A 50608-nucleotide genomic window follows, 5' to 3' on the forward strand; every position below is an offset into this window, starting at 1 on the left:
ATCCGGCAGGCACCCCGCTGCTGCGCACGGCGATTGGCGGGATGCTCACCTCGTTGCTCGATTCGCTGCTGCTGTTCTGCCCGAACGCCAACTCCTACCGGCGTTTTCAGGCCAACAGCTACGCGCCTCTGGCACCGACCTGGGGCGTCGACAACCGCACCGTCAGCCTGCGCGTTCCGGGCGGCCCGGCCAACACCCGACACATCGAACACCGCATCTGCGGCGCCGATGCCAACCCGTATCTGGCAGCGGCGGCGATCCTGGCGGGCATTCATCGCGGGATAAAAGAAGACATCGATCCGGGTGAGCCGGTGGAAGGCAACGGTTACGCGCAGGCGAAAGAATTGCTGCCGACCGACTGGCTGACGTCGCTCACAGCACTGGAAAATTCGGTGTGGGCGCGGGACGCGCTGGGGCAGGAATTCCTCGGGGTGTATCTGGCGGTAAAACGTGCGGAATACCGGCAGTTCATGGCCGAAGTGGGTGAGCAGGACTGGCGCTGGTATTTGACCGAAGCCTGATCCTTTTTTCCTCTTTTTGCCTTGGATACTGAGATGACTGAACGCAGCAATTCCTACTACACCGCGACCCTCAACCGCGACACCGACTACCCGACCCTGCAAGGCCGGCACAAGGTCGATGTGGTGATCATCGGCGGCGGTTTCACCGGCGTCGCCACCGCCGTCGAGTTGGCCGAAAAAGGCCTGAAAGTCGCCATCGTCGAAAGCCACAAGATCGGCTGGGGCGCCACCGGGCGCAATGGTGGGCAGGTCACCGGCAGCCTGTCCGGCGACGGTGCGATGCGCAAACAGATGCGCAACACCTTGGGCGATGAGGTCGATGATTTCATCTGGCACCTGCGCTGGCGCGGCCACGAAATCATCAAGCAGCGGGTCGAGAAATACGCCATCGATTGCGACCTCAAGCACGGCCACTTGCACGCCGCGTACAAGCCGAGCCACATGGCCGGTTTGCGCAGCGACTACGACGAAGCCGTGCGCCGAGGGATGGGCGACGAGGTAAGCCTGCTCGACCGCAGCCAGGTACGCGATCTGCTGCAAAGCGATCTCTACCACGGCGCAATCAAGAACACCCGCAACATGCATTTGCACCCACTCAACCTGTGCATCGGCGAGGCGCGGGCGGCGGAAAGCCTCGGCGCGCTGATCTTCGAAAACAGCGAAGTGCTGGAAATCATTCACGGTGACAACCCGGGCGTGCGCACGGCCCACGGCCAGATCGACGCCAATCAGGTGCTGCTGGCCGGCGACGTCTACCACAAGCTCGAACCGGGCCAGCTCAAGGGCAAGATCTTCCCGGCCATGGGCGGCATCGTCACCACCGAACCGCTGGGGGATCTGGCCAAGCAGATCAACCCTGAAGACCTCGCCGTTTACGACTGCCGTTTCGTCCTCGACTACTACCGCCTCACCGCCGACGGTCGCTTGCTGTTCGGCGGCGGCGCCAACTACAGCGGCAAGGACTCACGGGACATCGCCGGCGAACTGCGGCCGTGCATCGAACAGACTTTCCCGGCGCTCAAAGGGGTGAAGATCGATTACCAGTGGAGCTGCGCGATGGGCATCGTCATCAACCGCATCCCGCAACTGGGCAAACTCTCGGACAACGTCTGGTATTGCCAGGGCTACTCCGGCCACGGCATCGCCACGACCCACATCATGGGCGAGATCATGAGCCGCGCGATCACCGGGCAGATGCAGCAGTTCGACACGTTTGCCGCGTGCACGCACATTCGCGTGCCAATGGGCGATCTGCTGGGTAATCCGATGCTCGCGGCCGGCATGTGGTACTACCAGATGCTGGAAAAACTGCGCTGATCGAACAGGCCCCATCGCCAGTGATGGGGCCTTTTTTTGCCACAAATCCTCAGTCGGGCAACTGCTCCACCTCAATCCCCAACCGCCGATAATCCTCGACACTCCCCGACGCCACATGCCGCTCGGTGATCAGCGTGTGCAAGCGCTCGCACGGCGCCACCACAAACGGCTCCACCGCGCCGAGCTTGTCCGCCGTGGTCACGGCAATCACCCGCGCCGCACAGTCGAGCAGCGCCTGCTTGACCGGCACCTCATCGAAATGCAGCGAGGTGATGCCCACCTCCGGATGAATCGCGCAGACCCCGGTGATCGCCAGATCCGCCTTGATCCCCGACAGCAGCCGCAGCGCCTCGTGACCACCGGCGGACATGGTTTTCGGATTCAACTGCCCACCCGCCAGAATCACTTTGATGCCCGGGTATTCGGACAACGCGATCGCCGTCATCGGTGAGGCCGTGACCGCCGTGATGCTGATATCCCTGGGCAACGAACGCGCCACCTGCAACGAAGTGGAACCGGAATCGAACATCACCGTCTGCCCGTTCCTGACCTGCTGCGCCGCCAATTGCGCCAGACGAATCTTCACCTCGTCGATCTCCTCCAGCCGGGTGAAGTAGTCCTTGCCGGTGTCCTTGGGCCTCGGCAGCGCGCCGCCGTGCACTCGCTGTACCAGCCCGGCGTTGTCCAGCTCGGCCAGATCGCGGCGGATGGTGTCTTCGGACACCGCAAAATGCTGGCTCAACTCGGACGCCATGACCTTGCCGTCACGTTCGAGGATCAGAAGGATTTTCTGCCGGCGCAGAGAAGGAAGCTTGGAAGCGGAATGATCGTGCATGGTTTTGCCTGTTTGTGCTTGTCGTTGCAGGTTTGGCGAGATTAGCCAAGCCGGTCGGTAAACACAACGCAGGTATCAATGGCTTCGATCATTGGAATCACGAAGCCGAATTTTTTCTTTTGACCCCACCCCGGCAGAATGGCCCCACTTTCAAAAGGACCAGGATGAACACCCCATGAACCTCAATTTCGCATTTGCCTGCATGGTCGTCGTATCGTTTGCCATCGCGCTCGGGCACGCCTGATCGAAGTCAGTGCTCAGTTGGCGGTCATTCCGCAACCACCCGCGCCTTGCGCACGAACAGCGCATGCACCTTGTCCCAGAAATTGCCGCCCAGCACGAAAAAGCTGCCGACGAACATCAAGTCGCCCAGCGCCTGCATCTGCCAGAGGTTGGGCCGTACGCCCGGGAAGAAGTTGTCGAAATACGGTTCCAGAAAGGACGACAGCAGCGGCAGGCAGAACATCACTACGCCTATCTTGTGGCGCAGCGGGCTGACTTCAGCCACCGGGGTCGGGATCACGCCGGAAATATAGTGGCCGATCGTGCGCTTGAGTTCGGCGAACCCGGCCTTGCCCATTACCGCGATCACCAGCAGCAACAGCACTTTATTGCTGATGAACAACACCCCGGTCAGCGCCGCGACTTTCGAGCCCGGCACGTCGAGGGCGGCGGCAATCGGCACCATCAGCCACGAACCGAGCATCAGGCAGATGATTGCCACGCCGACCTTGAAACGCCAGCTGGCGCTGGTGGGGGCAAGCGGTTCTTGAGCAGTGTCCATGGCTTCCTACCTTTTTATCCGGGGCGGGGTTCGGTGGTGTTCGCCTGAAAAAGCGTAGCAGCTGATTGCTTCGAACAACCCGCAATCTGCGGTCTATGCTCCAGTGACATTTCCCGCTGGGGCCTCCCGGTATGCCTGCAACGCCAGCCCTGCTGATCCGTCCCGGCCACCTGCTGCTGCTCGGTGCGCTGAGCCTTGGCGGCTGCCTGCGGCTGGGCCCGGATTTCCAGCCACCGGCCGAAGCCTGGAGCAAGCAGTGGCAAAGCCCGGCACTGGAGCAGGCCAGCGAACGCGGCACCGTGCCGGATCTGCGCCAGTGGTGGCAGGTGTTTGCCGACCCGATCCTCGACCGTTTGATCAGCGACGCCGAAGCCCGCAACAGCAGCCTGAAGATCGCCGGCCTGCGGGTCCTCGAAGCCCGCGCGCAACTGGGCATCGCTGACAGCGGTCGCTACCCGCAACTGCAACAGGCCAGCGCCGACAGCCTGTACATCGATCGCCACCAGTCCGGCGGCAGCAATCCGCAGGACTTGCACTTCTGGCAGCACAGCGCCGCGTTCGATGTCGGCTGGGAACTGGATTTCTGGGGGCGCTTCAGCCGTGCCATCGAGTCCGCCGACGCCAGCTACTTCGCCGCCCAAGCCAACTACGAAGACGCCCTCGTGCTGCTGCGCGCTCAAGTGGCCGACACCTACTTTGCCCTGCGCACCACCGAAGCCCGGCTGCGGGTCGCTCGGGAAAACGCCGCCCAGCAAAAGCGCAACTTCGAGATCACCGAAAAACTCTTTCGCAGCGGCCAGACCGCCGAACTCGACCTGCAACAGGCCAGAACCCAATACCTCGGCACCCTGAGCAGCATTCCGGCGTTCGAAGATCAGTTGCTGCGCACCCGCAATGCGCTGGCGGTGCTGGTCGGCCAGCCGCCCGGTGGTGCGGCGTTCCTGGCTGAACAATCGGGGCTGATTCCGCTGGTGGATCGCGCCGTGTTGCAGGATGTCCCGGCCAACCTGCTGCTGCGCCGTCCCGATGTGCGCGCGGCGGAGCTGAACGTGGCCGCGCAATCGGCGCTGGTCGGCGTGGCGGAAACCGATATGTATCCCTCGCTGACCCTGCTGGGCAGCATTGTCTGGTCCAGCGACACCCTCGGCAGCACCCCGCGCAGCTTCGACCTGATCGGCGGCCCGAGCCTGCGCTGGAACCTGTTCGACTACGGCCGCATCCACAACAACATCCGCGTGCAGGACGCGCGGTTGCAGCAACTGATCGAGGCCTATCGCGACAAAGTCCGCCAGGCTGCCCGCGAGGCCGACGACGCCGCCAGCGGCCTGACCAAAGCGCTGGAACGCGAACGCATTCTCGGCGAGGCCGAAGGCGCGGCGCGACGTTCGCTGGTGCTGGCCAACACTCAATATCGCGAAGGCTATTCAGACTTTCAGCGGGTGCTCGATGCCCAGCGCGCATTGCTGGAGCTACAGGACAACTATCTGGTCAGCCGCAGCAACGCCGTGAGCAATCTGATCGCTTTGTACCGCGCCGTCGGTGGTGGCTGGCGAAGCGCTGGGCCGCAGATTGATTCAGCGACCCGACAGCAGATGCAGCAACGCACCGACTGGGGCGATCTGCTGAGCGCCCCGCCGCCCCAACCGACCTATCCGATTCCCTCGCAGGTAGACCGCCATGAGTGATGAAGCGCCGCCGGATCCGGCGAAAAAAGGCATCCGCTGGGTGCTGCTGGTGATTGTGCTGAGCCTGGTCTGGTATCTGCTGGCCGACCGTTTTACGCCCTACACCCAGCAGGCGCGGGTCGGCGCGTTCGTGATCCCGGTGGCGGCGGAAGTCGCGGGCCGGGTGATCAAGGTCAACGTGCGCAACAATCAGGACGTGCAGGCCGGCGACATCCTCTTCGAGCTCGATCCGCAGCCGCTGCAGATCGCCGTCGACCGGGCCCGCGCCGATCTGGAAAACACCCGGCGCACGGTCGGCGCCAGCACCGCCGGCATCGCGTCGGCTCAGGCATCGTTGCGTGCGGCGCAAGCCAATGAACTCAAAACGCGCCAGGACAATCGACGGCTTGAAGGCTTGTATAAAGAAGACCCAGGCACAGTGTCCGTACGGCTGCTGGAAGTGTCCCGGGCCAACCACGAGGCCGCCGTCAGCCAGGTCGCCGCCGCGCGAGCCGAAGTGCTGCGTGCGCAGGAGCAGGAAGGCGGCAACACCGACACCAACGCCAAGCTGCTCAGCGCCGCCGCCACGCTGGCGAAGGCCGAACTGGATCTGGCCAACACCCGCATTGGCGCGCGTTCGGCGGGCCTGATCACCGACCTGCGCACCGACGTCGGCCAGTTCGCCGCTGTCGGCAGTCCGGTGATGACGCTGATCACGATCCAGGATGTGTGGGTCAGCGCCGACCTTACCGAGAACAACCTCGGCCGGATCAAGCCCGGTACGCCGGTGTCGATCATCCTCGACGCCCTGCCAGGCGAAGTGCTCGACGGCCGGGTGCGCAGCGTCGGTTATGGCGTCAGCGTCGGCCAGACGCCGCCGCCCGGCAACCTGCCGACGATCCAGAACAGCCGCGACTGGCTGCGTCCGGCCCAGCGTTTTCCGGTGATCATCGAGTTCAGCGAAGAGGCGAAAAAGCGTCTGTTCGAGAGCCGTTCGATTCGTGCCGGCGGTCAGGCGGAAGTCATGGCATTTCCCAGCGAAGGCAATCTGCTCAATCCGCTGGGCCGGGTGTTTGTCTGGCTGATGAGTTGGCTGTCGTATGCCTATTGAACGCAGCGTTCCAGCGCAACGGGCCTTGCGTCTGGCCTACGGCACGGCGTTGTGCACCGCCGCCAGTTACGGCCTCGCCTTGCCGCTGTCGTTTCTGTCGCCGGTGCTCGCGGTGTTGCTGCTGGCCAGCATGCCTCGGCCGTTGCCAGTCAAAATGGCGCTGGTACTGACCTTGGTCGCCGCATTTACCACCAGTCTCGGCCTGTTGCTGGTGCCGTTGCTGCGGTATTACCCGGTGTGCGGCGTGCTGTTGATCGCTATTGGGCTGTTTCTGGTGTTCACCTACGGCTTGCGCGGCGGCAACGTGCTAATCATGACGTTTCTGGTGATCGGCATGACCATGATCTCCGCCGCCGGTTTCGCCTCATTCGAGCTGGCGATGGCGGTGATCGGCGCGCTGGTCAAAGGCCTGTTGCTGGCCGTCGTCATCGTCGGCCTGAGCCACGTCCTGTTCCCGGAACCGGCCAACAGCCCCGCGCCACCACCCGCTCCCGCTCTGCCCGCCGAAGACGTGCCCCGCGTAGCAATGCGCGCAACATTGATCGTGCTGCCGACCTTCCTGCTGGTGCTGATCGACCCGGCCAGCTACCTGCCGATCATCCTCAAAGCCGTCAGCCTCGGCCAGCAAAGCACCACCACCCGCACCCACCACGCCGGGCGCGAACTGCTCGGCTCGACCTTGCTCGGCGGACTGCTGGCGGTGCTGTTCTGGTGTGCGTTGAGCCTGTTCGTGCACCTGTGGATGTTCTTTCTGTGGATGCTGCTGTTCGGGCTGTTCTTGGCGCGCAAACTCTATCGGCTGCACCCGACGCAACTCACGCCGGGGTTCTGGCTCAACACCCTGATCACCATGATCATCCTGCTCGGCCAGTCGGTGGAGGACAGTGCAGCGGTTAAAGACGTCTACACCGCCTTCGCGGTGCGCATGGGGTTGTTCATTCTGGTGACGCTCTACAGCGGCCTGATGATGCACCTGCTCGTCGCGCACCGGGAAAGCCGTCAGGGCGTGACCTGATAACCCCGCCCCTGCAGGCAACCGGTGTAGGCACTTGAACTGGCTGAAGCATCGGTCCGCCGCTGCTCGCGCCGATCCTGCCGCTGCCGCGCACCGCCGACTACCGCACCGGCGGCAGCCGTCTCTTTGGCGCGGTTCTGGCGATAATCCTGCTTGCGGTCATCATCCACGGCTTCGTAAAACTCGTCGTGCTGACGGCCGCGCACTTCAGCTGCGGTGGCGCCGGCAGCGGCTCCCACTGCAGCGCCCTTCAACCGACCGCCGGCCTGGGGTGTCGACGTGGTTGAGGTGGACGCGATGGAATGGCAATCGTTGATGTCGATCTGGGTTTGCTGGGAAGTCTGGCCCTTGAGCGGGACGACGGATTCGGCGCTGGCCTGTGTGGCACACAGGAACGCTGCGATGAAGAGTGAGAAGCGGAACATGATGACCTCCGACGCGGCGGGGTTGCCTGTGGGGCGGGGTAATCTGGGAGTGTAGTTCACGACCAATCCAGCAACGCTGAGCGAGTGATGGCCAAGAGATATCAAATTGAGTATAAACGTTGAGTTCTGTCATTCATTCGGAATGCAGCGATGGAAAGGATGAGCAAGGATGTACGTATATAAAATGGTTCAGGTCCCACCAAACATTGAAGTTCGTGCCAAGGAGCACCGTGGGAATGAAGCCGCAGCCTACCTTCAGAACGTAGTGAACTCCCACGCAGAAGACGGTTGGGAGTTCTACCGAATCGATACCATTGGGGTTTCTGTCAAACCAGGGTGCTTCGATACGCTGCTCGGTAAGAAAAACGTGCTGACCGAGTATTACGTCATTTCCCTACGCAAGCCTGCATGATGGTCCCCATCGCCATATTGGCAATCCGTTGCTATCAGAAAATGGCGCCTGAAAGGCTGAGATCGGCATGTAGATTCGAACCTAGCTGTTCGAACTACTCGATTTTGGCCTTTCAGAAATATGGCTTTTTCAAAGGGGTCGATCTAACCGCCCGGCGAATTTGCAGATGCCGTTATCCAAACGGTGGCACTGATTATCCATAAAAGTCAGTACCACTTGGATCACGCCCCTTCCCGCACCCGCCGAACCTGCACCAACAACGCCGGTGCAAAGTGCAACACCACCATTCGCGCCAGATGGTGAGTCAGGATAAACACCACATTCAGCCCGCCCGCGAACGCCACAATCGCGATGGTTTCGATGGCCCCCGGCATGTAGGCGAGCCACAGCGACAACGCATCGCTGCCCAGCAACCGTGCCGCCGCCAATGCAAAAACCGCCGCGACCAGAATCATCAAACCCACCGAGACCAGTGCCGTGCGGCCATGACGTCCCAGTTCCGCGAGGCCAAGTCCCTGGAATCGCGAACCGATCCGCACACCCAGAATCAGCGCCGCCAGATTCAGGCTCCAATCCGGCATGTGAAAGCCCTGCAGCCATCCTGATTTCACGAATACGGCGGTGATGATGATTGCCGTCAACATGAACGGCGCCGGCACGCCAACGGCCAGCAGCAAACGCCCGACCACCACGCTCAAACCGATCACCGACAGCACGGTCAACGCCATGCCCGTCGACAGCGGCTCGACCTCGGCCACGTCAACCGGTGCCGTTCCGGGAATCAGCAAACTCACCAGCACCGTGATCAGCAGCAGCCGCATCAAGTGCACGATGATCACCTTGCTCGACGCCTGATGCGATTCCAGCAAATCGAACACCGCCGCCAGCGCGCCCGGATACACCGCCAGCAAGGCATCCGTTCGATTCCACCCTGCCCCGCGCGACAGCCACCACGCGGCCAGCGCCACTTGCACTGCCAGGCACAGCAGCAACACGCCGAGGCTCGGCAACATCGTCGAAACGGTCGCGCTGTCCCACGCTTCGAACATCAACCCGGTGGCGATGCCCAGCGTGACCTGGATGTAGCCCAGGCCATAGGGCGTTGCCGGCACGATGCCGAATCTGGTGACTACAAGCGCGGTGACAAGGATCGAGCCCAACAGCAAACCGTGGGGCACGCCTTCGAATTGCAACAGTGCGCCGAAGCCGGCAGCAATCGCCAAACACAGAATGGATTTCATGGTCGCCTTCCTGGCTATTCAAGGTGCTTTTCAGTTAGGTCAGGCGCGCAGCCGTCCAATCGCCCGCCGATATTTTTCGATCCGCTCCAGATCCTCCCAGCTCGGCGAGGCAATCCGCGACAGGTCGCTGTTTTCTTCCAGATCCGCCAGTTTCACCACCCGCCCGATCGGGTTCTGCGCCGCCCGCTCGACGAAGTCCTCGTAGGATTCGCCGGGCACTTTGGTCACCGATTCGATGGCGGACAAAACGGATTCGCTGAAGCCTTCCTTGCGCAAATCCTCCAGGCTGATGCCGCAGTCCTCGACCACATCGTGCAGCACCGCAACGATGCGCTCTTCCAGGCTGTTCATGCGCAGCATGACTTTAAGCGGATGCAAAATGTACGGCGCGCCGCCCTTGTCCACCTGCCCCGCGTGGGCCGTGGCGGCAATGGCGATGGCGCGTTCCAGTGTCTGAGTCATAGGGGTTTCCTCGGGTCAGACGCCGTACCGGCCGCCAATATAGAAGTGGCGCTTGAACCAGCGCCCAATCGCCTGCAAACGCCCAGTTGGCTGCGCCGGCTCGGCATAGCGCTGGAGAATCAGCGAGACCAGATCAGCCTGACTCTCCCCCGAATGCGCGTCCATCAATTCGGCTACCCAGGCACAACCGGACTTCTTCAAATGCTCACACCATTCGCCGGGCCAGCCATCCAGCTCATCCAGCGCCAACCACCGCGCACCACCCTGCTCGACATGCCCGCCGCCAATCGATTGCTCGAAACAGAACGGCGTCGCCGGTCGGGACAGGTCGATGCTGAAGATGTAGATGTCCTGGGTTTTGTGCTGCGGCGTGGGGGCGTTGTTGTGGCTGCCGATTTGAATCATGTGCACTGTTCCAATCCTTGGGTGCTAGGTGTGTCCGATTGTTTCTCACTCTGTGCGCCCGGCGCAAATCAAAATCCTGATGGAACCTCCCGCGCCCGCCCAACCTCGAAACCATAAGCGCCCCGCACTCGATCAAACACGGCGCCATAGGAGAGTTCCGCGATGAACATCCGACTGTTGCTCCTAATCGCCACCTTCAGCTTCATCCCCACCTGCGTCATGGCCGAGGGCTGCGACGTCAAGACCCGCTCCTCCAGCCCCTCGGTGCCCGCCGTCGAGACGCACAGCTGCTACGAATACGAAGGCATGCCGGTCAACGCCATCGACTGGTCATGCAGCAACGAAAGCAAGGACATGCTCAATAGCAGCAAAACCAAAGTCGAACACTGCGCCGACCACTATCAGGCCTCGTGTATCGCCACCCTCACTCAGGAATCCCTGGCCAACCCGCACTCCACCAGCAAGGACAAAAACGCCAAGGCCCTGAACATTCCGGACAGCGCGCAAGTGACCACCTATTACTACGACGTGGAGCATCTGGCGCAGGCGCGGATTGATTGCCAGAACGGGGGTGGGCATTGGAAGGCGAAATAACGGCGTTCAAGCGCGCATGAAAAAGGGACACCGATGGGTGTCCCTTTTGGTTCTAGATGGCGGGTGGATTCAGCGTTTCATGGCCTCACACTGACTGCGCAGATCATGATCGCCAATTGACGAACAACTACTGCCCTTCTTCGCTTCACAAAACGCCCGCTGGTCATGATCACCAATGCTTGAACATGAACTGCCTTTCTCCGCTTCACAGGCCGCGCGCAGGTCGTGATCGCCGATGGAAGAACAACTGCTGCCCTTTTTGGCTTCGCAATAAGCGCGCTGGTCATGGTCGCCAATGCTTGAGCACGAACTGCCTTTCTCAGCTTCGCAGGCCGAACGCAAATCGTGGGCGCCGATGGAAGAACAACTGCTGCCTTCCTCCCTGGCCTGGCAGTAACTGCGTTTGTCGTGATCACTGATGCTGGAGCAACTGGCGGAAACGTAACCGCTGAACAGCAACAACATCGCAAGAATCAGTTTCATCTCACACTTCCTTGGGCTTGCCGGAAAACAGCCGGCACTGGGTGACGCAATCAAAACCAGATCAGCGCTTCATGGCCTCACACCGCGCACGCAAATCATGGTTGTCGATATTCCCGCAACTACTGCCGCCCGTGGTGGCATTGCAGTAGGCACGCTGGTCATGATCATCGATGTTGCCGCAGGAACTGCCACCCTGCTCCGCGTTGCACCGCGCACGCAGGTCATGATCATCGATGTTGCCGCAACTGCTGCCGCTCTTTTTGGCATTGCAATAGGCGCGCTGGTCATGGTCGTCAATGTTGCCGCAGGAACTGCCGCCCTGCTCCGCGTTACACGCCGCCCGCAGGTCGTGATTATCGATGTTGCCGCAACTGCTGCCGCTCTCCCTTGCATTGCAATAGGCACGCTGATCGTGGTCATCAATGTTGCCGCAACTGGCAAAGCTGTAGCCGCTGAACATCAACAACATTGCGAGTAATAGTCTCATCACACACTTCCATGGTTGACCAGGAACCAGCCTGGCACTGCTTGAGCCGATGAATGAGCGTCGCGACACGCCATCAAATTGACATCGGTTTTGAGGAAAGTTCCGGGGCGGGGATGTGTGATGATTTTTTTGATCTTAAAACGCCGTAGGAAATTGCTCCGCGTGGTGAGGGGGCTTGTTCTTGTGTGGCTGCGAAGAGGGCCGAAACCTGGCTAGTCATTTTCCCCTGATACTCCGCAGCCTTTGATTTACGCCAGTTACGCCGCCGAACGCGAGCGAACTCTATGGCCAGACGTGGTGATTCCACGTCCTACAGGCTGATTGCGACAGCAGGGAGCGGTGCCTAGAGTGGGTCTGTCGCCGAACGAATTTGGCGATAGGGTTTCGCAGCCCTTAAGATTGATACCCTGTTCCGTCTGGCACGGCCGACTCCCGGCTGCGCAAATTTTATGGCGGTTGTGCGTGGGAGACCTTCGGGTCTGCCGGGTCTTGGTGTTAGTCCTCCGGTCTGCGAACCCGCGCATAGCTGCCACCCATTTTGTTTCGCAGCAGAACGGTGGCAATTCTTCTCATTAAAGGATTAGCACCATGGCGAACAAAAAACCGCTCTACTACTGCGCTGACATGTCCTATCCGGCTTCGGATCACCCTGTCCTGCTGATTAATGCCGAAGCCCCCTTAAGTGACCTACATGCCTGCGCATCCGAACGCCTTGAGGCAGTCCTCAAGTATCTGGATCTCATGGCGTGCACTAGCCTCCCCGACCATTCCGAACACGACATCAGCACCATCACCACGATCGCGAGGATCTTGGTGCAGGACGTTAGGGATGTATTTCGGGTAATTGGGCAACGAGCAATTGAATTCTGACCCAAGCGCTCTGCCCCCCCTTTGAAACCATAAAAAACCGCGATACCGCGGTTTTTTAGTCCCTTGGATGGGTCGGAGTAAAAACTCAGTCGCAAAGTCGGCTGAGCCTCCGCCGGCTATCGACTTTGGTCTCAGCGTCTTCCACTGACAAAAACTTAGTGGCACTCTGACATCCAGCAATTGATCGGTGTACTGAGGATCTTCGATCCTGATCAGCGACAATCACGGCAACAGTGGACTAGGGAAGGATATCTCCATGAAAAAACTGCTCTTCATTCTCACACTCTTCAGTTCATTCTCTTGCACCGCCGCGACAATTCTCAATCCGATGGATTTCGACGGTTCAGAAGCACAGAAACAACAGGTCATTGATTCCATCACCGCAACGGTGAGGAAGGATTACTGCGAAAAAATCGACATGTGTCAGGAAAGCACTCTTCGCATGATGGAAAAGAAGAATCTTGACTCCTTCAAAGAAGCGACTAAAGCCACAGATCGAAAAATAATGAACGCAGTGATTCATGACTACTGCGAGAAAATTGACATGTGTAATTACAGCACTATATGGATGATGTATAAGAAAAATTTTGAAGCCAAGAACAAAAGCCTTACATGGTAGTTAAAGTAATAACTTAAAGGTGACAGACCTATAAAACCCCACATAAATAAATCCGTCACCTTTTCTGGTCACTTTTTCTGAAGCACCTCAATAACTCATCACCAAACTGATAAACCATGAAAAAGAAAACAAGAAACAAAAATCAAAGATGACAGACTCGTAAAAAAATCTGTCACCTTTTTGCCATTTTCACTCCTCGGGAAAGGATACCTTTAAGTCAATGTCAAACCACATACAACTAAATAGCGACTTCATAACAACCATTGAAGAAGTAAAATTTTTATTTAAAATAACTGGATTTTTTGCCAATCTCATTGACAGAAATGAACGCCAGGGAATTTTTCGAACAATCAATTCAACAAAAAGCGTTGAAATAGGCCGACTACAACGAGAGCTAATTCTGCTCGATGAGCAAATTGGATATTATTACCCTTACCCTCGACATGAAAGATTACGCAGACACGAGGAACCACGACTACGCTCAGAAATATGGAAGTGGCTTTCTTATGACAAAATCGAGGAAATAATCCCCATATACGACGACTATATCGCACTCGCGACGCAGGGCTGGATAATCCAGCCTCATCACATCCCGAATATAATAGATCTAATATGCGTACCAAAATCGTCAAATGGGTTAGACATCGAGAATCACGAATTCGGATATCACTTCCACTATGGAAAAATTCAAAAAGACAAACTGATACGCAGTGATCTACTATTGACTTTCAAACCCACCCCGGAAGCTGGCGAACAAAACCCAAACTATCCACACCTTTACGCTGAAAGCCATGGCAGCGGTTATAGACTAAACATGGAAGTAATAGGAAACAACAAAAGAAAACCAATTTATCTCGTATGCCGTCTTCTGCTTGAAAAAAAGAACAGAAGGGATTTCAAAACCCCAGGTAGCAAATCATCAGTCTTTTATAGAAATACTTGAAAGGCGACAGCTACGAAGACTCCCAGCCTATATTTTTCCGCTACTCCAAAAAATAAATCAATCAATCGAGACCAAAAACCAAACGCTTTCTAAAGATCCGGAATTCACTGAACACATCCGACAATCAGAAGAGAGCATTTAAATTTCCCAACAACCGAAGAATAGAAGGTGCGCAAGTAACGCAGTTCTGCGCACCTTTAAAATAGTTCGACAACCTCAAAAATTCGCCGGCGTATTCGCACTAATAATCTCCGCCTCATCCGCCCCGATATTCCGGAACTTGTGCGGTAGCGTCGTCGGAAAATAATACCCGTCCCCCGCACTCAACACGCTCACCTGCCCATCCACCGTCAACTCCACCGTGCCGCGCGTCACCAGCCCGCACTCTTCACCTTCCGCGTGAACAATCGGCTCTTCCCCCGAACTCGCGCCCGGTGCGTATTGCTCGCGCAGCAGGCGCATCTGGCGGCTTGGGACCGAGGCGCCGATCAGGAGCAGGCGCAGGCCGTGGCGGCCGAGGTCGGGTTGTTCGTTGGCGCGGAAGACGTATTGGTGTTCGCGGGGGGGCTGGTCGAAGGTGAAGAAGTCGGCCAGGGACATCGGGATGCCTTCGAGCAGCTTTTTCAGTGAGCTGACGGAAGGACTGACACGATTCTGTTCGATCAGGGAGATGGTGGCATTGGTCACGCCGCTACGCCGGGCCAGCTCGCGCTGGGAGAGTTTGTAGCTTTCGCGTACTAGTTTGAGTCGAGAACCCGTATCCATGACAGCCTTATGTGAGAACGACTTAAGGGTAATGGGGGTGGGTGGCGGGTGCCGCGCAGGTCGCGCGGATCACGTTGCTCCCGTGTCCCGGAACCGTGAAAGGCGGCTATTAAATCACGTTTGTCGGTGTTGCTCAGCAGGTTCGATGGACGGTGGGTGAAAAGAGCCTGCTGGTGGTAATTGCGGGTCAGGCACAAGACCTGTGGGAGCGAGCTTGCTCGCGATTGGGCGGCACATTCAACATCCCTTTTGCTGATAGGCCGCTTTCGCGAGCAAGCTCGCTCCCACAGGGTTTGTGGTGTTGCGAGTCATGTGAAAAAACCGGCGGTGCCTGTGCGGGGACACCGCCGGGGAGGTAACTCAGATGCCGAAACGGTCGCGCAGCGAGTAGTACACGGCGCCGAGGGCGGTCAGTGGCGCGGAGAAGGTGCGGCCGCCGAGCATCGGCATGTGTGGCAGGGAGGCGAAGGCGTCGAAGCGTTCGGCGTCGCCGCGGATCATTTCCGAGATCAGTTTGCCGGCCAGGTGCGAGCACGTGACGCCGTGGCCGCTGTAGCCCTGCATGTAGTAGGCGTTTTTCTCGATGCGGCCGAATTGCGGCATGCGTGACATGGTCAGCAGGAAGTTGCCGGTCCAGCGGTAATCGATTTTCACGTCCTTGAGCTGCGGGAAGGTCTTGAGGATCTTCGGGCGGATCAGGGTTTCGATGTCGTCCGGTTCACGGGCGCCGTAGACCACGCCGCCGCCGTAGAGCAGACGGTTGTCGGCGGTGAGGCGGTAGTAGTCGAGCAGGTAGTTGCAGTCTTCGACGCAGTAGTTGTTGGTGATCAGGCTGCGGGCCTGTTTTTCGGTCAACGGTTCGGTGACGCAGATCTGCGAGCCGCACGGCATGCTCTTGGCGGTCACGCGGTTGTCGAGGCCTTGCGGCAGGTAGGCGTTGCCGGCGATCAGCAGGTACTTGGCGCGGACCTGACCTTTGGCGGTGCGCACGACGTTGGGCTCGCCGTATTTGATTTCCACGGCAGCGGACTGCTCGTAGATCTTGCCGCCCAGACGCACGATGGCAGCCGCTTCACCGAGTGCCAGGTTCAGCGGGTGAATGTGGCCGCCCTGCACGTCCAGCAGACCGCCGACGTAGGCGTCGGAGCCGACTTCGCGGCGGATGTCCGCCGCGTCGAGCATCTTCAGGTTTTTATTGCCGTAACGTTCCCAGCTACGTTTTTGTTCGGCCAGGCCGTTCAATTGTTTCTTGTTCATCGCTGCGAAGATGCCGCCCGGGCGGTAGTCGCACTTGATGTCGTATTCCTTGATGCGCGAACGGATGATGTCGGCGCCTTCGAAAATCATGCTGCCGAGGATTTCAGCAGTCTTGTCGCCGTAGCGCTCTTCGATCACGTCGACGTCGCGGCTGTAGGAGTTGACCAGTTGACCGCCGTTGCGACCGCTGGCGCCATAGCCGACTTTCGCCGCTTCCAGCACCGTCACCTTGTAGCCGGCTTCGCTCAGGAACAGTGCCGAGGACAGGCCGGTGTAGCCGGCGCCGATGATGCAGACATCGCACTCCACCGACTCTTCGAGGATCGGGAAATCGATCACTTCGTTGCGGGTGGCGGCGTAGTAGCTGTTCACGTGTTGTTGTTTCATTTTTTTATTCTCCGAGGGTCGCCGGTTGCAGGCGACCACCGCTGTAAAAGAGTCAGAGCTTGATCCAGGTCGCTTTCAGCTCGGTGTACTTGTCGAACGCGTGCAGCGATTTGTCGCGACCGTTGCCCGACTGTTTGAAGCCACCGAACGGCGCGGTCATGTCGCCGCCGTCGTACTGGTTGACCCACACGCTGCCGGCGCGCAGGCCACGGGCGAAGGTGTGGGCCTTGCTCAGATTGCTGGTCCAGACCCCGGCGGCGAGGCCGAAGATGCTGTCGTTGGCGATGTGCAACGCTTCTTCAACGGTGTCGAAGGTGATCAGCGACAGCACCGGGCCGAAGATTTCTTCCTTGGCGATGGTCATGGCGTTGGTCACACCGTCAAAAATAGTCGGCTCGATGTAGGTGCCGCCGGTTTCTTCGAGGGTGCGCTGACCGCCGGCGATCAGCTCGGCGCCCTGCTCCCGACCGATGCTGATATAGCGCAGCACGTTGTCCAGTTGACGCTGATCGACCACGGCGCCGACGGTGGTCGCCGGATCGAGGGCGTGGCCCGGTTTCCACGCTTGCAGCGCTTCCACCAGCAGCGGGATGAATTGCTCGCGGATTGAACGCTCCACCAGCAGGCGCGAGCCGGCGGTGCAGACTTCGCCCTGGTTGAACGCAATGGCGCCGGCCGCCGCTTGTGCTGCCGCGCGCAAGTCCGGTGCGTCGGCAAACACCACGTTCGGGCTCTTGCCCCCCGCTTCGAGCCAGACGCGTTTCATGTTGCTTTGGCCGGCATAAATCATCAGTTGCTTGGCAATCGCCGTGGAGCCGGTGAAGGCCAGCACGTCGACGTCCATATGCAACGCCAACGCCTTGCCGACGGTATGGCCGAAGCCTGGCAGGACGTTGAACACGCCTTTCGGAATGCCCGCGTCCAGCGCAAGCTGCGCGATGCGGATCGCGGTCAGCGGGGATTTTTCCGAAGGTTTGAGGATGAACGAGTTACCCGCCGCCAATGCCGGGGCAAATTTCCAGCTGGCCATGATCAGCGGGAAGTTCCACGGCACGATCGCAGCAACTACGCCGGACGGCTCGCGAGTGACCAGACCGAGTTGATCGTGCGGGGTGGCGGCGACTTCGTCGTAGATCTTGTCGATGGCTTCGGCGCTCCAGCGGATCGCGTTGGCGGTCGCCGGGATGTCGATGCTCATCGAGTCGCTGATCGGTTTGCCCATGTCGAGGGTTTCGAGCAGCGCCAGTTCTTCCTGGTGTTGCAGGATCAGATCGGCGAAGCGAATCAGGATGCGCTTGCGCTCGGTCGGGGGCTTGTTGGCCCACACGCCGGAGTTGAAGGATTGGCGCGCGGCCTCGACGGCGAGGTTGGCGTCGGCTTCATCGGTGCTGGCGACGGAGGCCAGGAAACGGCCGTCTACGGGGCTCAGGCATTCGAAGGTGTCGCCGCTGATGGCCGGACGGTATTCGCCATTGATGAAGGCGCGGGATTCGAGGGTCAGGGACTGGAAGCGTTGTTCCCAGTCGTTGCGGGTCGTTGTCATGGTGGTGGCTCGACGCGGGGGAATTTGGGGGTGTCTGGTGTGTGTTCGACTTGAGATGGCTGCCCTCACCCTAGCCCTCTCCCGGGGGGAGAGGGGACCGACCGAAGTGTCTCGGGAGATGCACCGACTTGAACGACCGAGTTGAATATGGATTCGGTAAAAATCGTTCAGGTCGGCGGATTTCCCGAGCATCCCCCGGTCAGTCCCCTCTCCCTCCGGGAGAGGGTTAGGGTGAGGGGCTCTTGGCTTTTTAGGGCCTCACACCGTATGCAGATACCAGTTGTACTCAAGGTCAGAGATCGAGTTCTCGAACTCGGCCAGCTCGCTTTCCTTGCACGCGACAAATACGTCGATGTACATCGGATCGATGTAGCGGGCCATGACTTCGCTGTCGTCCAGCTCACGCAGGGCGTCGCGCAGGTTGTTCGGCAGGCTCTGTTCGTTCTGCTCGTAGCTGTTGCCTTCGACCGGGGCGCCCGGCTCGATTTCGTTGGTCAGGCCGTGGTGAATACCGGCCAGCACGGAAGCCATCAGCAGGTACGGGTTGGCGTCAGCACCGGCTACGCGATGCTCGATGCGCACGGCGTCCGGCGAACCGGTCGGCACGCGGACGGCCACGGTGCGATTGTCAATGCCCCAGCTCGGCGAGTTCGGTACGTAGAACTGCGCGCCAAAGCGGCGGTACGAGTTGACGTTCGGGCACAGGAAGGCCATTTGCGCAGGCAGGGTCTCCAGCACACCGCCGATCGCGTGACGTAGCGCGGCGTTCTGCTCGGGATCCTCGCTGGCGAAGATGTTGTTGCCTTCTTTGTCCAGGATCGAAATGTGCACGTGCAGACCGTTGCCCGCCTGGCCCGGATACGGCTTGGCCATGAAGGTGGTGTCCATCTCGTGGTCGTAGGCGATGTTCTTCACCAGACGCTTGAGCAGGACGGCGTAGTCGCACGCCTTGATCGGATCGGAGACGTGGTGCAGGTTGACTTCGAACTGCGCCGGGGCGCTTTCCTTGACGATGGCGTCGGCAGGAATGCCCTGCTCTTTCGCGCCTTCGAGGATGTCTTGCAGGCAGTCGACGTATTCGTCGAGGTCGTCGATCAGATAAACCTGGGTCGACACCGGACGCTTGCCCGACACCGGCGAACGCGGCGATTGCGGACGGCCGTTCACATTGTCCTGGTCGATCAGGTAGAACTCGAGTTCGAACGCGGCGCAGATGGTCAGGCCCAGTGCGTCGAACTTGCGCACCACGTTGGCCAGTACTTCACGCGGGTCGGCGAAGAACGGCTCGCCTTCCAGCTCGTGCATGGTCATCAGCAGTTGCGCGGTCGGACGCTTCTGCCAAGGCTCGATGCTCAGGGTGCCGGGGATCGGGTAGCAGATACGGTCGGCGTCGCCGATGTCCAGGCCCAGGCCGGTGCTTTCCACCGTGGAGCCATTGATGTCGAGGGCAAAGAGCGAGGCCGGCAGGTTGATGCCTTTCTCGTAAACCTTGTGAAGACTGGTGCGCTCGATGCGCTTGCCGCGCACCACACCGTTCATGTCTGCAATCAGAAGGTCGACGTACAAAACCTCAGGATGTTTCTTAAGGAATGCGTTTGCTTCGTTGAGTTGAACGGCACGCAGAGGGACCGACATGATGCACCTATTTAGCTGTTAATTATTATGTTCACTGCTGTTTCGCCGAGCCAGTCAACCCGAACGGCAAAGTGAAGTCAATAGCGAACACAGGGCCGCTCAGCGTTTATTTTTCGGGCTTTTTTTAACACTCTCGTGCCAATACATGCGCCAGAGCCCCGGTCTTGATGAAGATTTGATGAACGGCGTTTAGAATTTTTTACATGGGAGTTGTTAATTAAAATCAACGAGGCTAAGCTCCGGAAAAGCTCGTTCAAGTGTCAAACTTCGAGGTGAATAAAAATGGCATTCAAGCCATTGATCGGCGTTACTGCGTGCGTCAAACAGATTGGCCTGCACCCCTATCACATCAGCGGCGACAAGTACGTTCGCGCTGTCAGCGTTGCGGCGCTGGGGTTGCCCGTCGTCATTCCTTCCCTTGGCAAACTGACTGAAATCGAAGACCTGCTGGGTCAGCTCGACGGTCTGTTGCTGACCGGCTCGCCGTCCAACGTGGAACCTTTCCACTATCAGGGCCCGGACAGCGCTCCCGGCACGGATCACGATCCGGCGCGGGATGCCACTACCCTTCCTTTATTGCGTGCAGCCATCGCGGCGGGCGTTCCGGTACTCGGTATCTGCCGGGGCTTCCAGGAAATGAACGTAGCGTTCGGCGGCAGCCTGCACCAGAAGGTGCATGAGTTGCCGGGCATGCTCGATCACCGCGAAGCCGACAGCCCGGATGTCGCCGTGCAATACGCCCCGGCCCATGCCGTGACGGTGCTGCCCGGTGGCGTGTTCGAAGCGCTGGAGCTGCCAGGTGAATTCCAGGTCAACTCGATTCACAGTCAGGGCATCGACCGCCTCGCTCCCGGCCTGCGCGCCGAAGCCGTGGCACCGGATGGCCTGATCGAGGCGGTCTCGGTAGAGCACAGCCCGACCTTCGCCCTCGGCGTGCAATGGCACCCGGAATGGCAAGTGCTGGACAACCCGAACTACCTGCGGATTTTCCAGGCATTCGGCGAGGCTTGCCGCCAGCGTGCGGCGCGACGCAACCAGCGCTGACGCCACCCAACGATTGCAAAACCATTTACTGCCCCCGCGGGGTCGGCGGCTGCGCGTTTGCGCATCCGTCATCCGCGATCAGCAACACACCGCGAAAACAAAAAGCACCACCCGGCAGCCAGGACGGCGGCGCCGAACAACCCGCACGGTGCGGGTCTGCAATCCACTCTTAAGCCAGGCCGCGTTGGCCCGGCGACTGAAACCTGTTGGGAGTTTCACATGGCAAACGCCTCCAGCACTTACAGGAAGGCTCTTGAAGGTCATCAGCAACCGAAAAAGGTTCTGGTGAAGGTCGATCGAGTTACCAAGAAGTTCGACGAAACCACTGCGGTGGACGATGTGTCCCTGGAGATCCATCAGGGCGAAATCTTCGCCCTGCTCGGCGGCTCCGGCTCGGGCAAATCGACCTTGCTGCGCATGCTCGCCGGTTTCGAACGGCCGACTGAAGGACGCATTCTGCTCGACGGTGTCGACATCACCGACATGCCGCCGTACGAGCGGCCGATCAACATGATGTTCCAGTCCTACGCCCTGTTCCCGCACATGACCGTGGCGCAGAACATCGCCTTCGGCCTCAAGCAGGACCGTTTGCCGGCCAGCGAAATCGATGCCCGCGTCGAAGAAATGCTGCGCCTCGTCCACATGACCCAATACGCCAAGCGCCGCCCGCATCAACTGTCCGGCGGCCAGCGTCAGCGCGTGGCCCTCGCCCGCTCCCTGGCCAAGCGTCCGAAGCTGTTGCTGCTCGACGAACCGATGGGCGCGCTGGATAAAAAGCTGCGTTCGCAGATGCAGCTGGAACTGGTGGAAATCATCGAGCGCGTCGGCGTGACCTGCGTGATGGTGACCCACGACCAGGAAGAGGCCATGACCATGGCCGAGCGCATCGCGATCATGCACCTGGGCTGGATCGCCCAGATCGGCAGCCCGGTCGACATCTATGAAGCGCCGGTCAGCCGCATGGTCTGCGAATTCATCGGCAACGTGAACGCCTTCGACGGCACCGTGGTCGAGGACCTTGAAGGTCACGCGATCATTCACAGCCCGGACTTGCAGCAAAAGATATACGTCGGTCATGGCGTCAGCACTTCGGTGCAGGACAAGTCGATCACCTACGCGATCCGCCCGGAAAAAATGCTCGTCAGCACGATCAAGCCGGAGACCCGCTACAACTGGTCCGAAGGCATGGTGCATGACATCGCCTACCTCGGCGGCCACTCGGTGTTCTACGTCGAGTTGCCGAGCGGCAAGATCGTCCAGTCGTTCATGGCCAACGCCGAACGCCGTGGCGCGCGTCCGACCTGGGACGACAAGGTCTACGTCTGGTGGGAAGACGACAGCGGCGTGGTACTGCGCTCATGAGAACCTTCAATCAGCAATTCCTGCGCCTGGTGCCCAGCGGGCGAAAGTTCGTCATCGGCATCCCGTTCATCTGGCTGTTCCTGTTCTTCATGCTGCCGTTCTTTCTGGTGATGAAGATCAGCTTCTCGGAAGCCGCGCTGTCGATCCCGCCGTACTCGGAGATCTACACCTACGCCGAACAGAAATTCCAGCTGCTGCTGAACATCGGCAACTACACCCTGCTCGGCGAAGACGAGCTGTACCTGTCGGCCTACCTCGGTTCGCTGAAGGTGGCGCTGCTCAGTACGCTGATGTGTCTGGTGATCGGTTTCCCGATGGCCTACGCGATCACCAAGACCGGCAAGGAAACGCAAAACGTCCTGCTGCTGTTGATCATGATGCCGACCTGGACTGCGATCCTGATCCGCGTCTATGCATGGATGGGCATCCTCAGCAACAACGGTTTGCTCAACGCATTTTTGATGTGGACCGGGCTCACCGATCACCCGATCGAGATCCTCAACACCAACACGGCCGTGTATATCGGCGTGGTCTACGCCTACCTGCCGTTCATGGTGCTCCCGCTCTACGCCAACCTGGTGAAGCACGACGGCAGCCTGCTGGAAGCCGCGCAGGATCTGGGTTCGAGCAACTTCAACAACTTCTGGAAAATCACTGTGCCGCTGGCCAAGAACGGCATCATCGCCGGTTGCATGCTGGTGTTCATTCCGGTGGTGGGCGAGTTCGTGATTCCGGAACTGCTGGGCGGCCCGGAGACCCTGATGATCGGTCGCGTGCTGTGGCAAGAGTTCTTCAATAACCGCGACTGGCCGGTGGCGTCTGCTCTGGCGGTGGTGATGCTGTTGATCCTGATTGTGCCGATTCTGCTGTTCAACCGCAGCCAGGCCAAAGAGATGGAGGCACGGGGATGAAACGCTTCGGTTTTGCAAAGTTCATGTTGATCTTCGGCCTGACGTTCATTTATCTGCCGATGCTGATTCTGGTGATCTACTCGTTCAACGCCTCGAAACTGGTGACGGTCTGGGGCGGGTGGTCGGTGAAGTGGTATGTCGGCCTGCTCGACAACACTCAACTGATGGGCTCGGTGGTGCGCTCGCTGGAAATCGCCTGCTACACCGCGATTGCCGCCGTGGCGCTGGGCACCCTCGCCGCCTTCGTGCTGACCCGCGTAACGCGCTTCAAGGGCCGTACGCTGTTCGGTGGTCTGGTGACCGCGCCGCTGGTGATGCCCGAGGTGATCACCGGTCTGTCGCTGTTGCTGCTGTTTGTGGCGATGGCGCAACTGATCGGCTGGCCGCAGGAGCGTGGCATTGTCACGATCTGGATCGCCCACACCACGTTTTGTGCCGCTTATGTGGCGGTGGTAGTCTCCGCCCGCTTGCGCGAGCTGGACCTGTCGATCGAAGAAGCGGCGATGGATCTGGGCGCGAAACCGTTCAAGGTGTTTTTCCTGATCACCATTCCGATGATCGCGCCGTCGCTGGCGGCGGGCGGCATGATGTCGTTCGCCCTGTCGCTGGACGATCTGGTGCTGGCGAGCTTCGTGTCGGGCCCGGGGTCCACTACCCTGCCGATGGAAGTGTTCTCGGCCGTGCGTCTGGGCGTTAAGCCCGAGATCAACGCCGTGGCCAGCCTGATTCTGCTGGCGGTGTCGCTGGTGACCTTCCTGGTCTGGTACTTCGGCCGCAAGGCAGAAGCCAACCGCAAGCGGGCGATTCAGGAAGCGATGGATCAGACCGCCAACGAATCGTGGCAGCGACCGCAACCTCAACGAGTGGCAGCGACGGCCTAGGGCCGTCGCGTTTTACGGCTTTGCGCTTTGGCTTAACAGCTTTTGAATAAAAAGAATGGAGTTTCACCGATGAAAATGTTTGGCAGGACTCTGCTGACACTGTCCTTATTGGGCGCAATCGCCACGGGCGCCCAGGCCAACGACAAGGTGCTGCGCGTTTACAACTGGTCGGATTACATCGCCCCGGACACCGTCAAGAAGTTCGAGGACGAGACCGGCATCCGCGTGACCTACGATGTGTTCGACAGCAATGAAACCCTTGAGGCACGTCTGCTCGCGGGCAAATCCGGCTACGACATCGTGGTGCCGTCCAACAGTTTCCTGGCCAAGCAGATCAAGGCCGGGGTCTATCAGACTCTGGACAAATCGAAGCTGCCAAACTGGAAAAACCTCAACCCGGTGCTGCTGAAAAACGCCTCCGCCAGTGATCCGGACAACGCCCACGCGTTCCCGTACATGTGGGGCTCGATCGGCATCGGCTTCAACCCGGACAAGGTCCGCGAAGTGCTCGGCAAGAATGCGCCGACCAACTCCTGGGACCTGCTGTTCAAACCGGAAAACGCCGAGAAGCTGAAGGCCTGCGGTATCAGCTTCCTCGACTCGCCGACCGAAATGCTCCCGGCCGCCCTGCACTACCTGGGCTATCCGGTGAACGACAAGGACGTGAAGCACATCGCCGAAGCCGAAGCGCTGTTCATGAAGATCCGGCCGTCGGTGGCGTATTTCCATTCGTCGAAGTACATCTCCGATCTGGCCAACGGCAACATCTGCGTAGCGGTCGGTTACTCGGGTGACGTGCTGCAGGCCAAGGCCCGCGCGGTGGAATCGGGCAACAAGGTCGAGATCGACTACAGCATTCCCAAGGAAGGCGCCGGCAGTTTCTATGACATGGTCGCCATCCCTCGCGATGCCGCCAACGTCGAGAACGCCTACCTGTTCATGAACTTCCTGATGCGCCCGGACATCATCGCCGAAGTCACCAACAGCATCGGCTACAGCAACGCCAACGAAGCTGCGACGCCGCTGGTGGACGAAGCGATCCGCAACGACCCGGGCTCGTACCCGCCGCAAGCGGTGATGGCCACGTTGTATGCGGTGCCGGATCAGCCGATTGCCACGCAACGGATCATGACCCGGGGCTGGACACGCGTGAAACTCGGCAAGTAATGGCACCACCGATGATGATCGTTCCCACGCTCTGCGTGGGAATGCAGCCCGGGACGCTCCGCGTCCCAAAGCGGACGCAGAGCGTCCATTGAGGCATTCCCACGCGGACGGTTCGACGCCTCGACGAGGGAACGATCAGTCAGTATCGATTTCCGTTCATGCAGCGCCTTACCACCGCTGCCCCCTGCTCTGAACGGCCTCACCTGGCTTCCTCGGTTCAGGTGAATTCAGGCGCCCTCGGGCGCCTTTTTTTGTGGGCTCAGATCAGTGGCCAGTCGGCCAGCGAGCGATAGCGGCCCTTGTGGGATTCGAACAGCGCAAAGCGTTCAGCCCGCAGGAAGAACTCCGGCGGCGTGGCAGATTCCGGTTCCGGCGCCCGATAGTCCCGGGCCAGTGTCAGGTGCGGACGATACTCGCGTGTCGCCTCTTCAAACCCGAACGGCAACATTGCCTGCTCCAACGCATACACCAGTCGCAGCAATGCCTGCGGCGCCTGCTCCGGCGCCAGCGACAATACCCCGGCACGGCGCCAGACCTGCAACCGATCCAGTGAAATCCTCAGCGCCTCGCCCGGCGTGCGCACTTTTGCCGCCGCCTCGCAGACTTCGCCAATCTGCGCCAACGGCACCGCACCGAGAAACAGCAGCGTCAGATGAAAGTTGTCCGCCGGCACCGGTTTGCCGGTACGCAAACCCAGTTCGCCGCGCCACTGGGCAATCGCCTTGCGCTGCGCCGGCGGGCAGTCCAGGGCGAAGAACAGCCGCTTGAACGGTTGATCCCCGCGCGTTTCGTCCGTCATGGCCACGCTCCTTCGTTCGTCGAGATCCCTGGATTCTACACGCCCGTTTCTGGCGACTCTTGGCGTGGGGTTTATAGTTCAACGATTGCCATCAACCGGAGGACGTCATGCGCGAGATCCTCAGCAAAGAACCCTGGTGGGCCCGACCGCCGAATCCCGGACAGGATGAGAGCGAACTGGAATGGGGCTGGCTGGTGCATTACAGCGAAGGTGAGCCGCGTTTCGAATTTGTGCGCGAGCGGCCGACGGACGAGCAGATCCGCAACCGCAAAGGCTGCCGGATCACCCCGTCGGCGGAGTGACCCGGCAGCGCTGCATCAAGGCTCGAGAATGTCCTTGAAGCCACCGAAGATCATCCGCTGCCCATCGAACGGCATCGGATTGACGTCCGGCTGCATGCGCGGGTCTTCCATCATTTTCGCCATGCCGGCGTCGCGGGTGGCTTTGTCCGGCCAGACCAGCCAGCCCGCCGATACGGTTTCGCCTTCCTTGAGTTTCACCGCCATCGGGAATGAGGTGACCTTGCCGTCCGGCACGTCATCGCCCCAGCCCTGAATCACCTCCAGCGCGCCGTATTCCTTGAACAGCTTGGCGGCGATTTCGCAGTGTTTTTTGTACTGTTCGCGGTTGGCATTCGGCACGGGCGCCACGAAAACATCGATGTAAGCCATGGTCATTCTCCTTGCAGGGTGGGTTCGATCTGCTGAGTAGTCGACTCGGGCGGCCGCCATTCGACACGGTTGACGCCCAACCCGACCGACGGCTCGTCCCGCCCGCCCAGATTTCCCTCGACCTGCGCCGCCATGTGCAGCGTGCCGGCCATCACGCCGGTGGTCGGGTTCTGCACCAGTTTCAGCCAGGCCTTGTCGAACGTGTTGCCCAGGCTGCTGCGGATCAGGGCTTCGCTGTCGGGGCGGTCGTTGGCCTGAATGATTGCGCGGACGCCCGCCACCCCGACCGAAATCAGCGCCCCGGCCAGTTTGCCTGCCGCTGCCGCCACCGCGCTCGCGGCGCCGCGCGGGGCCATTTCCGCCTCCATGCGCTGGCTGGCACGCTTGGCCACCGGGGCCATGGCCGACTCCGTCGAGGTCACGCCTTTGGAGCCGCCGTCGGTGTGAATCTTGTCGATCAGCGCCGCGTAGGCCGGCAGCGTGTTCAACGGTTCAGTGCTGACAACCTGATACAGCGAAGCATCCCTCGCCGACGGCGGGCCAAGGGCGATGGCGGGGATTTTCTGCAACCGCCCGTTGAGCTGGGCGATGGGCACGCCGTGGCGCTGGGCGATGACCGGCATCTGCTGCGCCATCAGCTGCGCATAGAACGCGGTGGACTGGCCGAGGATCGCGTCCGGGTCGATCTCCACCGCCACCGGCGCCAGTACGCGTTCCTGATATTGCTCCAGCAGATAGGCCGCCAGACGTTTGGCCGAAGCATCCTGCTCGCCGCTGGCACTGATGGTGTACCAGCTGACCTTCATCGACAGCCATTCCTGGGTCCAGTAGCTGCTGAACCACGGGATGAAATTTTCTTCAGTTTGCTCATAGACCCGAATGCGCCAATGTTCCATCGAGCCACGGGCGAACAGCTTGACCTGCTCGGTGGCCTGCTTCGAGGCACTGACGATTTCCCGGTCGATCTGCTGCCAGGTGGCCGGCGAGACCACCACCGCCGGCGCGCTCACCGGGGCCCGCGCCGTGGTGGCGCAGCCGGCCAGCAACACCAGTGCGGCGACGAGCAGCGCACGCAGGTTCACGGTGGCGGTCCTTATCTGTTCTTCGGGCGGGAGACCTGAAGAATCCGGGGGAGATGACATGAGTATAGGTGCGTGCGGTACGCCGTTTATCCGCTGGTCAGGGCTGCATCAGTCCAACCATCAATGGCGTCGATATTCACCATTGCGACGATTGCCTTCCGCCGACCGCTCGTCAAAGGCACGATTAACCCATCCGAAACACACCGCACGAGGAGTTCACATCATGATCAGTACCGTCACCCTCGCCGTGAGTTTCCCGGTCTTCGGCAGCAATTACTACGATCAGCACGTCGTGTCGCGCAAGACACAAGCGCTGGTGTTCGACGAAGCCTTCGAAGATCTGTTGATGCCCGCCGCCAGCAATCATTTCAGCAATGAAGTGGTCGGTCTCAACGATCAGTTCCGTTTTCTGAGCGACATTCTCGCCACCCATTTGCTGGACATCGAGGCCTCCGTGCCTGCGCGATCCAGCGTCCGGGCGAGCGCTCATTTTTAATGCCAGAGGGCGCTCCCGCAGGGGAGCGCCCTCTTCGTTTCAGTCAGTCATCATCCCGGTCGCGGTGATAACGACGCCCGTCGCGGCGGTCGTCGTCGCGGTCGTCCCAGCGTCGGTCATGATCGTAATAACGGCCATGATCGCGGTCGTAATGCCGGCCATGGCGATGGTCATCATCGAAATCCGCCACACAGCCGCCCAGCAGTACAGCGGCGGAAACGGTCAGCAGCAGGCTTGTTGCACGCATCATTCAGAATTTCCCTAAAACCAAGGTCTTGACGACGGAAACGGCAGCGCTGCCCGCACCGAAGAGGCGCGGTGTGCGCTGCCGCAGATACGACCGGGGAAAACGACGATGATTCACAGACCGCCGATGACCGTTGATCGCCTCGCCCGCCTCGCCCGAGCGCCGGCCAAATGCCACCTATACTGCTTGCAACGCGCAAAGGATCTGCCCCTCAAGAACAACAAGCAGAGGTGCGACATGGTCTGGCAACAAGTCTATGACCCGTTCGGCAATCCGGTGATTTCCACGATCATGGCCGCCGTTCCCGTGGTGGTGATGCTGGCGGCGCTGGCCTTCTTTCACGTAAAGGCTCATCTGGCCGCACTGCTGGCGCTGGCCTCAGCGCTGTTGATCTCGATCTTCGCCTTCGGCATGCCCGCCAACATGGCCGGTTCTGCGGCGCTGTTCGGGGCGGCCAACGGGCTGCTGCCGATTGGCTGGATCGTGCTCAACATCATTTTTCTGCATCGTCTGACCACCGAGAACGGCTCGTTCAAGGTGTTGCAGGATTCGCTCGCCCGCATCACCGACGACCGGCGCCTGCAATTGCTGCTGATCGCCTTTTGTTTCGGTGCTTTCTTCGAAGGGGCCGCCGGGTTCGGTACCCCGGTGGCGGTGACCGGGGCCATTCTGATCGGTCTTGGTTTTTCGCCACTGGCAGCGTCCGGTCTGGCGCTGATCGCCAACACCGCGCCCGTGGCCTTCGGCGCCCTGGGTACGCCGATCATTACGCTGGCCAAGGTCACCGGGCTGGATGAAATGGAGTTGTCGATGATGGTGGGACGGCAATTGCCGTTCTTCTCGGTGCTGGTGCCGTTCTGGCTGATCTGGGCCTTCGCCGGATGGCGCAAGATGCTGGAGGTATGGCCGGCGATTCTGGTGGCGGGCGTCAGTTTCGCCATCCCGCAGTTTCTGGTTTCGAACTACCACGGGCCGATGCTGGTGGACGTGATCGCTGCGCTGATTTCCATGGCTTGCCTGACGTTGTTCCTCAAGGTCTGGAAACCGGCAACCGTCCACACCTCGGCCGCGCTGTCGGGGCGGCATGACGACTCGAAGGTCGATGAAGAAAAGGTCACGGCCAGCGCCGCATTCAGCGATCAGGCGCGCCCGGCAGTGATGCGCGCGTGGATGTCGTGGATCATCCTCACGGTGTTCGTATTTGCCTGGGGCACCCAGGGTTTCAAGAACATGTTCGACACCCGTCCGGCGATGGACCCCGTTACCCAATCGGCCAAGCTTGATCCGCAGGGCAAACCGCTGCGCGAGGCCAATCCGGTGTTCGCCCCGGCCGTGACTTTCAGCTCCCTGCATCTGCAGATCGAAAAAGTCCCGCCGGTGGTCGCCGCGCCGAAAGCTGAAGAGGCGGTGTACAAGTTCACCTGGTTCACTGCCACCGGCAGCGGCATCCTGCTCGCGGCGATTGTCGGTGGATTGCTGATGGGCTACTCGATCCCGCAACTGATCAAACAGTACCTTCGCACACTGTGGGTGGTGCGCTTCTCGCTGATTACGATTGCCGCGATGCTGGCGCTGGGATTCCTGACCCGCTACTCGGGGCTGGACGCGACCATGGGGCTGGCATTCGCTGCCACGGGGATTTTCTACCCGATGTTCGGCACCTTGCTCGGCTGGCTTGGCGTAGCGCTTACCGGGTCGGATACCGCGTCCAACGTGCTGTTTGGCGGCTTGCAACGGGTGACGTCGGAGCAGCTGGGCATCAGCCCGGTCCTGATGGCGGCGGCCAACAGCTCCGGCGGAGTGATGGGCAAAATGGTCGACGCGCAGTCGATCGTGGTCGCCTCAACCGCGACACGCTGGTACGGCCATGAAGGGGAAATCCTGCGTTACGTGTTCTTCCATTCCATCGTGCTGGCAATCCTGGTCGGCGGTCTGGTGACGTTGCAGGCGTATGTGGCGCCGTTTACGTCCATGGTGGTCGGCGCACATTGAGAATCGCGGGTGCCTCGGTTGTGAGAGTGATCTGATTCACAGCCAAGGTACCCGCGTTCCTTCTGTCGATTCATGAACCGCGCGCATGAGGCCATGCGCAAATCAAAGAAAACCTTTTCCTCTCCAGCGTGGTCACTCCTAGAACAGAGCGAGACTGGCAACCACGCCAGCGTACCCGTGCGGGTCTTTCACACCCTGCCGACCTGATAGAGGAAGCCAAGCAAATGAATGACCATCCGCCAATGGCGATCTCCCGACGCCGTTTCCTGATTCTCGGTGCCGTGACCGCAACCGCGTTCGCGATGCCCCCTTTCATCAGCCTCAAGGCCTACGCGGCCAGCCTGGAGCAACCGGCCATGGCCAAAGTAACCATCGAAGTCAACGGCAAGCCACAGGCGCTGGAGGTTGATACTCGCACCACCCTGCTCGACGCCCTGCGCGAACACCTGCAGCTGACTGGCAGCAAAAAGGGCTGCGACCACGGCCAGTGCGGCGCCTGCACGGTGATCGTCGATGGCCGGCGAATCAATTCCTGCCTGACCCTGGCGGTAATGCAGGACGGCGCCAAAGTCACCACCATCGAAGGCCTCGGCATGCCGGACCACCTGCACCCGATGCAGGCCGCGTTCATCAAGCATGACGGCTATCAATGCGGCTACTGCACGCCGGGGCAGATCTGCTCGGCGGTCGCCGTGCTCCAGGAAATCCGTGACGGCATCCCCAGCCACGCCAGCGCCAGCCTCACCGAAGCGCCGCAACTGATCGCCAGCGAATTGCAGGAACGCATGAGCGGCAACATCTGCCGATGCGGCGCCTATTCGAACATCATCGAAGCCATCAGCGAAGTCGCGGAGGTGCCAGCATGAGAGCGTTCAACTACAGCCGCGCCGACTCTCCTGCCGCAGCCGCTGCCCAAGCTGCGCAAATCGAAGGTGCGCGTTTCATCGCTGGCGGCACCAACCTGCTGGACTTGATGAAGCTCGACATCGAAACGCCCCAGCAGCTGATAGACGTCAATCACCTGAGCCTCGACCGAATCGAAGCCACCGACGACGGCGGCTTGCGCATTGGCGCACTGGTGCGCAACACCGATCTGGCCGCCGACAGTCGGGTCCGGAAAGACTACGCGCTGCTGTCCCGCGCCTTGCTCGCCGGCGCATCGGGCCAGTTGCGCAACATGGCGACCACCGCCGGCAATCTGCTCCAGCGCACGCGCTGCCCGTATTTCTACGACACCAATCAAGCCTGCAATAAACGCAATCCCGGCAGTGGCTGCGCGGCGATTGGCGGGGTCAGTCGACAACTCGGCATTATCGGCGTCAGCGATGCTTGCATCGCGACCCATCCGAGTGACATGGCGATCGCGATGCGGGCGCTGGATGCCCAGGTGGAAACGCTCAAAGCCGACGGCAGCACGCGGCGCATCGCCATGGCGGATTTCCATCAATTACCCGGCACCACGCCGAATGTCGAAACCAGCCTGACACCGGGCGAGCTGATTACTGCCGTCACCCTGCCCGCGCCGGTGGGCGGCACCCATGTCTATCACAAGGTGCGCGACCGCTCGTCGTACGCCTTCGCGCTGGTCTCCGTCGGCCTGATCCTGCAGAAGGATGGCAGCGGGCGCATCGCCGTCGGTGGCATCGCGCCGAAACCCTGGCGAGTCGAAGCGGCGGAAGCGCTGCTGCCGCAAGGCGCGAAAGCCGTCAGCGCGCGCCTGCTCGACGGCGCCACGCCTACTTCTGACAACCAGTTCAAAGTGACATTGGTCGAGCGCACGATTGCCTCGGTGCTGGCCCAAGCGAGGGACGAAGCATGAAATTCGACACGCCCGCCACGACCAACCCGATTGATCAGTTGAACGTCATCGGCAAACCCACCGACCGCATTGAAGGCCCGCTGAAGACCAGCGGCCAGGCGCCTTACGCCTACGAGCAACATGAGGCGGTCGAGAATCAGGCCTATGGCGTCATGGTCGGTTCGGCCATTGCCAAAGGTCGCATCACCCGCATCGATCTGGAGGCCGCCCGCGCCGCGCCGGGGGTGCTGACCATCGTCACCGCCGCCAATGCCGGCAAGCTCGGCAAAGGCCAATACAACGCCGCGCACCTGCTGGCCGGGCCGCAAGTGCAGCACTATCACCAGGCCGTGGCGCTGGTGGTCGCCGAAACCTTCGAACAGGCGCGGGCTGCCGCGCAGTTGGTCAACGTCGAATACGCGCAAGACAAGGGCCAATTTGATCTGGCCAGCGTGCGCGACCAGGGCGTGGAGCCGAAAGACGATCTGCCGGACGTCAAGCACGGCGATTTCGCCACCGCCTTCGCCGCCGCGCCCGTGCAGTTCGACCAGACCTACACCACGCCGGATCAATCCCACGCGATGATGGAGCCTCACGCGACCCTCGCCGCCTGGAAAGGCGATCACGTGACGCTCTGGACCTCCAACCAGATGATCGCCTGGAGCGTCGGCGACATCGCCGCCACCCTCGGCCTGCCCAAGGAAAACGTGCGGCTGATCTCGCCATACATTGGTGGCGGTTTCGGCGGCAAGCTGTTCATTCGTGCCGACGCGATCCTCGCCGCCCTTGGCGCACGTCTGGCGAACCGTCCCGTGAAGGTCGCCCTCGCCCGCCCGCAGATCGCCAACAACACTACCCACCGTCCGGCTACCATTCAGCGGATTCGCATGGGCGCCACGGCTGACGGCAAACTCACCGCCATCGCCCATGAAGGCTGGTCGGGCAACCTCGCCGACGGCAAGGTCGAAGTCGCGGCGCAGCCGAGTCAATTGCTTTATGCCGCAGAAAATCGCTTGGTGACCATGCGCCTGGCCCCGCTGGATCTGCCGGAAGGCAACGCCATGCGCGCGCCGGGTGAAACGCCGGGGCTGATGGCACTGGAGATCGCCATGGACGAGATGGCCGAACAGCTCAAACTCGATCCGATCCAGTTCCGCATCCTCAACGACACCCAGGTCGATCCGGTGAAAACCGAGCGGCCGTTCTCCCAGCGACGTCTGATCGAATGCCTGCAAACCGGCGCCGAACGTTTTGGCTGGGATAAGCGCAATGCAACGCCCGGCAGCCGTCGTGAAGGTCGCTGGCTGATCGGCATGGGCGTTGCGGCGGCGATTCGCAACAACCTGCTGGTGAAGTCCGGCGCACGCGTACGGCTGGAGCGCGACGGCAAGATCAGCGTGGAAACCGACATGACGGACATCGGCACCGGCAGCTACACGATCATTGCCCAGACCGCCGCCGAAGTGATGGGCGTGCGTCTCGACGATGTGGTTGTGCATTTGGGCGATTCGAATTTTCCGGTGTCGGCAGGCTCCGGCGGCCAGTTCGGCGCCAACTGCTCGACCGCCGGGGTCTACGCAGCGTGCATGAAACTGCGCGAAGCGGTCGCGGCCAAACTGGGCATGAACGCGGGTGAAGCGCAGTTTGTCGATAGCCACGTGCGACTGGGCAGCCAGAACGTGCCGTTACGCGAGGCCGCGCAACATGCCCCGATCGAAGTCGAGGACAGCATCGAATTCGCCGACCTCGCCAAGCAATATCAGCAATCGACCTTCGGCGCGCACTTCGTCGAAGTCGCCGTCGATGCCGCCACCGGCGAAGTCCGCGTGCGGCGCATGCTCGCAGTCTGCGCCGCCGGGCGGATTCTCAATCCGAAATCAGCCCGCAGCCAGGTGATCGGCGCCATGACCATGGGCGTCGGCGCAGCATTAATGGAAGAACTCGCGGTGGACAAGCGCCAGGGCTTTTTCGTCAACCATGACCTGGCAGGCTACGAGGTGCCGGTGCATGCCGACATCCCGCATCAGGAGGTGATCTTCCTCGATGAAACCGACCCGATTTCCTCGCCGATGAAAGCCAAGGGGGTCGGGGAACTGGGGATCTGCGGCGTGAGTGCGGCGGTGGCGAATGCGATCTACAACGCCACGGGCGCGCGGGTGCGGGAGTATCCGATTACCTTGGACAAGATTCTCGCGTCACTGCCAGAGATGATTTGATTTGTGGAATGGCCCCACGGTGAGGACGTTCGGTCTCACCGTGGGCGACTTGTTGATTAGCGGACGTCGGGATACTCCGCCTCTCCCACCTGCTCCATCCAGTCCACCACTTTGCCATCCAGCATTTCAGCAATGGCGATATGCGTCATGGCCGTGGTCGGCGCCGCACCGTGCCAATGCTTCACGTTGGGCGCGATCCACACGGTGTCGCCTGGCCGAATCACCCGCACTGGCTGCCCCCATTCCTGCACGAAGCCTGACCCAGCGGTAACGATCAGCGTTTGCCCCAACGGATGGGTGTGCCACGCCGTACGCGCTCCCGGCTCAAAGGTCACGGTGGCGCCGCTGATCCGCGCCGCATCGCTGCCCTTGAACGGCGCATCGACCCGTACCGTCCCGGTAAACCAGTCGCTCGAGCCTTTGGCCGACGGTTGTGAGCCGTTGGGAGTAACGGTCACGCGAGATGTCTCGCTGGCCTGGACTTCGCCCGCCAGCAGGGAAAGGGTCAGCGCCGAAGCGGCGATCGGATTCATGTTGAGGCTCTCCAGAAAAGGGACAGCCTCCACTTTAACCAGCCCGACTCTTCAGATAATCGACTAGAATTCAAAAAAACTTATGCAGGGCACTCATTAATGCTTCGGGAAAATGCCAGTGATCTGCTCGCTTTCCTCGCCGTGGCGCGTGAGCGCAGTTTCACCAAAGCAGCTGCCAAACTTGGCGTTTCGCAGTCGGCGCTCAGTCATACGATCCGCAGCCTTGAAGCCCGGCTGGGCCTGCGCCTGCTGATCCGCACCACCCGCAGTGTCTCTCCCACCGAGGCTGGTGATCACTTGCTGCAAACCATCGGCCCGCGCTTCGAAGAGATCGAATCGGAACTGGCCGCCCTCAGCAACCTGCGGGAAACTCCCGCCGGCAAGATCCGTCTCAGCGCCACCGATCACTCGCTGAACTGGCTGTTGCGACCGGTCCTCAAAGAATTTCTTCTGCAATACCCGGACATCTCCGTCGAAGTCAGCTGCGACTACAGTTTCGTCGACATCGCAGGTCAGGGTTTCGATGCCGGCGTGCGGCTGGGCGAGGATGTCGCACAAGGCATGATCGCCACTCGTATCGGCCCGGACATGCGTATGGCGGTGGTCGGCTCGCCCGCCTATTTCGCCAGACGTATCGTACCGAAGACCCCGCGTGATCTGACCGACCACGCTTGCAATAACTTGCGCCTGCCTACCAACGGCGGTCTATACGCCTGGGAGTTCGAGAAGGATGGCGAACGCCTGAAGGTGCGAGTCTGCGGACAGGTAACCCTCAACGGCGTCTATCCATTACTGGACGCCGCACTCGACGGTTTCGGCCTGAGCTACATCCCGGAGAACATCGTCGCCCCCTATCTGGCTGAAGGTCGCCTGATACAAGTACTGGAGGATTGGTGCCCGGTGTTTTCCGGATATCACCTCTACTACCCGAGCCGGCGCCAGACAGCGCCGGCCTTTGCATTGTTGCTGGCGGCGCTGCGCTATCAAGGCTGAAACCGTCTAGTCCACCAACGCAATCAACTGCTGACGCTGCGCATCGGTCAGCATCAACCCGAACCCGGCGCCGGCATTGTCGGCCATGTACAACGGATTGCTGGTGCCGGGAATCACGCAGGTTACCGCTGGATGCGCCAGCAGGAATTTCAGCGCCAGTTGCGGCCAGCTCTTCGCCCCCACCTGAGCCGCCCAGCCTGGCAGCGGCTTGCCCTTGAGCCGCGCGAGCAGGTCGCCGCCGCCGAACGGCCGGTTGCAGATCACCGCCACCCCGCGTTCGCGGCACAGCGGCAGGATGCGTTTCTCGACCCCGCGATCATCCAGGGCGTAGTTGATTTGCAGGAAATCCAGCGGCTCGGCCTTGAGCACCGCTTCGACCTCCTCATAGGCCGACGGCGTGTAGTGGGTTATGCCGATGTAGCGGATGCGGCCCTGCTCTTTCCAGTCGCGCAGGGTCGGCAGGTGGGTTTGCCAGTCGAGCAGGTTGTGGATCTGCATCAGGTCGATGCGCTCGGTGCGCAGCAGGTTGAACGACTGTTCCATCTGCGCGATGCCCTCCTCGCGACCACGGGTCCAGACCTTGGTCGCCAGAAACGCCGGTGAGCGCGGTTCGTGAATCGACAGCAATTCACCGGTGGTTTCCTCGGCGCGGCCGTACATGGGGGAGCTGTCGATCAGCGTCCCGCCCTTTTTGAACAGCTCGCCGAGCACCGCCGGCAATTGTTTGTAGACCGGATCGCCGGGAGCGACGTCGAAACCGCGATAAGTGCCCAACCCCACCAGCGGCAGTGGCTCGGAGCTCGAAGGGATGGCACGGGTCTGCATGGTCTGGGCTCCTGTGGCGTTCGGCGACGTAATGGCGGCCAGCGCCCGGTCAAAGGTGAAAACCGCTGACACCCCGGCTGCGAGCGTCAGCAACCGGCGGCGGGAATATTCCTCAGTGTGGTTCATGCTGGCGCCCTTGCCCCGTGGATCTGTTGCACCTTGTGTTTTGATGCAGCCCGCAAAACCGTTGGACTACACTGCGACAGCCAACCTGCGCGCCCGGTTAAAGTTAGTCGAATGTCCAGAACCCTGTTGTCACTCGTCGCATTGATCGTCGCCGTGTACCTGATCCTGTGCGCGGCGCTGTTCGTTTTTCAGCGGGCGCTGATTTATTTTCCGCAGCCCGCCAGCCTCGATTCGCCAGAGTCACGGCTGACGCTGGCCATGCCCGACGCCGACGTCCGCGTGACGGTGCGCGAGCGCGCCGGGCCCAGAGCGCTGATCTATTTCGGCGGCAATGCCGAAGACGTTTCGCGCAATCTGCCGGAGTTTTCCGAGGCATTTCCTGACTATTCGTTGTATTTGCTGCATTACCGGGGATTTGGCGGCAGCGGCGGCTCGCCGTCCGAAGAAGCGATCGCCGAGGATGCGCTGGCGCTGTTCGATCAGGTGTATGCCAGTCATCCGCAGGTCGCGCTGCTGGGGCGCAGCCTCGGTTCCGGAGTCGCGGTGCGGCTGGCCAGCCAGCGGCCGGTGGAACGGTTGATTCTGGTCACGCCCTACAACAGCCTCGAAGAAATCGCCGCCCGCCAATATCCGTGGGTGCCGGTGCAGTGGTTGCTCAAGGATCGTTTCCGGTCCGGCCAGTACGCGGCACATATCCGCGTGCCGACGCTGCTGCTGGCGGCGAGTGATGACGAGGTGATTCCACGGGCCAGCACCGAACGCTTGCTGCACAGTTTTCCCGACGGTGTGGCCACGCTCAAAGTGGTGAACGACTCGGCACACAATTCGATTTCCGAACGGCCGCAATATCTGCAATGGATGCAGGATGTGTTGAATCGCTGAGCACTTCGTCGGCAGCCGATGAAACCCGGCGCTGCTTCGTGAACCAAGTGCAAAAAGGCCAGTCCTACCCGCGCCGCGTTCTGCGGTTCACTTTCCTTCAGCCTTGTCTTTGTTCAGAGCTTTGCGTCCCATGCGCCACGCCGTTCGTTCGTCTCGCTTCGTTTCGCTGTGCCTGTTGATCCTTTCTACCCTGCTTTCTCCCTCTGCCCACGCCGGCGCCGAGCGGCAACTGGTGGCCGCCATCAACGACTACCGCGCCCATCCGCAACGTTGTGACCGTCGCCCGGCCCAACGGCTGGCGCCGCTGACGTTGAAGTCGAATCTGGCGTTGCCGGTCGGCTATGGCTACGGCGGTGGATTGCGCGAACGATTGAAAGACTCCGGCTATGCCGCCGTGGCGGTGCGCAGCATCCGGATCGTCGGCGCACAGGACGCCGAAGAGGCGTTCGAAATGCTGCAAGACGATTACTGCGGCGCGTTGCTCGACGGTCAATACGCCGACATCGGCATCAGCCGCGCCCGCAGCGAATGGCAAGTGGTGCTGGCCCGGCCGGTGCTCGACAGTCGCGTCGGCGACAACCGCAGCGTCGGCAAGGCCTTGCTGGCCGAAGTCAACGCCGCCCGCGCCCGACCCCGTATGTGCGGTCGCCAGCGCTTCGCCGCCGCCCGCCCCTTGAGCTGGAACCCGGCACTCGGCGCCGCCGCTCAGGGCCACAGCAAGGCCATGGCCTACGGCAATTATTTCGCCCACCGCGACCCGGACGGCGACGGCCCGGCAGATCGCGCCCGGGCGGCCGGCTACCGTGGCCGACAGATCGGCGAAAACATCGCCGCCGGACAAAGCTCACCGGGCAAGGCCATGGCCGGCTGGCTGGCCAGCCCCGGACACTGCGCCAACCTGATGAACCCAATGTTCACCCAGGTCGGCGCCGGATTTGCCAGTGAGGCGCGCAGTGATGAAGGGGTTTACTGGACGATGCTGTTCGGGGCGCCTTGATCCGGTTCCATCCGAAACCGTCGAAGAGCGCTGCAAGTCGCAACTCGACGGCTGATCGTCAGACCGGAGAAATCGTGGCAAGCACGCCAATCATGATGGTCAACACAAGAAAGCCGCCGAGGAAAATCGCCATCTTAGCCATGAAGGCCTCCTGAGTACTCAATGTCCGGCGCACCGGGCGCTCCGGAATGAAGCGCGTCGCGTATGACCGAACGGCAGGGCCATTTTGGGCCCGTGGCTGAGATGGTTACAGATGCAGATTCGACAGGAAAAAGCGGATCAGATGGATCGGGGTGGCGCATGGGTCGACATTCAGATCGGTACAAATGGTTTCCATTGCGCCGCTTTGATCTAGAGTCATGGGCGCCGCGCCAAGAACAACAAAAAATACAGGAGTGAAACCATGTCCGACCTGAACCTGCACCCCAACGCCGCCGAATCCCTGAACCGCTGGCACGAAATGATCCGCACCGGCAATCTCAAGGCCCTGCCCGAACTGCTCGATTCCAAAGCGGTTTTCCGCTCGCCGATGGCGCATACCCCCTACCCCGGTGCCCCGGTGGTGTCGATGATCCTCAACACCGTGTTCGAGGTGTTCGAAGACTTCAAATACCACCGTGAACTGGCGACAGCCGATGGCTTGAATGTGGTGCTGGAGTTCAGCGCCAAAGTCGCCGCAAAAGAGCTCAAAGGCATCGACATGATCCGTTTCGATGAACAAGGCAAGATCGTCGAGTTCGAGGTGATGGTGCGGCCGCTCAGCGGGTTGCAGGCGCTGGGTGAAGAGATGGGACGGCGGCTGGGGGCTTATCTGGCGGCCGCCAAGGCCTGAAACCCGGACACAAAAAAGCCCACTGACCGTCACCGGTTCAGTGGGCTTCGTGTGTCAGGCGTCTGGTTACAGAGCCATGTCACGTGCAGCGCTTTCTTTCGGCGCCTGGGCTTTTTCAGCCGAGGCGTCCGCCGCTGGAGCTGCAACCTGACCAATCACCGGAGGGGTTGGCAGTTGCAGGATCTTGGCGGTGTAAGCCCATTCTTCAGCCACTTTGGCTGGATCGTTGTTCAGCTGGGTGCCATAGCTTGGAACGATCTGGTGCAGCTTGGCTTGCCACTCAGGGCTGGCGACTTTGTCCTTGAAGACTTTCTGCAGCACGCTCAGCATGATCGGTGCAGCGGTCGATGCGCCTGGGGATGCGCCCAGCAGTCCGGCGATGGAGCCGTCCTTGGAAGCAACGATTTCGGTGCCCAGTTTCAGCACGCCGCCAGCGGCTTCATCACGCTTGATGATTTGCACGCGCTGGCCGGCTTGCCACAGGCGCCAGTCTTCGGCTTTGGCGTTCGGGAAGTATTCCTTCAGCGCGTTCAGACGGTCTTCATCCGACAGCATCAGTTGACCGGCCAGGTACTCGACCAGCGGGTATTCCTTGATGCCGACCCGGGTCATAGGCCAGATGTTGTGGGTGGTGGTGCTGGTCAGCAGGTCCAGGTACGAACCTTCTTTCAGGAACTTGGTGCTGAAAGTCGCGAACGGGCCAAACAGGATGACGCGCTTGCCGTCCAGGACACGGGTGTCCAGGTGCGGAACGGACATCGGAGGCGCGCCCACCGAAGCTTTACCGTAGGCCTTGGCCAGGTGTTGTTCGGCGATGGCCGGGTTATCGGTCACCAGGAACGAGCCGCCTACCGGGAAGCCAGCGTATTCCTTGGCTTCTTCGATACCGGACTTCTGCAGCAGGTGCAGGGCACCGCCGCCGGCGCCGATGAACACGAACTTGGCGTCGGTTTCAGTCTTGGTGCCGTCTTTCAGATTCTTGTAGCTGACGCGCCAGGTGCCATCGGCATTCTTGGTGATGTCTTGCACTTCGCTCGACAGCTTCAAGTTAAAGTTAGGCTTGGTCTGCAGGTAACCGGCGAACTGGCGGGTGATTTCGCCGAAGTTCATGTCGGTACCCAGCGGGCTCCAGGTGGCCGCGATTTTCTGGTTCGGGTCACGCCCTTCCATCATCAGCGGAACCCACTTCTTGATCACAGCCGGGTCTTCGGAGTACTGCATGCCGGCGAACAGCGGGCTTGCTTGCAGGGCTTCGTAGCGCTTTTTCAGGAACTTGATGTTGTCATCGCCCCACACGAAGCTCATGTGCGGAGTGGTGTTGATGAACGAACGAGGGTCCTTCAGGACGCCTTGACGAACCTGCCAGGCCCAGAACTGACGGGAGACCTGGAACGCTTCGTTGATCTCGACGGCTTTCGGGATCGTGACGTTGCCCTTGTCGTCTTCCGGGGTGTAGTTCAGCTCGGCCAGGGCGGAGTGACCGGTACCGGCGTTGTTCCAGCCGTTGGAGCTTTCCAGGGCGACGCCGTCGAGGCGCTCGACCATTTCCATCGACCAGGTCGGTTCCAGCTCATTGATCCACACACCGAGGGTGGTGCTCATGATGCCGCCGCCGATCAGCAGGACGTCGACTTTCTTTGCTTCTTCGGCATTGGCGGAAGACATCCCCATCGCCAAAGCCAGCCCCAGCAAGGCTGTGTTCACTTTCTTAAACATCTGTTGCACCTATGATAAAACGCCTTCCGCCCGCCGCTGTTGTACGTATGAGGTCCCCTCTTTCGCGACACTCAGGCCAGCGTCGCGGGTTCCGGCACACTTCAATTTTGACGGGTGGGCACACAAGACCGACAGGCAGTGTCGACCTCAGTTATATGTCCCTTCTGAACTGACTTCTTATCATTATTGGCTTCAGCTACTTGAGCGACAGGGGTTCTGTCTGGCCCGCCGAAAAGCGCGCCAGACTGAATTAGGTCAAACCAAGTGGGGCGAAGAATATCACGTCATGGCAAACCCGCGCGTCTGTTCGCGACCGGATAGTTTTCAATAGGTTCCTCGAGCGCTTTCTAACGTTGGTGCATTCCTGATAAGTTGTACGACGACTGACAAATTCCCCAGTCGTTTTCATTACCTACAACAACAAGGAATACCCATGAACAAATCCAGACTGCTGCTCGGTCTCATCTGCCTCTTCAGCGGCTACGTCGCCGCCGCCCCGGCGGAACAGGACGTCGCCCAGGCCGTCGATCACCTGACCCAGGCAATGTTGCACAAGGACATCGCCGAACTGAACGCGCTGACTGCCGACAATCTCACCTACGGCCACTCCAGCGGCAAGATCCAGGACAAGAAAGCCTTCATTGCCGATATCGAAACCGGCAAGAGCGCGTTCAAGACCCTGGAAATGCAAAACCAGACCATCACCCTGTCCGGAGACACCGCGCTGGTGCGCCATCATTTTTCAGCACAGGCCCTCAAAGGCACCGAGGTCGTGCCGACGGAAATCGAGAACTTCCAGATCTGGCAGAAGCAGGCTGGCAAGTGGTTGCTGGTGGGGCGTCAGGCGTACAAGTTCTGAAGCATGAGCTCTGCCGCTGACAAGGCGGCAGAGTCTGCTCTCACAACCGAAACCGATCCACCGACTGCGCCAGCCGCCCCGCCAGACTCGACAGCTCATCCGTGGTATTGGCCGTCTGACCGATCACCTTGCTGTTGCCCTCCGACATCCCCGCGATCATCTCCACCTGATGGGTAATCTCGTTGCTCGCCTGGCTCTGTTCGCCGATGGTGCGGGTGATGTCGTTGACCAGTTGCGTGGTGCTGAGGGTGGCGTCGAGGATTTCGCGGATGGCGCGCTCGACGTCGGCGGTGACCGCCATGCCTTTGTCGACCTGGGCGACGCCGGCCTCCATGCTGCTGACGGCCTCGCGGGTGCTGTTCTGGATGCGCGCGACCATCGCGGCGATTTCCTGGGTCGAGGCGCTGGTGCGCGCCGCCAGACTGCGCACCTCATCGGCCACCACCGCAAAGCCCCTGCCCTGCTCGCCCGCCCGGGCTGCCTCGATGGCCGCGTTGAGCGCCAGCAGGTTGGTCTGGTCGGCGATGCTCTTGATCACCTGAATGATGTTGAAGATGCCCTCGGATTCCTGATCGAGGGTGCGGATCACCTGCGCCGATTGCTGGGCGGAACGGGCGATGTCGTCCATGTCGCTGACCACCTGATGGATCACCTGCCCGCCGTTTTTCGCCAGTGACTCGGCCTGGCTGGCCATGTTCAAAGCACGCTCGGCGTGACGGGTGATTTCCTCGATGCTGGCGGTCATCTGGCTCGCGGCGGCAGCCATGGTGCCGGCGGCGGTGCTTTGCTGCTGGCTGCTGTCGGCCACCTGATGGCAGCCGTGGCTCAGTTGTTCGCTCATGCCGCTGACGCCATGGGCGTTGCGTCGCACCACGTCGATCATGTCTCGCAGGTCGCGCTGCATGGTGGCCAACGTGCGGATCAGCGCACTGGCTTCGTCCTTGCCTGACGGTTCGGCGATCGGTTCGCTGAGGTTGCCGTGGGCGATGCTTTCGGCGATGCGGCTGGCGGATTTCAGCGGACCCATGATGCTCAGCATCACCCAGCGACCCTGGGCCAACAGCAGCAACAGACTGGCGATCAGAACGATGCCGAGCGCGACATTGGCGTTGTGGATCGCCGCCTCGGTGCCTTCGCTGGTCTGCCGGGTATTGGTTTCGATCAGCTCGCTGAGAGCGGCCATCTGTTCTTCGAGCTGGCTGAACGCGGTATTGAAGGTCCCCAGTTGTTGCTGGGCGCTGTCCGGATTTTCCAGCGCAAGACCGACGATCTGCTCGCCGGCGCTGATGTAGGTGTCGAGGCTTGGCTTGATCTGCTCGAGCGCGGACTTGATCGTCGGGTTCACCGGAAGCTTGAGGTTTTCACCCAGCACTTCGCGAAAATGCGCCGCATGCTCTTCGACCGAACTGCGCACCTCGTCCGCCGAACTGGTGCTTTTGCCCAGCCCCACCAGCATCGCCGAATACACGTCCGCGCGCAGGGCGTCGTGCATCATGTCGGCTTCCATGTGGTTGCGCAGCGCGCTCATGCTGACCGCGTTGTCACTGACCGCCGAAGCCATCCGCTGATTGCCGACATAACTGACCAGGCTCACGATCAGCGCCGTCAGCAGGCTGGTCGCAATCAGCAACACCAAACGCAGTTTGATCGACACCGTGATTTCCTCCCAGGTCGCGCCACGCGGCGCCGTTCAACGCTTCAGTTAAGCCTATTTCCATGAACACGCTGCGTTAGAGCGTCTCAGCGTGTTTCGTTACATCCAGTAAAAATGCCGCACTGTGCGACGGTTCTCATGCCGCCCCCAACCGGCTGAGCCGACTTACGGAACTCCCGTGCCCGCCGACACCTCTCACATTATGTGGTACTTCCTTTTCGCTTTACGCTGCTGGAGGAACACCGTCATGCGTCGTTTACTACTGGTTTCGTCTCTTATGCTGTGCCTGCCTTTCGGTTCGGCTTTCGCCCGCGTGGATGCGGGGGATGTCGCCACTTCGGCCGGCGTTTCCGCCTCGCTGTATTCCACGTTCAAGGATCACAAAATGGTGATTCCGGCCCGTGACGACTTGTCGGCATTCGTCGCCAGCGGCGGAACGATCCGTGGCGTGTACCTGGAATCGGTACTGCAGCAGGTGCGTCAGGACAATCCTGGCCTGAACGCCAGCGATGAAGAGCTGGCCAACGCCATCCTGGTTCACTACGAAGGTCTGTCGCAGTAACCACGGCACGTTCGATGATGATGGTGGCTGACGGACTTGCCACCGTTACGCCCTGCCGATGGACGGCTGGCGAACGACCATGGGCAAAACCGTCGAACGGCCTCTATGATGGAGGCCATGACGATTTCCGCCTCACTCCGCTCCCCTTGCCCGCCGGGTCTGTGCATCTGCGGGCGTGATCCGCTGCTGGATACGCCCGGCGCGGATGTGCGCATCCTTTTGCTGACTCGCGAGGAAGAAAAGCGTCTGCTCGAGCGTCTGGAAAACCTCAAAGACCTCGCCGACCTCGAGCGGCTGCAAGGCAAGATGTTCGATCAGCTCGGGATTCGCGTGCTGATCGCACCGAAGTTCGGTGAAGTGCGAACCGTGCGAGGCGGCATCGAAATCGAGGTCGAAGAGCTTCCTGGACTCTGCCGCAAAACCCGCAAAACCATCCCCGCCGCCATCCGCCGTGGCCTGGAAAACAATCCGCAAGTCGCCTTCGATCTGCTCAACGCCCACGACTTGCTGCGCGGCACCTGATCATTTTTTCATGCCCACCCGCTTACGCATCTCGGCCGTAATGCTCTGCCGGGTTTTCTTCATGTCAGCCCAAGGTTCATCGCCCACTTCCGCCAGTCGTTCGTGAACGTTGCGTACGTTCCATTGATCGGCACCCTTGATCTCCCCGACCTCTTCCCGAAACAGCGGCACAGACACCGGCAACCCTTCGCGGGTACGCGCTGCGTAGGCGCAAATGGTGGTGGCGCCCAGGCCGTTGCGCAGGTAATCGATGAAGATCCGCCCTACGCGATTTTTCGGCCCGGACACCGCAGAAAAGCGCTCCGGCAACAATTTCGCCATGTGCGTGACGATGGCGTGGCTGAAATCCTTGATCTCGTCCCAGCCATGCTTGCGGGTCAGCGGCACCACCAGATGAATGCCCTTGCCGCCGCTGGTCTTGAGAAACGCCTTGAGGCCCAACTCGTCCAGCACGGTCAGGGTCAGCGCCGTGGCTTCGACCATGCTTTTCCAGGGCAGCGCCGGATCCGGGTCGAGGTCGAGGACAAAGCGGTCGGGCTTGTCCAGATCGGTGGTGGTAGCGTTCCAGGTGTGCAGTTCGACCGTGCTCATCTGCACCGCGCCGATCAAGGCTTCGGCGTTGTTGATCAGCATCACCGGCTGGCCGGTCAGCTCCTTGTCGAGCGTGCGGATGCCGGGGATCGCCAGGTTCTCGGCGTTCTTCTGGAAGAACAGCTCACCGGCGATGCCGTCCGGCGCACGTACCAGCGCCACGGGGCGGTCCTTGAGCTGCGGCAGAATCCATTCGGCGACGCTGGCGTAATACTCGGCCAGCTGCATTTTGGTGGTGCCACTGCTGGCGTCGATCACCCGGTCGGGGTGAGTGATCCGCACCTTGCCGTCGGCCAGATCGGTTTGGGACGGCGCGGTAGATTGAGCCTTTGAAGTCTTCATCGGTTTGGCGCGCTCCTCGGTGATGTCCTTGGCCGGTTTGTCCTCGCGCAGGCCATGGAACACGGCGTGGCGCACCGAGCCGTCCTGGGTCATTTCGGCAAACGCCACTTCCGCCAGCAGACTAGGCTTGAGCCAGTGCACACCCTTGGCCTCGAACCCCGTGGGCGGGTTGGCCACCGCCGGTTTCTTCACCCGCAACGGTTTGAGCTGCGCGAGGATGCTCTTGAGGGTGGTTTCATTGAATCCCGTGCCGACCTTGCCGGCGTACCGCAACTCGCCGCTGTCACGATCATGCAGACCCAGCAGCAACGCGCCGAACGAACTGCGCGCGCCTTTCGGATCGGTGTAGCCGACGATCACGAATTCCTGGCGATGCTTGCACTTGAGCTTGATCCAGTCGCTGCTGCGGCGCGACACGTAAGGCGAGCCGAGGCGTTTACCGATCAAGCCTTCCATGCGCATCTGGCAGGCGCTGTTGAGCAACGCCTGCGGGGTTTCGTCGAACGCTTCGGAGAAACGCAGCAGCGGGTCTTGATGGGTTTTCAGAACAGTGGCCAGCGCTGCGCGCCGTTCCTCCACCGGCACCTCGCGCAGGTCGACACCGTTCAGATACGGCAGATCAAACAAGTAATAGACGATGTTTTCGCTGCGTCCCGAATCGAACGCGTTTTGCAGGGCTTGAAAGTCCGGCACGCCGTCTGCGTCGGCGACGACCATCTCACCATCCAGCCACGCCGACTCCAGGCCCAGTGCCGCCAAGGCTTGCGCCTGCTTCGGCAATTTGTGCGTCCAGTCATGACCATTGCGGGTGAACAACTGCACCTCGCCCTGATCGATACGCGCCATGATCCGATAGCCGTCGAACTTGATCTCGTATTGCCAATCCCCTTCCGGCGCACTCTCCACCAGGGTGGCCAGTTGCGGTTTGAGTTGCGCGGGAATCCTGGCCTTGTGCGCCCCGGCAAGTTTGCCCGAAGCCGGCTTGCGCGGCGCTTTCGACGAAGCCTTCAGCGGCTTGACCTGCTTCGCACTGAGGCTGGGTTTGTCGACGATCGTGCGTTCACTGAGCACGCTGTCGGGCTCGGCGACCAGCACGTCGTAATCGCTTTGCGGGCGCGCGGCGCTGTCCTGATGCTTGATCAGAAACCACTGCTCTTTTTTGCCTGGCATGTGGGTGCGCACCAGATTCCACACCCCGGCGAGCTTCTCGCCTTGCAGTTCGAATTTGAGCTTGCCCTTGGCGTAGGCTTTCTCCGGGTCTTCCAGAGGAATCCACACGCCGCGATCCCAGACGATCACATCGCCGGCACCGTAATGCCCTTCGGGAATGCTGCCCTCGAACGTCGCGTAATCCAGCGGGTGATCCTCGACGTGCACCGCCAGGCGCTTGACCTTGGGATCCAGCGACGGGCCCTTGGGCACCGCCCAGCTCTTGAGCGCGCCGTCGAGTTCCAGGCGAAAGTCATAGTGCAGGTGCGAGGCGTCGTGCTTTTGAATGCAGAATTGCAGGGCGTGGTCGCCGGCGGATTTCTTGCCCCGACGTCGTTCAGCTGCCGGTTCAGAGGTCGCCGAAAAGTCGCGCTTCCGGTTGTAGTCGTCGAGATTCCTGCTCATCCTGCACCTGCCTTGTTTCAGCCTGTTCGAGTCACCGTCAGCGCGACCACGGCGATCCGGTCGACGCGCTGATAGCCGGGGTTCAACAACTCTTCGCCGAACACATCGGGATCGAGTTCGCGGTAGGTCCAGCCGAAGCGCTTTTCATCCAGCCGTGGCACTACGGTATCGAGGAAGGGATCGCGGCCATCAACCATCGCCACACCGGTATAAAGCACCAGCGAGCCGCCGAGAGTCAGGCGATTGAGCGCCTGTTCGACGATCCGCAGCGACAGGCCAGCCCCCAGCGTCCCGCCACCGTGGCGGTAAGCTCGCCCGGCCGGATCGGCCATGTAGGGCGGGTTGGCGACGATCAGGTCGAATTCGCCGTCGACGCCCTGCAATACATCACTGGCGCGCACTTCGACATTGGCTACTTCGGCCAACGCCGCGTTGATCGTGGTCAGGCGCAATGCGGCGGGGTTGATATCCACCGCCAGCACTTGCGCTTCTCGCCGGGCACGGCCGATCAGGATCGCGCCGACTCCGGCGCCACAACCGATGTCCACCGCCCGGTGGATCGGCGCAAAGTTCTGCTGCAAATGGCTGTGGATCAGTTGAGCAAAGCGATAGGTGTCCGGGCCGAAGAACACCGAGTCGGCGGCATCGGTGGGAAATCCGGAATGCACGAAAAGCAGGTCGTCCAGGCTCGACCAGCGCACCCGGCTCTTCAAGCGCCCGTCGAACTCATCGATCACCTGAGCGTCCTGCAATTGCCGCTGTTCATCGGCAGACAGGAGGCCCGTTTCGAAAGGACGCGACCATCCGAACACATCCCGCAGGCAATCGGCGGCCTGCCCTTCGTCGCGCTGGTTGACCCGTTGGTGGGTCAGCGGCGTCGGGGTGATAAAACGATAGCCGTCGGCCTGCAGGCGCCGCCCCAGCTGCAGCAGCACCAGGTCGTTGGCGGACAGTTGTTCTTCCTGATTCATTGAATGATTTCCTTAACGTGGGCCGGATTTGAGTTGGATGAATCGGCGAGTGGCGAGCAGCCCGGCCGGATGCGCATGGCGTGCCGGCGCGAGCCAAGGGATCAACGTTGCGATTTGGGTGTGAGCGTCCTGCCCTTGCAGCGCCGCACTGAGGCCCTGCACATCGGGGTCCTGTTCGGGCACCTCGATCGGCGCAGGGCCTGAGGGGCGGCGGCGGAACGCGACAGGTTTGTCCGCAGAAATCCAGTCTCCGGCAATCCAGTCGTGCACCAGTTGTTTTTCATAGGCGCTGAACACGCCGAACATCGCCGCACCATCGCCATCGATCAATTGCCAGAAGCGGCTGCTCTGCGGATCTTCGTGGCGCTTGATCCAGCCCTTGTCCTGCATGGCCTGCAAGAATCCGGACAGCTGCTGCGGATCGGCCAGCCACTGATTAACGGTCTTGCCTTCATAGCGGCAATAGTCGGAGTGCATGTGTTGGGCGAACGGACACTTGCGTTCAAGCATCGCCAACAGTTCGCGCTCCATATCGAACTCCTCGATGATTGCGCGACTGCCCTGTCCCAGGTCATTAAGCCGATAGCCCAGCGAGACCCGGCGCAGGAAATCGCTGCGATCGGCTTCCAGAGGCAACAGATCAAGAACGGCCTGAACGGCTTTTTGCGCATGGCCGGTGCTGGCGTTGTCGATGGTCACGTGCAGGGTGAAATAGTAGGGATCGATCCCCAACTCACTGAGCTCGTAACTGCTGATCAACAGGTGCAAGGGCAGCTGTTCGTAACCAAGGTTGTAACCGATCACCTCCGGGAGAAAATCCATGCCGCCGGCACCCAGGGCCAATTGCAGCGCGCCTTGCAGGTAGCGTTCGTCGGGCAGAGGACTGCTGGGCTCGAGGCCTTGTTCGGCGAGCAGTTGACGGTAGATCACGACGTGATTCTGCGCCGGATTGCCATCGCCCAGTTCTTCCAGATAGGTGCTGAGCAGGCTGCTGAAGCGCGGATCGCGCCACTGTCCCAGCAGACCATAGAGCCAGGCGCCATCAACCAGCTTGGTCGGCGCCACCGCTTGCAGGAAATACAGCGCATGCGCCTTGCAACTGAAGAACTGCCGTGCGCCCCCAGCCTTGCGTTGTTGCAGGTAGTCGGCATATTGCCGGGCAACATCGGCACAGTGCTCTGCCACCCAGGCATGCCACTGCGCGGGCTCCGATGGCAACTCATCCTTCAACCGAGCGGCTTGCAGCAGTTGATCTTCCAGAAAGGCGCGCGCCAGCGGCTGCGGATGTTCGTCGGATAAAAGCGCTTCATGGATACGCCGCAACTCACCCGAAGAGTCGAGCGGTCGCGATTGGGCGGGGGCAGCTTGCAGGTGAGTCAGGACAGTCATGGCAATATTCTCGATCGATTGGCAGGACGCTCAGTCACTCGCCTCTAATGCAGCAGAGAGGCGGCGCCTGCCGAAAATTCAATCGACGTTAAATTTGCCCGGACGGACGGAGCCCCCGACACGTTCCTGGTTTGAACAGAAGCGGTCGAAGGCTGCGAGGTTTTGCTGTCAGGCCGTACCCTTGGCCTGCTGCTCCAGGTGGACCTGCAACTCGGGGTCGATCTGCAACGCCGCCGCCAGTTCATCCAGATAATTGCGCTCGGCGTCCTGCTGATCGTCCACCAGCATCACGCTGGCCAGATACATTTCGGCGGCCATGGCCGGATCGTTCTGCGCCGCCTGAGCCACTTCGGTGGGGTCCAGCGGCTTGGCGACTTCATCGTCGAGCCATTGCTGCAGGTTCGGGTCATCGGTGTGCTTGCCGATTTCGCTGCTGATCAGGTGTTTTTCCGACTCGTCGATCCGCCCGTCAGCCTTGGCCGCCGCGATCAATGCACGCAGAACGGCGTGGCTGTGTTCTTCGACTTGCGTACCGGACAACAGGTCCGCAGTTTGCGGGGTTTGCTGCGGCGCGGCGGACGCCTGGCTGCGTTGCCAGGCCTGATACGCCTGAAAAGCCATCATGCCCAGCGAGGCCAGCGCCGCCGTGTCGCTGTCGGAGGCCAAGACCAAGGCGATTTCGGTCAACGACGGCGGCCAGGTGTTCCTTGACGCCTACCCGGTGACCTTGCCGGAGCTGGAAGAACGCCTGCGCATCGA

The 50608-nt window shown here is 60.8% G+C and carries 51 protein-coding genes and 3 pseudogenes (1 of these 54 running past the window's edge); 29 read left to right on the plus strand and 25 right to left on the minus strand.

Going from position 1 to position 50608, the window contains the following annotated elements:
- Together L6D82_RS21550 and L6D82_RS21555 are read left to right on the plus strand one after the other, a co-directional pair.
- Positions 1 to 521, plus strand: the 3' end of a protein-coding gene (locus tag L6D82_RS21550; protein WP_236191525.1) for a glutamine synthetase family protein. The gene continues 844 nt to the left of window position 1, outside the view; 521 of the gene's 1365 nt are visible here — the last part of the coding sequence; its start codon lies beyond the left edge, outside the window; it ends in the stop codon at positions 519 to 521.
- 33 nt (positions 522 to 554) lie between these two features.
- Positions 555 to 1838, plus strand: a complete 1284-nt coding sequence (locus L6D82_RS21555) for an NAD(P)/FAD-dependent oxidoreductase (protein WP_102687382.1) — start codon at positions 555 to 557, stop codon at positions 1836 to 1838.
- A gap of 49 nt (positions 1839 to 1887) precedes the next feature.
- Here L6D82_RS21555 and L6D82_RS21560 read toward each other — a convergent pair whose 3' ends face one another.
- Complete coding sequence (locus L6D82_RS21560; protein ID WP_236191526.1) at positions 1888 to 2673, minus strand: DeoR/GlpR family DNA-binding transcription regulator; 786 nt, start codon at positions 2671 to 2673, stop codon at positions 1888 to 1890.
- Positions 2674 to 2941: 268 nt separating this feature from the next.
- Positions 2942 to 3457 (minus strand): transporter suffix domain-containing protein, encoded by a 516-nt coding sequence (locus L6D82_RS21565; RefSeq protein WP_085748294.1) that lies wholly within the window; start codon positions 3455 to 3457, stop codon positions 2942 to 2944.
- A gap of 131 nt (positions 3458 to 3588) precedes the next feature.
- On the opposite strand from L6D82_RS21565, the gene L6D82_RS21570 reads away from it, so the two are divergent.
- From L6D82_RS21570 to L6D82_RS21580, 3 genes are read left to right on the plus strand one after another with little or no spacing between them, the layout of a single operon-like run.
- Complete coding sequence (locus L6D82_RS21570) at positions 3589 to 5142, plus strand: efflux transporter outer membrane subunit (protein WP_236191528.1); 1554 nt, start codon at positions 3589 to 3591, stop codon at positions 5140 to 5142.
- On the plus strand, positions 5135 to 6232 hold the full coding sequence (locus L6D82_RS21575; protein WP_236191530.1) for an HlyD family secretion protein: 1098 nt from the start codon (positions 5135 to 5137) through the stop codon (positions 6230 to 6232). Before L6D82_RS21570 ends, L6D82_RS21575 begins: the two co-directional genes overlap by 8 nt.
- Positions 6222 to 7247 carry a DUF2955 domain-containing protein gene (locus L6D82_RS21580; RefSeq protein WP_236191532.1) on the plus strand — a complete coding sequence of 342 codons (1026 nt, stop codon included), beginning with the start codon at positions 6222 to 6224 and terminating at the stop codon, positions 7245 to 7247. The genes L6D82_RS21575 and L6D82_RS21580 overlap by 11 nt, the downstream gene beginning before the upstream one ends.
- On the opposite strand, the gene L6D82_RS21585 is transcribed toward L6D82_RS21580, so the two are convergent.
- The gene (locus tag L6D82_RS21585; protein WP_236191534.1) at positions 7232 to 7672 is read right to left on the minus strand and encodes a YMGG-like glycine zipper-containing protein; all 441 of its coding nucleotides are present in this window, start codon (positions 7670 to 7672) and stop codon (positions 7232 to 7234) included. The two genes, L6D82_RS21580 and L6D82_RS21585, sit on opposite strands and share 16 nt — an antisense overlap.
- Before the next feature lie 169 nt (positions 7673 to 7841).
- Here L6D82_RS21585 and L6D82_RS21590 point away from each other — a divergent pair, with 169 nt between their 5' ends.
- Positions 7842 to 8084 carry a DUF4177 domain-containing protein gene (locus L6D82_RS21590; protein ID WP_236191536.1) on the plus strand — a complete coding sequence of 81 codons (243 nt, stop codon included), beginning with the start codon at positions 7842 to 7844 and terminating at the stop codon, positions 8082 to 8084.
- Positions 8084 to 8287, plus strand: a complete 204-nt coding sequence (gene yidD, locus L6D82_RS21595) for a membrane protein insertion efficiency factor YidD (RefSeq protein WP_084777083.1) — start codon at positions 8084 to 8086, stop codon at positions 8285 to 8287. Before L6D82_RS21590 ends, yidD begins: the two co-directional genes overlap by 1 nt.
- Positions 8288 to 8305: 18 nt before the next feature.
- On the opposite strand, the gene L6D82_RS21600 is transcribed toward yidD, so the two are convergent.
- Genes L6D82_RS21600 through L6D82_RS21610 form a run of 3 tightly spaced genes read right to left on the minus strand, consistent with a single transcriptional unit; the run spans position 8306 to position 10192 of the window.
- A complete protein-coding gene (locus tag L6D82_RS21600) occupies positions 8306 to 9325 on the minus strand; it encodes an AbrB family transcriptional regulator (protein ID WP_236191538.1) in 1020 nt (339 codons plus the stop codon).
- Positions 9326 to 9364: 39 nt separating this feature from the next.
- Complete coding sequence (locus L6D82_RS21605) at positions 9365 to 9787, minus strand: HD domain-containing protein (protein ID WP_085748288.1); 423 nt, start codon at positions 9785 to 9787, stop codon at positions 9365 to 9367.
- Between the two features lie 15 nt (positions 9788 to 9802).
- Complete coding sequence (locus L6D82_RS21610) at positions 9803 to 10192, minus strand: hypothetical protein (protein WP_236191587.1); 390 nt, start codon at positions 10190 to 10192, stop codon at positions 9803 to 9805.
- A 162-nt stretch (positions 10193 to 10354) separates the two neighbouring features.
- Between L6D82_RS21610 and L6D82_RS21615 the strand changes: the two genes are divergently transcribed.
- Entirely contained in the window at positions 10355 to 10786 is a 432-nt protein-coding gene (locus L6D82_RS21615; RefSeq protein ID WP_236191540.1) for a hypothetical protein, read from the plus strand.
- 69 nt (positions 10787 to 10855) lie between these two features.
- Here L6D82_RS21615 and L6D82_RS21620 read toward each other — a convergent pair whose 3' ends face one another.
- Positions 10856 to 11269, minus strand: a complete 414-nt coding sequence (locus L6D82_RS21620) for a hypothetical protein (RefSeq protein WP_085748285.1) — start codon at positions 11267 to 11269, stop codon at positions 10856 to 10858.
- 61 nt (positions 11270 to 11330) lie between these two features.
- Positions 11331 to 11756 carry a hypothetical protein gene (locus L6D82_RS21625; RefSeq protein WP_085613026.1) on the minus strand — a complete coding sequence of 142 codons (426 nt, stop codon included), beginning with the start codon at positions 11754 to 11756 and terminating at the stop codon, positions 11331 to 11333.
- Positions 11757 to 12344: 588 nt separating this feature from the next.
- On the opposite strand from L6D82_RS21625, the gene L6D82_RS21630 reads away from it, so the two are divergent.
- Both L6D82_RS21630 and L6D82_RS21635 read left to right on the plus strand, forming a co-directional pair.
- Positions 12345 to 12626 carry a fructose-bisphosphate aldolase gene (locus tag L6D82_RS21630; RefSeq protein WP_236191542.1) on the plus strand — a complete coding sequence of 94 codons (282 nt, stop codon included), beginning with the start codon at positions 12345 to 12347 and terminating at the stop codon, positions 12624 to 12626.
- Between the two features lie 256 nt (positions 12627 to 12882).
- Positions 12883 to 13245 carry a hypothetical protein gene (locus tag L6D82_RS21635; RefSeq protein WP_103386518.1) on the plus strand — a complete coding sequence of 121 codons (363 nt, stop codon included), beginning with the start codon at positions 12883 to 12885 and terminating at the stop codon, positions 13243 to 13245.
- Positions 13246 to 14404: 1159 nt separating this feature from the next.
- On the opposite strand, the gene L6D82_RS21645 is transcribed toward L6D82_RS21635, so the two are convergent.
- The 4 genes from L6D82_RS21645 to L6D82_RS21660 all read right to left on the minus strand — a co-directional run bounded on the left by L6D82_RS21645 (position 14405) and on the right by L6D82_RS21660 (position 19775).
- Entirely contained in the window at positions 14405 to 14953 is a 549-nt protein-coding gene (locus L6D82_RS21645) for a cupin domain-containing protein (RefSeq protein WP_011333561.1), read from the minus strand.
- A 360-nt stretch (positions 14954 to 15313) separates the two neighbouring features.
- Positions 15314 to 16597, minus strand: a complete 1284-nt coding sequence (locus tag L6D82_RS21650) for an NAD(P)/FAD-dependent oxidoreductase (protein ID WP_236191545.1) — start codon at positions 16595 to 16597, stop codon at positions 15314 to 15316.
- A gap of 52 nt (positions 16598 to 16649) precedes the next feature.
- The gene (locus tag L6D82_RS21655) at positions 16650 to 18140 is read right to left on the minus strand and encodes an aldehyde dehydrogenase (RefSeq protein WP_134023043.1); all 1491 of its coding nucleotides are present in this window, start codon (positions 18138 to 18140) and stop codon (positions 16650 to 16652) included.
- 258 nt (positions 18141 to 18398) lie between these two features.
- Entirely contained in the window at positions 18399 to 19775 is a 1377-nt protein-coding gene (locus tag L6D82_RS21660) for a glutamine synthetase family protein (RefSeq protein WP_011333558.1), read from the minus strand.
- A gap of 282 nt (positions 19776 to 20057) precedes the next feature.
- Here L6D82_RS21660 and L6D82_RS21665 point away from each other — a divergent pair, with 282 nt between their 5' ends.
- From L6D82_RS21665 to L6D82_RS21685, 5 genes are all read left to right on the plus strand, one after another.
- A complete protein-coding gene (locus L6D82_RS21665) occupies positions 20058 to 20819 on the plus strand; it encodes a gamma-glutamyl-gamma-aminobutyrate hydrolase family protein (protein WP_102687367.1) in 762 nt (253 codons plus the stop codon).
- 219 nt (positions 20820 to 21038) lie between these two features.
- The gene (gene potA / locus L6D82_RS21670; protein ID WP_236191547.1) at positions 21039 to 22181 is read left to right on the plus strand and encodes a polyamine ABC transporter ATP-binding protein; all 1143 of its coding nucleotides are present in this window, start codon (positions 21039 to 21041) and stop codon (positions 22179 to 22181) included.
- Positions 22178 to 23092 (plus strand): ABC transporter permease subunit, encoded by a 915-nt coding sequence (locus L6D82_RS21675; protein WP_064595393.1) that lies wholly within the window; start codon positions 22178 to 22180, stop codon positions 23090 to 23092. The genes potA and L6D82_RS21675 overlap by 4 nt, the downstream gene beginning before the upstream one ends.
- Positions 23089 to 23973: an ABC transporter permease subunit gene (locus tag L6D82_RS21680; protein ID WP_236191548.1), complete on the plus strand. Its 885-nt coding sequence runs from the start codon at positions 23089 to 23091 to the stop codon at positions 23971 to 23973. Before L6D82_RS21675 ends, L6D82_RS21680 begins: the two co-directional genes overlap by 4 nt.
- Before the next feature lie 69 nt (positions 23974 to 24042).
- On the plus strand, positions 24043 to 25140 hold the full coding sequence (locus L6D82_RS21685; RefSeq protein WP_007957121.1) for a polyamine ABC transporter substrate-binding protein: 1098 nt from the start codon (positions 24043 to 24045) through the stop codon (positions 25138 to 25140).
- A 259-nt stretch (positions 25141 to 25399) separates the two neighbouring features.
- Here the strand turns inward: L6D82_RS21685 and thpR are convergent, their stop codons facing one another.
- Positions 25400 to 25939: an RNA 2',3'-cyclic phosphodiesterase gene (thpR, locus tag L6D82_RS21690; RefSeq protein WP_236191555.1), complete on the minus strand. Its 540-nt coding sequence runs from the start codon at positions 25937 to 25939 to the stop codon at positions 25400 to 25402.
- A gap of 107 nt (positions 25940 to 26046) precedes the next feature.
- Here thpR and L6D82_RS21695 point away from each other — a divergent pair, with 107 nt between their 5' ends.
- Complete coding sequence (locus L6D82_RS21695) at positions 26047 to 26241, plus strand: hypothetical protein (RefSeq protein ID WP_007957125.1); 195 nt, start codon at positions 26047 to 26049, stop codon at positions 26239 to 26241.
- Between the two features lie 15 nt (positions 26242 to 26256).
- Here the strand turns inward: L6D82_RS21695 and L6D82_RS21700 are convergent, their stop codons facing one another.
- On the minus strand, positions 26257 to 26610 hold the full coding sequence (locus L6D82_RS21700; RefSeq protein WP_085748278.1) for a DUF1428 domain-containing protein: 354 nt from the start codon (positions 26608 to 26610) through the stop codon (positions 26257 to 26259).
- A 2-nt stretch (positions 26611 to 26612) separates the two neighbouring features.
- Positions 26613 to 27692, minus strand: coding sequence for a hypothetical protein (locus L6D82_RS21705; protein WP_236191556.1), 1080 nt, complete (start codon positions 27690 to 27692; stop codon positions 26613 to 26615).
- Between the two features lie 223 nt (positions 27693 to 27915).
- Between L6D82_RS21705 and L6D82_RS21710 the strand changes: the two genes are divergently transcribed.
- Positions 27916 to 28188, plus strand: a complete 273-nt coding sequence (locus L6D82_RS21710; RefSeq protein WP_102688489.1) for a hypothetical protein — start codon at positions 27916 to 27918, stop codon at positions 28186 to 28188.
- Positions 28189 to 28231: 43 nt separating this feature from the next.
- Here L6D82_RS21710 and L6D82_RS21715 read toward each other — a convergent pair whose 3' ends face one another.
- Complete coding sequence (locus L6D82_RS21715; RefSeq protein WP_064382340.1) at positions 28232 to 28438, minus strand: hypothetical protein; 207 nt, start codon at positions 28436 to 28438, stop codon at positions 28232 to 28234.
- Between the two features lie 234 nt (positions 28439 to 28672).
- Between L6D82_RS21715 and L6D82_RS21720 the strand changes: the two genes are divergently transcribed.
- The 4 genes from L6D82_RS21720 to paoC all read left to right on the plus strand — a co-directional run bounded on the left by L6D82_RS21720 (position 28673) and on the right by paoC (position 34441).
- Positions 28673 to 30427 carry an L-lactate permease gene (locus tag L6D82_RS21720; protein ID WP_236191558.1) on the plus strand — a complete coding sequence of 585 codons (1755 nt, stop codon included), beginning with the start codon at positions 28673 to 28675 and terminating at the stop codon, positions 30425 to 30427.
- A gap of 242 nt (positions 30428 to 30669) precedes the next feature.
- On the plus strand, positions 30670 to 31293 hold the full coding sequence (gene paoA / locus L6D82_RS21725) for an aldehyde dehydrogenase iron-sulfur subunit PaoA (protein WP_064600752.1): 624 nt from the start codon (positions 30670 to 30672) through the stop codon (positions 31291 to 31293).
- On the plus strand, positions 31290 to 32246 hold the full coding sequence (locus L6D82_RS21730) for an FAD binding domain-containing protein (RefSeq protein ID WP_236191560.1): 957 nt from the start codon (positions 31290 to 31292) through the stop codon (positions 32244 to 32246). Before paoA ends, L6D82_RS21730 begins: the two co-directional genes overlap by 4 nt.
- Complete coding sequence (gene paoC, locus L6D82_RS21735) at positions 32243 to 34441, plus strand: aldehyde oxidoreductase molybdenum-binding subunit PaoC (protein WP_236191563.1); 2199 nt, start codon at positions 32243 to 32245, stop codon at positions 34439 to 34441. Before L6D82_RS21730 ends, paoC begins: the two co-directional genes overlap by 4 nt.
- 56 nt (positions 34442 to 34497) lie before the next feature.
- Here paoC and L6D82_RS21740 read toward each other — a convergent pair whose 3' ends face one another.
- Positions 34498 to 34974, minus strand: coding sequence for a (R)-mandelonitrile lyase (locus L6D82_RS21740; protein WP_085748271.1), 477 nt, complete (start codon positions 34972 to 34974; stop codon positions 34498 to 34500).
- 99 nt (positions 34975 to 35073) lie between these two features.
- On the opposite strand from L6D82_RS21740, the gene L6D82_RS21745 reads away from it, so the two are divergent.
- The gene (locus L6D82_RS21745) at positions 35074 to 35967 is read left to right on the plus strand and encodes a LysR family transcriptional regulator (protein ID WP_085748270.1); all 894 of its coding nucleotides are present in this window, start codon (positions 35074 to 35076) and stop codon (positions 35965 to 35967) included.
- A 6-nt stretch (positions 35968 to 35973) separates the two neighbouring features.
- Here the strand turns inward: L6D82_RS21745 and L6D82_RS21750 are convergent, their stop codons facing one another.
- A complete protein-coding gene (locus L6D82_RS21750) occupies positions 35974 to 36918 on the minus strand; it encodes an aldo/keto reductase (RefSeq protein WP_236191565.1) in 945 nt (314 codons plus the stop codon).
- Between the two features lie 111 nt (positions 36919 to 37029).
- On the opposite strand from L6D82_RS21750, the gene L6D82_RS21755 reads away from it, so the two are divergent.
- From L6D82_RS21755 to L6D82_RS21765, 3 genes are all read left to right on the plus strand, one after another.
- Positions 37030 to 37800, plus strand: coding sequence for an alpha/beta hydrolase (locus tag L6D82_RS21755; protein ID WP_236191566.1), 771 nt, complete (start codon positions 37030 to 37032; stop codon positions 37798 to 37800).
- 130 nt (positions 37801 to 37930) lie between these two features.
- On the plus strand, positions 37931 to 38797 hold the full coding sequence (locus L6D82_RS21760) for a CAP domain-containing protein (protein ID WP_085748267.1): 867 nt from the start codon (positions 37931 to 37933) through the stop codon (positions 38795 to 38797).
- A gap of 403 nt (positions 38798 to 39200) precedes the next feature.
- On the plus strand, positions 39201 to 39629 hold the full coding sequence (locus L6D82_RS21765) for a nuclear transport factor 2 family protein (RefSeq protein WP_085748266.1): 429 nt from the start codon (positions 39201 to 39203) through the stop codon (positions 39627 to 39629).
- 66 nt (positions 39630 to 39695) lie between these two features.
- Here the strand turns inward: L6D82_RS21765 and mqo are convergent, their stop codons facing one another.
- Positions 39696 to 41345, minus strand: a complete 1650-nt coding sequence (gene mqo, locus L6D82_RS21770; RefSeq protein WP_102688481.1) for a malate dehydrogenase (quinone) — start codon at positions 41343 to 41345, stop codon at positions 39696 to 39698.
- Between the two features lie 433 nt (positions 41346 to 41778).
- On the opposite strand from mqo, the gene L6D82_RS21775 reads away from it, so the two are divergent.
- Positions 41779 to 42204 (plus strand): nuclear transport factor 2 family protein, encoded by a 426-nt coding sequence (locus L6D82_RS21775; protein ID WP_102688480.1) that lies wholly within the window; start codon positions 41779 to 41781, stop codon positions 42202 to 42204.
- Between the two features lie 40 nt (positions 42205 to 42244).
- On the opposite strand, the gene L6D82_RS28705 is transcribed toward L6D82_RS21775, so the two are convergent.
- A complete protein-coding gene (locus L6D82_RS28705) occupies positions 42245 to 43108 on the minus strand; it encodes a methyl-accepting chemotaxis protein (protein ID WP_373870913.1) in 864 nt (287 codons plus the stop codon).
- Positions 43100 to 43858 (minus strand): annotated as a pseudogene (locus L6D82_RS28710) (MCP four helix bundle domain-containing protein); the annotation flags it as partial. The gene L6D82_RS28705 and the pseudogene L6D82_RS28710, both read right to left, overlap by 9 nt.
- A 247-nt stretch (positions 43859 to 44105) precedes the next feature.
- Here L6D82_RS28710 and L6D82_RS21785 point away from each other — a divergent pair.
- On the plus strand, positions 44106 to 44420 hold the full coding sequence (locus tag L6D82_RS21785; protein ID WP_039770957.1) for a DUF2388 domain-containing protein: 315 nt from the start codon (positions 44106 to 44108) through the stop codon (positions 44418 to 44420).
- A 117-nt stretch (positions 44421 to 44537) separates the two neighbouring features.
- Entirely contained in the window at positions 44538 to 44942 is a 405-nt protein-coding gene (locus L6D82_RS21790; protein ID WP_176240513.1) for a hypothetical protein, read from the plus strand.
- Here the strand turns inward: L6D82_RS21790 and ligD are convergent, their stop codons facing one another.
- The 4 genes and pseudogenes from ligD to L6D82_RS21810 form a co-directional block, all read right to left on the minus strand.
- The gene (gene ligD, locus L6D82_RS21795) at positions 44943 to 47489 is read right to left on the minus strand and encodes a DNA ligase D (RefSeq protein ID WP_236191577.1); all 2547 of its coding nucleotides are present in this window, start codon (positions 47487 to 47489) and stop codon (positions 44943 to 44945) included.
- A 17-nt stretch (positions 47490 to 47506) separates the two neighbouring features.
- The gene (locus L6D82_RS21800; RefSeq protein WP_102717780.1) at positions 47507 to 48460 is read right to left on the minus strand and encodes a methyltransferase; all 954 of its coding nucleotides are present in this window, start codon (positions 48458 to 48460) and stop codon (positions 47507 to 47509) included.
- A gap of 12 nt (positions 48461 to 48472) precedes the next feature.
- Positions 48473 to 49849, minus strand: coding sequence for an iron-containing redox enzyme family protein (locus L6D82_RS21805; RefSeq protein WP_236191579.1), 1377 nt, complete (start codon positions 49847 to 49849; stop codon positions 48473 to 48475).
- 168 nt (positions 49850 to 50017) lie between these two features.
- Positions 50018 to 50494, minus strand: a pseudogene (locus L6D82_RS21810) (tellurite resistance TerB family protein); the annotation flags it as partial.
- On the opposite strand from L6D82_RS21810, the pseudogene L6D82_RS21815 reads away from it, so the two are divergent.
- Positions 50481 to 50608, plus strand: a pseudogene (locus L6D82_RS21815) (biopolymer transporter ExbD); the annotation flags it as partial. The pseudogenes L6D82_RS21810 and L6D82_RS21815 overlap by 14 nt on opposite strands.

Origin of the sequence: Pseudomonas paraglycinae, assembly GCF_021601625.1 — a bacterium.
GTDB classification, from domain to species: Bacteria; Pseudomonadota; Gammaproteobacteria; order Pseudomonadales; family Pseudomonadaceae; genus Aquipseudomonas; species Aquipseudomonas paraglycinae.

Bases quoted from the DNA above. Each gene is read 5' to 3' on its own strand.
- L6D82_RS21580 (WP_236191532.1), top strand. From the start codon at position 6,222: ATGCCTATTGAACGCAGCGTTCCAGCGCAACGGGCCTTGCGTCTGGCC.
- L6D82_RS21790 (WP_176240513.1), top strand. From the start codon at position 44,538: ATGACGATTTCCGCCTCACTCCGCTCCCCTTGCCCGCCGGGTCTGTGC.
- L6D82_RS21765 (WP_085748266.1), top strand. From the start codon at position 39,201: ATGTCCGACCTGAACCTGCACCCCAACGCCGCCGAATCCCTGAACCGC.
- L6D82_RS21660 (WP_011333558.1), bottom strand. From the start codon at position 19,775: ATGTCGGTCCCTCTGCGTGCCGTTCAACTCAACGAAGCAAACGCATTC.
- potA (WP_236191547.1), top strand. From the start codon at position 21,039: ATGGCAAACGCCTCCAGCACTTACAGGAAGGCTCTTGAAGGTCATCAG.
- L6D82_RS21610 (WP_236191587.1), bottom strand. From the start codon at position 10,192: ATGATTCAAATCGGCAGCCACAACAACGCCCCCACGCCGCAGCACAAA.
- L6D82_RS21740 (WP_085748271.1), bottom strand. From the start codon at position 34,974: ATGAATCCGATCGCCGCTTCGGCGCTGACCCTTTCCCTGCTGGCGGGC.
- L6D82_RS21680 (WP_236191548.1), top strand. From the start codon at position 23,089: ATGAAACGCTTCGGTTTTGCAAAGTTCATGTTGATCTTCGGCCTGACG.
- L6D82_RS21620 (WP_085748285.1), bottom strand. From the start codon at position 11,269: ATGAAACTGATTCTTGCGATGTTGTTGCTGTTCAGCGGTTACGTTTCC.
- paoA (WP_064600752.1), top strand. From the start codon at position 30,670: ATGGCGATCTCCCGACGCCGTTTCCTGATTCTCGGTGCCGTGACCGCA.
- L6D82_RS21685 (WP_007957121.1), top strand. From the start codon at position 24,043: ATGAAAATGTTTGGCAGGACTCTGCTGACACTGTCCTTATTGGGCGCA.
- L6D82_RS21555 (WP_102687382.1), top strand. From the start codon at position 555: ATGACTGAACGCAGCAATTCCTACTACACCGCGACCCTCAACCGCGAC.
- L6D82_RS21695 (WP_007957125.1), top strand. From the start codon at position 26,047: ATGCGCGAGATCCTCAGCAAAGAACCCTGGTGGGCCCGACCGCCGAAT.
- L6D82_RS21585 (WP_236191534.1), bottom strand. From the start codon at position 7,672: ATGTTCCGCTTCTCACTCTTCATCGCAGCGTTCCTGTGTGCCACACAG.
- L6D82_RS21615 (WP_236191540.1), top strand. From the start codon at position 10,355: ATGAACATCCGACTGTTGCTCCTAATCGCCACCTTCAGCTTCATCCCC.
- L6D82_RS28705 (WP_373870913.1), bottom strand. From the start codon at position 43,108: ATGCAGCGCGACCTGCGAGACATGATCGACGTGGTGCGACGCAACGCC.
- L6D82_RS21760 (WP_085748267.1), top strand. From the start codon at position 37,931: ATGCGCCACGCCGTTCGTTCGTCTCGCTTCGTTTCGCTGTGCCTGTTG.
- L6D82_RS21675 (WP_064595393.1), top strand. From the start codon at position 22,178: ATGAGAACCTTCAATCAGCAATTCCTGCGCCTGGTGCCCAGCGGGCGA.
- L6D82_RS21775 (WP_102688480.1), top strand. From the start codon at position 41,779: ATGAACAAATCCAGACTGCTGCTCGGTCTCATCTGCCTCTTCAGCGGC.
- L6D82_RS21565 (WP_085748294.1), bottom strand. From the start codon at position 3,457: ATGGACACTGCTCAAGAACCGCTTGCCCCCACCAGCGCCAGCTGGCGT.
- L6D82_RS21750 (WP_236191565.1), bottom strand. From the start codon at position 36,918: ATGAACCACACTGAGGAATATTCCCGCCGCCGGTTGCTGACGCTCGCA.
- L6D82_RS21645 (WP_011333561.1), bottom strand. From the start codon at position 14,953: ATGGATACGGGTTCTCGACTCAAACTAGTACGCGAAAGCTACAAACTC.
- L6D82_RS21570 (WP_236191528.1), top strand. From the start codon at position 3,589: ATGCCTGCAACGCCAGCCCTGCTGATCCGTCCCGGCCACCTGCTGCTG.
- L6D82_RS21635 (WP_103386518.1), top strand. From the start codon at position 12,883: ATGAAAAAACTGCTCTTCATTCTCACACTCTTCAGTTCATTCTCTTGC.
- L6D82_RS21730 (WP_236191560.1), top strand. From the start codon at position 31,290: ATGAGAGCGTTCAACTACAGCCGCGCCGACTCTCCTGCCGCAGCCGCT.
- L6D82_RS21655 (WP_134023043.1), bottom strand. From the start codon at position 18,140: ATGACAACGACCCGCAACGACTGGGAACAACGCTTCCAGTCCCTGACC.
- thpR (WP_236191555.1), bottom strand. From the start codon at position 25,939: ATGACGGACGAAACGCGCGGGGATCAACCGTTCAAGCGGCTGTTCTTC.
- L6D82_RS21600 (WP_236191538.1), bottom strand. From the start codon at position 9,325: ATGAAATCCATTCTGTGTTTGGCGATTGCTGCCGGCTTCGGCGCACTG.
- L6D82_RS21745 (WP_085748270.1), top strand. From the start codon at position 35,074: ATGCTTCGGGAAAATGCCAGTGATCTGCTCGCTTTCCTCGCCGTGGCG.
- L6D82_RS21710 (WP_102688489.1), top strand. From the start codon at position 27,916: ATGATCAGTACCGTCACCCTCGCCGTGAGTTTCCCGGTCTTCGGCAGC.
- paoC (WP_236191563.1), top strand. From the start codon at position 32,243: ATGAAATTCGACACGCCCGCCACGACCAACCCGATTGATCAGTTGAAC.
- L6D82_RS21590 (WP_236191536.1), top strand. From the start codon at position 7,842: ATGTACGTATATAAAATGGTTCAGGTCCCACCAAACATTGAAGTTCGT.
- mqo (WP_102688481.1), bottom strand. From the start codon at position 41,345: ATGTTTAAGAAAGTGAACACAGCCTTGCTGGGGCTGGCTTTGGCGATG.
- L6D82_RS21800 (WP_102717780.1), bottom strand. From the start codon at position 48,460: ATGAATCAGGAAGAACAACTGTCCGCCAACGACCTGGTGCTGCTGCAG.
- L6D82_RS21575 (WP_236191530.1), top strand. From the start codon at position 5,135: ATGAGTGATGAAGCGCCGCCGGATCCGGCGAAAAAAGGCATCCGCTGG.
- yidD (WP_084777083.1), top strand. From the start codon at position 8,084: ATGGTCCCCATCGCCATATTGGCAATCCGTTGCTATCAGAAAATGGCG.
- ligD (WP_236191577.1), bottom strand. From the start codon at position 47,489: ATGAGCAGGAATCTCGACGACTACAACCGGAAGCGCGACTTTTCGGCG.
- L6D82_RS21755 (WP_236191566.1), top strand. From the start codon at position 37,030: ATGTCCAGAACCCTGTTGTCACTCGTCGCATTGATCGTCGCCGTGTAC.
- L6D82_RS21805 (WP_236191579.1), bottom strand. From the start codon at position 49,849: ATGACTGTCCTGACTCACCTGCAAGCTGCCCCCGCCCAATCGCGACCG.
- L6D82_RS21785 (WP_039770957.1), top strand. From the start codon at position 44,106: ATGCGTCGTTTACTACTGGTTTCGTCTCTTATGCTGTGCCTGCCTTTC.
- L6D82_RS21625 (WP_085613026.1), bottom strand. From the start codon at position 11,756: ATGAGACTATTACTCGCAATGTTGTTGATGTTCAGCGGCTACAGCTTT.
- L6D82_RS21630 (WP_236191542.1), top strand. From the start codon at position 12,345: ATGGCGAACAAAAAACCGCTCTACTACTGCGCTGACATGTCCTATCCG.
- L6D82_RS21715 (WP_064382340.1), bottom strand. From the start codon at position 28,438: ATGATGCGTGCAACAAGCCTGCTGCTGACCGTTTCCGCCGCTGTACTG.
- L6D82_RS21560 (WP_236191526.1), bottom strand. From the start codon at position 2,673: ATGCACGATCATTCCGCTTCCAAGCTTCCTTCTCTGCGCCGGCAGAAA.
- L6D82_RS21700 (WP_085748278.1), bottom strand. From the start codon at position 26,610: ATGGCTTACATCGATGTTTTCGTGGCGCCCGTGCCGAATGCCAACCGC.
- L6D82_RS21650 (WP_236191545.1), bottom strand. From the start codon at position 16,597: ATGAAACAACAACACGTGAACAGCTACTACGCCGCCACCCGCAACGAA.
- L6D82_RS21665 (WP_102687367.1), top strand. From the start codon at position 20,058: ATGGCATTCAAGCCATTGATCGGCGTTACTGCGTGCGTCAAACAGATT.
- L6D82_RS21720 (WP_236191558.1), top strand. From the start codon at position 28,673: ATGGTCTGGCAACAAGTCTATGACCCGTTCGGCAATCCGGTGATTTCC.
- L6D82_RS21605 (WP_085748288.1), bottom strand. From the start codon at position 9,787: ATGACTCAGACACTGGAACGCGCCATCGCCATTGCCGCCACGGCCCAC.